Raw genomic sequence first — 57,671 nt, forward strand, 5'->3', positions numbered from 1 at the left:
CGGTCCGCGTAAAATTACCAAAAATAATGAGCCCGCCAACATTGGAGGGCGTGTTGCGTTTGATCATATGATCAAATTGCGCCCACATAGCGGTATGGCTGTGGGATTGCCGCCCGGGAAGGCCCGTCAGCACCCGCGCCGTGCCGAGATCATCCCAGTAAACGTCATTGACGGGCGCGTTGTCGTAATATCCTCCAAGCGCGAAATGGCTTGAGCGTTCACCCACGCTTCCGCCAGGCTGCCACCCGATTTCGAAAGGGAGGTTGACGCCGTTCGTCTGACGAAAAGACCAGTTAAATCCGGATGCGCCCCCATGAAGCGGCGTCGATTCAAACGCGCCAACCTGCATGTAAAACGGCGTTATGGGCCGGTAACGAATATAGATCCCCCAATTTGACCTGCCGGTCGAATGAAACCCATTGGGATTCGACCCGGTTAAAGCGCGCGGCACCCTGCAAATGGCTTTGGAGAGAAACATGCAGTATAGCGGGGACGAATCAAAAAAAAGCGCCTGATTGGTGCGGCCTGCCCCGATCTGCAGGTGGCCTTTCATCAGATCCTGCGTGACATAGGCGAATTGCAGCTTTACGAATGTGCCAAGACGTCCATAAAGATGCAGGACGGCGTAGGGATCATTATTGAGTCGATCCTTGGACAGGTTCCGGCCGGAATTTGACACGAAAACTGTATGGGATTTCAGCCCTTTAAGACCGGCAAGCTTGTTCCAGTCGATCTCCAGATCCACCCAGAACCGTCCTGTATAAGCGGAACCATGGGAGAGGCCACCAGAGACATTGCCAGCAGCCTCCAACATGTAAACAGGCACGATGTCGATGCCATGTTGCATCAACCATACCCGCCCGCCCCACCAGCTTCTCAGAAGATGCTCATGGTCGTCCGTTGTCAGGGGAGGGCGGTGACGAACAGGCGGTTGAGCCAGGACGGAACGTTGCCGAGCCTCAATATCATTGATCTGGGCTACAGCGCGTTGTGGTGTCGTGCTTGTCAGGAGAAGACCGAGAAGGAAAATGAGAACGCACGGGAATTTTATCAAATTCGGTTACCGTTCCCGAAATGATTTATCCATTATGTTTGAGACTAACGGTAAAAATTATTTTTTGTCCAGAAGTGTCGGCCTTATATAGAATTACGATTTCGTGCGTTCATATAAGTGATTGTGTAAGATCGAATATTTAATCGCTCATTGCATGAGAGGGTCGTTAAACCGTCAGATGAGTTCCGTCATGGGTCTGAAAAGGCGCATAACCTCTATTTTATCGTGATGATCTGTCCCCATAAGAGAAGCGACCTTACCTTGCGAGCACGCATCAGCAAACGTCAGAAATTGACGCGCGCCCGTCCGCCGAAAATGACAGCATTTTTCAGCCCGGCCTGGGAATTCGGATGCACGATATATTGAAAATCAGGTTGCAGATCCACAGCGCGGTAAAGATGGTAGCTATATTGCGCTTCAATAATCATTTCATAGGATTGGGCGCTGTAAAGGCCGGGCGGGAAGTGGCCATTTCGGGCAAAATATAATGCCTGCCGCGCGCGCATGGCATTGCTGACCCATGCGTAGGTCACCTGCACCCCAAACCCGTCTCTCGGTCGGCTGCGGATCTCGCCAACATCTTCAAACCCGATTGTTGCCTGCTGTTTGAAAGCGGAGAGGCCGGGGTCTGATCGTGTGAAATTCCCAAAAACGATAAGACCGCCAATATTTGAGCGCGTATTACGTTTGATCATGTGGTCAATCTGTGCCCAGAAAGCCGTGTGCCCTCGCGTGGTCAAACCAGGTCCGCCAGTCAGGGCGCGGGGCTGGTTGTTCCGGTCCCAATAGACATTCCCCACTGGCGCCGTGTCGTAATAGCCGCCTAATGCGATATGGCTGGAACGCTGACCCAGACCACCGCCGGGCTGCCAGCCAATTTCAAACGGAAAATTTACGCCATTCGTCCCATGGCTTGACCAGTCAAACCCCGAGATACCGCCATGATTGGATGAGACCTCGAATGCGCCGATCTGCACATAGACCGGGCTGACCGGTCGGTAACGCACATAGCCGCCCCAATTCGTGCGCGATTTCGTGTAAAACCCCGCCGGGTTGGCGCCCGGCAGAACGCGCGGAACAGGACAGATGGAGAGTGACAGAAACATGCAGTAAACGGGTGACGTGTCGAAGAAAAACCCCTGATTCATCCGTCCTGCTGCAAGTTGTAGATGGCCTTTCATCAGGTCTTCCGTCAGATAGGCGAATTGCAATTTCACCAATGTGCCGATACGGCCATAAAGCTCCGTGGCGGAATAAGGGTCATGCCCCAGACGGTCGGCAGAAAGGTCGCGGCCCGATTTCGACATGATCAGCGTATGGGATTTAAGCCCGTGAATACCGCCAAGTTTGCCCCAGTCAATTTCAAAATCGATACCGAACCGTCCCGTAAAGGCGGAACCCTGAGAGACGCCCCCGGACGTATTTCCCGCGGCTTCCATCATATAGGCGGGGATGATATCGACCCCGCGATCCAGAAGCCATGTCCGTGCACCGCCCCAGTCTCCAAATAAGTGGCGATGGTCATCCGTGCGCTGCGGCGGGCGATGTGGGACGGGGGGCTGCGCAAGGTCTGCCCGCTGACGGGTGCCGAAGTCATTCAGCTGTGCGAAAGCGGTGCGCGGCGCCGCGCATATCGTTGACAGCCCGATGAGGAAAATCTTTGCGTGACGGAAATTTGCCAAGGAAAGGGGCCTTTTCTACAAAGATTCCTGTATGATTAATTAAATCTACGGTGAATCTCTGTTAAAGTCCAGCCAAGCCTGTGGCGCCTCGTGAAATATCCGATTATATCGCGCGGCACAAAATAAAAACCGCGCCGAGTTAAAGCTCGACGCGGTGCCAAATGAGCGCGTGGGTAGAGCGTAGAACGTTATTTCGGCAGGATGCGTCGCAAATATTCGCGATTACGCGCCGAAACGCTCAGCCCATCACCGCCATAATGCTCACACAGAAAAGCGCTCTGAAAACCATGCGCGATGGCCATCCGGATGGCTTCCCGATAGCTGATGACGCCGGTTTCCATCGGGGCAGGGGCGGTGACGACAAGCCCGCTATCTTCATCTTCCGTGCGTAGATAGTTTTTAACGTGCCAGTAACGTGCATAAGGCGCGAGTTTAACCATCATGTCACGCCAATGCGTCATAGGTCGATGGAGGCGCACAAGATTACCGATATCAGCATTGATGCCGACATTGGGCAAGTCAACATCCTGCGTGAAGCGCACGGCGCTCTCGGCAGAGCCGAGATAAGTATCTTCATAGATTTCGAGAGAAATACCAATTTTAAGTGCCGCAGCCTGTCTGCCAAGCTCCTTGATGCGGTCGACCGCTTTTTTCCAAATTGCCGGATCATCCGGGTCTTTCGGCCCCTGTGTCGTCCAGAACCACAAGGCCTTTTTCTGCTGATCGTTAAAGGGGCGTGAAAAACCGATCGACACCTCCGCCGCGCCGATTTCAGCCGCAACATCAATCACGCGGCGCATATAAGCGAAATATTCATCACCATGCTCTGGGTCGATGATCGAACGCCGCGCTGTCGTGATGGCCGGGATGGTCAGGCCCTCTCCTTTGACGACATCCAGAAATTCCCGCCGCCGGACGGGTTCGAGGTCCGCAAGTCGAATCCATGAATCGGTCGGGTCGATTTCCGTGAAACCGGCATCCGCGACATCCTGGACGGCCAAGGCCCATTCTTCAGGCCGTTGATCCTGCACGGAGCTTCCATCCGGCAGGGTGTTGGGATATTGATTCATGCCCGCGGCGATCGGCCAGTTATGTCGGTTATAAGGGGGCTTCCGTCCCATCGCGTTTTTCCTCTTCTTCAGATTGCCGCATAATCCCGCTCCGCGTGATTCCGGCTGAGATCGCGGCATGCCACGCCGGCAATGACGTGGGGCTGTCTCCAGTTTAAACGCATCCCGCCCCGCAGAAACAGCGGTGGCGGCAATTCAAGAAGTTAAGGTTTGATCACAATTCCTGATCAATCCGGTTTTGATGGCGTCAGAGAGGAAAGTCGCTGCGGCTGAAAGTGGGCGTTCCTTCAAAGTGATCAGGGAGTAGCACCCAAGATGGTCATCAAGCCGGACATGCAGGCGGCGGAGCATATGCGCCTCTTCAAACATCTGTGCGATACTTGTCGGCATGAAGGCGAGCATGGCGCTGTGCTGAAGGAGGTCAAGCGACGCCATCATGGACGATGTCTCAATTGCCTGGCGGGGCGGAGGCAACCGGGCCAGGGCGAAAGTCGCGTCGATAGCGCGTCGTAAAGGGCTATGCGCCTCTGGCAGGATCCATCGCGCGTCCCCCAGTTCGGCAAGCTCCAATAATGACGCGTCAGCAAGGGGGTGACGCGGCGCGGCGACGATGCTTAAAGGCTCCTGCGACAGGATGTGGGCCTCAATCTGGGCAGAAATGCGTGTGGAGGAGGGACGGGCCACGATGAAATCAACGCGCCCCGCTTCAAGCGCCTGCAGCAATGTATCGCTCGATCCCACGGTAAGGGAAACGCTCAATTGTGCATGCGTGTCGAGCGCCCGCGCAATGATGGGGGAGACATGCTCAGGCAGAGCGGCAACGATCGCGCCGATCCTGACCATTCCCGCCGTCCCTGACCGCATGGCGTCCACATCATGCTGAAGGCGGATGACGTCATTGATCATCAATTGCGCGTGACGTGCGACCATTTCACCCAGAGCTGTCGGCAAAGCGCCTTGAGATGTCCGGCGGAAAAGGGGCGCTTTCAGGGCATACTCAATTTCCTGAAGGAGTTTTGTTACGGAGGGTTGGGACAAATTCATGCGCTCTGCCGTGCGGTGCAGATTATGCGTGGCTTCCAGCTCGATGATCAGACGGAGATGTCGCAATTTAAGGCGGTTCAGGAGGGGATATTGTTCACGCATGGGTCTCGCTTCGGCGCCGCTTCCGGGAGCGGTCTTCGCAAATTGTTGATGACGCCGTCCGCTGGGGGGCGTCAATTAGCTGATCGTCTTTTAAATTCTCACTGCCAAGCGTTATATCGCTTCCCTGTGAAAGGTCACGGAAAACCCGTGATCTCTCAGCGTCCCGCAGACGTTTTATTTTAACGCTATTCATGTAACGATGCGGGCAGGGCGTAATAGCGTTTCTGCCATCGGGATGATGAACCTGATGATGCGTGGCGATGAGATCGCCCGAGTTGTCTGCCTGCAACTTGACGTCCATCTTTCAAAATCAGTCGGCCATACAGGCGACCGGCTTTTTCAGAGGGAAATGTCTGATGCCATTCCGTAAAATTTTCTCCAGCCTTGCCGTGGCGACGATGGCATGTACTGCCATGCCGGCGATAGCAGTTTCGCCTTTACCTCCGCCGCTCATGATGCATGCACCGCCTCTGCCCGCCCTGATCCAGAATGAGGCGCATCTGACGCCGGCGCAGAATAACAAAATCCGTATGATCATGGAAGCCAATCGCGATAAGGTCATGGCCCGTCACAATGATGACCGTGCCGTGGATGACAGGATCTCGGCTGCCTTACTAGTGAAGGGTGATGTCGATAAAAAGGCCGTTGACGACCTTGTGAAGCAGAAAATCGCGCTGCATGAGCAGGCGGAGCAGCAGCGTGTGGCGGAATTGATCGCCATCCACGACGTGCTGACCCCTGACCAGCGTGAAGCGGTGAAAAACGCTTATGATGAGGCCGGAAAATTATCCGCACGGCTGCGCGACATGATGGCGCCTCCCCCACCGCCACCCCCGCCGCCGGCGCTGTAAGGTTTTTCATCCCGGCTGTCGCATTAAGCTTGACTTGTGACAGCCGGGGCTTTAGGCACCGATCAAATTCTGAAACGTCACTCCGCGAGGGTTCGCGCAGTGGCGCAAAGCCATTTGCAGCCAAAGGGCACACGTGTTCGACTCACTCTCCAGCAAGCTCTCCGGCGTATTTTCGGGCCTTTCCCGGCGTGGTCGTCTCTCCGAAGGCGATGTCGCTGAGGCGATGCGTGAAGTGCGCATGGCGATGCTGGAGGCGGATGTCGCGCTCCCCGTCGTGCGTGACTTCGTTGATAAAGTCCGTGAGCGCGCTGTCGGGCAGGAAATCCTTGAAAGTATTTCGCCGGGTCAGGCTGTCGCAAAAATTGTCAATGACGCCCTGATTGAGGCTTTGGGCGGTGCTGGCGCCGCCACGCTGAACCTCTCTGCGGCCCCGCCTGTCGCCATATTGATGGTCGGCCTGCAAGGGTCGGGCAAGACGACGACCACGGGTAAGCTGGGTTTGCGCCTCTCATCGCGGGAGCGGAAACGCGTCCTCCTCGCATCCCTGGATGTTCAGCGCCCGGCCGCGCAGCTTCAGCTCCAGCAACTGGCTGAGCGGGTTGGCGTCACGTCATTGCCGATCCTGCCCGGGCAGTCCCCGCAGGAAATTACCCGCCGCGCGATGAAAACCGCGCGTCAGGAAGGGTATGATATCGTCGTGCTGGATACGGCAGGCCGCCTTTCCATCGATGAAGCCCTGATGCAGGAAGTCCGCGAAATTCGTGAAATCGCGGGCCCGGCCGAGACATTGCTGGTTGTGGATGCCATGACCGGGCAGGACGCGGTCAACACGGCGCAGCATTTCAATGAGGCTGTCGGTGTCACGGGTGTCGTGATGTCGCGTATGGATGGCGACGCACGTGGCGGTGCCGCGCTTTCCATGAAGGCCATGACCGGCGCGCCCATCAAATTTGTCGGGATGGGCGAGAAACCCGAAGCGCTGGAGGAATTCTACCCGGAACGCGTTGCGGGGCGCATTCTTGGCCTCGGCGATATTGCCGGGCTGGTTGAGAAAGCCTCCGAAACACTGGATCAGGAGGAAAGCGAGCGCGTCGCCAAAAAGATGCTCGCGGGTAAGTTCGACCTTGATGATTACGCTTCCCAGATCCGCCAGATCGGCAAGCTTGGTTCCGTCTCGAATATTCTCGGCATGTTGCCGGGGGCCGGTAAACTCAAGGAAAAACTGGGCGATCGGGATCTCGACACTGCGATCTTCAAGCGCCACCAGGCCATCATCTCTTCCATGACGAAGGCGGAGCGTAAGACGCCCGCCATCATCAAAGCGTCACGGAAAAAGAGGATCGCCGCCGGCTCCGGCACCACGGTGCAGGAGATCAATAAAATGCTCAAACAGTTTGATGACATGTCCACCATGATGAAGCGCCTTAATAAAATGGGCCTCGCGGGCATGAAGCAGATGCTGTCAGGGATGATGTCGGGCAAGGGAAATCCCAATATGCCCGGTGGTTTCGGCGGTTTGCCACGCCGGTAAAGTCAAAATTTTACACTTCAGGAGTTGATTGAAGCATGAGTCTTAAAATTCGTCTTGCACGCGCTGGCGCCAAAAAGCGCCCTTATTACCATATTGTTGTGGCTGACAGCCGCAGCCCGCGCGATGGCCGCTTCATTGAAAAAGTGGGCGCCTATAACCCGATGCTGCCTTCAGACCATGCTGAGCGCGTGCGTCTTGATGATGAGCGCATCCGTCACTGGCTTTCAAACGGGGCGCAGGCGACGGACCGCGTGGCGCGTTTCCTCGGCCGTGCCGGGATTATCGACATGCCGAGCTGGAATGAGCAGCCCAAAAAATCCGCCCCGAAAAAGCGCGCGCAGGAGCGTGCGGCCGCCAAGTCTGAGGCTGCGGCCTGAGCTTAACGCCCGATAGCGACTGACGATGACACGCGCACCGCAAGCTGACAGAGAGATACATGTCGCCACCGTGGGGAGACCTCACGGCGTGCACGGGCGTGTCCATCTTTCAGCGTTGACGGAGGACCCGGCCACGCTGGAGGCACTCTCACCCTTGCGGGATGAGTCAGGCCGATTGTGGCAGGTGCGCTGGGTGGGTCATCAGATTGCTGAACTTGGCGACCCGGATAAAGGGCCCCTGCAAAGCCGGGAAGATGCAGCGCGCTGCGTCAATCTCAAGCTTTATGCGCTGCGGACGCAGTTTCCCCAGGCGGATGAGGATGAGTTCTACCATGCGGATCTTATCGGCATGGAAGCTTTCTCACCATCAGGTGAGGCTTTAGGGACGGTGGTGACGGTCCATGATTACGGCGCGGGCGTCAGCCTCGAAATCGTGCAGGGACGTCAATCATGTGTGGTGCCCTTCACGCGGGCCTGCGTGCCGCACATCGATATGTCGCAGTCACGGCTTGAAATCATGTTGCCTGCGGAAATCGAAGTGGAGGGCGACCTGTCCGACGATGCTGAAGTGGTTGTGCGGCAATGACGTGGCAGGCAGATATCATCACGCTTTTTCCGGAATTATTTCCGGGCCCTCTGGGAATTTCCCTGACGGGCAGGGCGCTTGAGAAGGGGCTGTGGGCCTGCACGGCGCATGACCTCCGCTCACACGGGAAAGGACGTCATCACGCCGTGGATGACACGCCTTACGGTGGCGGGGCGGGGATGGTGATGCGCCCCGACGTGGTGGCATCGGCGCTTGATGCGCTGCCGGGCGACGGGCGGCCGGTCATTTACCCGACGCCGCGCGGGCGTCCCTTTTCCCAACGCGATGCAAAGCGTCTGGCGGCGGGAAGCGGGGTGGTGATCCTTTGCGGTCGTTATGAAGGTGTGGATGAGCGCGTGCTTGAAGCCCGCGGAATCGAACAGTTCTCAATCGGTGATTTCGTCCTTTCCGGCGGTGAGATCCCGGCCTGCGCGTTGCTTGAGGCCTGTGTGCGTCTGCTTCCCGGCGTCATGGGTTCATCTGACAGCGCGACGGAGGAGAGTTTCGAGAATGGCCTGCTCGAATATCCGCATTACACAAAACCGGCAGAATGGGAGGGGCTGAGCATCCCCTCCGTGCTTCTGTCCGGCAATCATCGTGACATCGCGGCATGGCGGCATGACCAGTCGCAGCGAATCACCCAATCGAAACGTCCGGATTTATGGGCGCAATATGCGGCCCGTAAACCCGGTATCTGAATTGTTACCAAGGAGACCATGATGAATACGATCCAGCAATATGAGGCGCGCGAGATTGAACGCCTGACCGCATCCCGCGCCGTTCCCGAGTTTCAGGCCGGTGACACGGTGCGCGTCGGAGTGCGCGTTGTCGAAGGCACGCGTGAGCGCGTCCAGGCTTATGAAGGCGTTGTGATTGCGCGCTCCAATAAGGGCCTCAACAGCAATTTCACCGTGCGCAAAATCTCAAATGGTGAGGGTGTGGAGCGCGTATTTCCGCTTTACTCGCCGAATATCTCCGAGATCACCGTTGTGCGTCGCGGCAAGGTCCGTCGCGCGAAGCTCTACTATCTTCGTGATCGCAGCGGCAAGTCAGCACGTATTGCCGAGCGCCCCCGGGATGTGGCAAAACCGGCTGAATAATCTTAAACAGGAGTAAATCCGGTGTCAGGGAGGGCGCGATGGCGCAGACATTATATGACAAGCTGTGGGCGGATCACGTCGTTGAGCAGCTTTCAGATGGTACCTGCGTCCTCTATATTGACCGGCATCTCCTCCATGAAGTGACGAGCCCGCAGGCTTTTGAAGGGTTGCGCCTCGCGGGGCGGAAAGTCCGCCGCGCCGAGGCGACAGTCGCGGTTGTGGATCACAACGTTCCGACGACGGACCGTTCCGCGCCCGTGGCGGAGCCGGAAAGTCGACTCCAGATTGAAACGCTCGAGGCAAATGTCAAAGCCTTCGGGGTGCCCTATATCCCCTTAAGGTCTCCGAAACAGGGGATAGTGCACGTTGTCGGGCCGGAGCAGGGCATTTCCCTGCCCGGCATGACGATTGTCTGCGGTGATAGTCACACATCGACACATGGGGCTTTGGGGGCCCTGGCCTTCGGTATCGGTACGTCTGAGGTTGAGCATGTGCTGGCAACCCAGACATTGCTGCAAAAACCTTCCAGAAATATGCGTGTCACCGTTGAAAACACGCTCCCTCCGGGCGTGACAGCGAAAGATCTCGCTCTCGCCATTATTGGTAAGATCGGGACAGCAGGTGGCACAGGTCACGTCATTGAGTTTGCCGGCCCGGCCATTGAGGCGCTGGACATGGCGGGCCGCATGACTTTGTGCAACATGTCGATTGAGGCCGGGGCGCGTTCCGGCCTGATTGCCCCGGATAAGACGACCTTTGCCTACATTGAAAACCGCCCTTTCGCCCCGAAAGGGGAGGCGTTTACGACCGCCTGTCGCCATTGGGCTCGCCTCCATACGGATGAAGGGGCTGTTTTTGATCGGGAAGTGACGATTGACGCGACAACGATCCGTCCCGCCCTGACCTGGGGCAATAGTCCGGAAAACGTGATTTTCATCGATGAGGTCGTGCCCGATCCCGAAAGTTGTGCGGACCCGGCAAGGGCGGCGCAATGGCAGCGCGCGCTGGATTATATGGGGCTTAAAGCCGGGCAATCCCTCTCCGGCACACCGATTGATGTCGCTTTCATCGGCTCCTGCACCAATAGCCGGATTGAAGATTTGCGTGCCGCGGCTGACGTGGTCAAAGGGCGGCATGTGGCGGCGCATGTCAGGGCGATGGTGGTGCCGGGCTCCGGCCTTATCAAAGCGCAGGCCGAGGCGGAAGGGCTGGATCGCATTTTTCTGGATGCCGGGTTTGAGTGGCGTGAGGCAGGCTGCTCCATGTGTCTGGGCATGAACCCGGATCGGCTTCTCCCCGGGCAGCGATGTGCCTCAACCTCCAACCGGAATTTTGAAGGGCGGCAAGGCCCGCGAGGTCGCACCCATCTCTGCTCCCCGCCCATGGCGGCGGCGGCGGCGATTGCCGGATGTTTTGTCGATGCGCGTGAGGTTGCGTAATGGATAAATTTACCCAGCTTACCGCCCTCGCCGCGCCAATGGCGGCTGAAAACGTTGACACGGATCAGATCATCCCGGCACGTTTTTTAAAAACCATTCACCGCAAGGGGCTGGGGCAGCATGTTTTCGCGGCGCAGCGATATGATGAGGACGGGCAGGAACGTCCCGATTTCGTGCTCAACCAGGCGCCTTTTCGGCACGCTCAAATCCTGATCGCGCTTGATAATTTTGGCTGTGGCTCCTCACGGGAACATGCACCTTGGGCCCTGCTGGATTTCGGCATCCGTTGCGTGATCGCGCCCAGTTTTGCCGATATCTTTTTCAATAACTGTTTCAAAAACGGCATTCTGCCAGTGCGCCTCCCGCGGGAAATCTGTCTCGCTCTGATGGAGGAGGCGCGTCTGGGCGCCAATGCGCGTCTGACAGTTGATCTCGAAAAACAGGTCGTCGTCACCCCGAACGGGGCGGAGATCCCTTTCGACGTCGACCCGCTCCGGCGGCGCCTGCTTCTGGAAGGGTTGGACGATATCGGCCAGACCCTCATCCACGAAAAAAAAATTGATGCCTTTGAGGCGCGTCGGGCAGAGCAGGCGTCCTGGCTCCCCTCCATCACGGAAGAGGTGGCAAAATGACTTCATCAAAAAAAATACTGGTCCTTGCCGGAGATGGGATCGGCCCGGAAGTGATGCGCGAGGTCGCGAAAATCGTGAACTGGTTCCGCGCCTATCGGGGCCTCGATGTCGATATCGCGGAGGAGCTTGTCGGCGGTGCATCGCTGGAAGTGCATGGCGTCCCGATCCGGGATGAGGTGATCCAGCGCGCGCATGAGGTTGACGCCATCCTTTTCGGCGCGGTCGGGGACCCGAAATGGGCGCATGTCGATTTCAACCTCCGTCCGGAAGCGGCGATCCTTGCGTTACGGAAGGAACTTGATCTTTTCGCAAATCTGCGCCCGGCGCAGGTATTTGATGCGCTGGCGGATGCGAGCACCCTCAAGGCGGAATATGTCTCCAAGCTTGACCTTTTGATTGTGCGTGAGACTGTCGGGGGCATTTATTTCGGGACGCCGCGCGGTATCGAGACTTTGCCGGACGGCTCGCGTCGCGGCATTAATACCGAGCTCTACACGACCTCCGAAATTGAACGCGTGGCGCGCGTGGCTTTCGATGCAGCGCGCAAACGTCAGGGGCATGTGTGCTCGGTCGAAAAAAGCAACGTCATGGAAAGCGGTCTTTTATGGCGTGAGGTCGTGACATCATTGCAGCAGGCCGAATATCCCGATGTCACTTTGACCCATATGCTGGCGGATAATTGCGCCATGCAGCTTGTGCGCAATCCGAAGCAGTTTGACGTCATCGTTACCGGCAATCTCTTCGGTGACCTTCTTTCGGACCTCGCTTCCATGCTGACGGGTTCTCTCGGGATGCTGCCCTCCGCCACGCTGGGCCCGCTTAAGCAGGATGGACGCCGCGCCGCCCTCTATGAGCCGATCCATGGTTCGGCCCCGGATATCGCGGGGCAGGGCATCGCGAACCCGATTGCGCAGATATTATCTTTTGCGATGATGCTGCGATACTCTTTTGAGCGGGATGAAGACGCTCGATTGATTGAGACGGCCATTGAAAATATCCTCAATACCGGCCTGCGGACGGCGGATATCATGACTCTCGGTACGGCACGCGTCGGGACGGAAGTGATGGTTGCGGCGATCCTGCAGGAGATCAAGCGGCTTTCGGGACAAGGGTAAAGTCATGCCCGTTATCTCAGCCCGCCTCGACCGTATTTCACCCAGTCAGACAATCGCCATGACGCAGAAGGCGCGGGAACTCCGCCTTGCCGGTCGTGACATTCTCAGCCTCTCCGCCGGTGAGCCGGATTTCGCGACGCCTGCGCATATTTGTGAGGCGGCTGTTCAAGCGATCAGGGACGGGGACACGCATTACACCGATGTCGCGGGCACGAAACAGCTTCGTGAGGCCGCCGCTGCGCGCTTGAACGCTGATTACAGTCTGGATTACACGCCGGATGAGATCATTATCTCAACGGGTGGGAAGCAGGTCATTTACAATGTTTTTGTCGCGACCCTTAATGCGGGGGATGAGGTCGTCATTCCTTCACCCGCCTGGGTCTCCTATCCCGATATCGTCGCTTTAGCGGATGGCACGCCCGTCATCATCCCGACATCGGAGCATGAGGGATTCAAGCTGACCCCCGATGCTCTACGCGCCGCGTTGACGCCGCGTACGAAATGGCTCGTGCTCAACTCCCCCTGTAACCCGACAGGCGCGGCCTATACAGGGGCGGAGCTTAATGCTTTGGCTGAAGTGCTTGCGGATTTCCCGCATGTATGGGTGCTAACGGACGATATTTACGCCAAGCTCGTCTATGACGGTTTTGAGGCCCGTACCATCGTGCAGGTGGCGCCGCAATTGCGGTCACGCACCGTTACGATGAATGGCCTGTCCAAAGCCTACGCCATGACGGGTTGGCGGATCGGCTATGCGGCTGCACCGGCGGGGCTGATCAAGGCGCTGACGAAGCTTCAGGGGCAGAGCACAAGCAATGCATGCTCCATCGCCCAGGCGGCCGGGGTTGCCGCCTTAACCGGATCGCATGATTTCCTGCAACCCATGTTGGCGGAATATAAGGCGAGGCGGGATCTCGTCCTTTCAGAACTGGCGAAAATCCCCGATATCAGTTGCGCCACGCCGCAGGGCGCCTTTTACGTCTTCCCCGCCATCAAGAATTTTCTCGGTAAGCGGACGCCGCAGGGGCGCGTGCTGTCCTCCGATGAGGATTTCGTCGCGGCACTTCTGGAGGAAAAAGGCGTGGCCACTGTGCAGGGGCGTGCGTTCCTCCATCCCGGCTATTTCCGCATTTCCTACGCCGCGGACCGCGCCGTGCTTCAGCAGGCCTGTGCGCGTATCATCGCGTTCTGCGCTGAACTCGGATGAGACACGGCACGCGGTCGGCTCAATATTGAGCAGAATGGGCTCGATCAATGGACGTTCAACTCTCACGCCGCCTCGAGAATCTGCCCCCTTCCGCCACGATCGCGATGTCAACCCGCGCGCGTGCGCTCAAGGCGCAAGGTGCCGCTGTTATTTCCCTGGCTTTGGGGGAGCCGGATTTTCCATCCCCCGAAGAGGCGCTGGAGGGCGCGATCCAGACTGTGCGGGAGGGGAAGACAGGTTACCCCCCGATCGGCGGTATGCCGGCATTCAAAGATGCCATCATCCAGAAATTCGCGCAGGACAATAAACTGCATTTCGCACCCGAGAATATTCTTGTGGGGAATGGCGGCAAGCAGCTGATCTATAATGCTTTTGCAGCGACTCTGGACCCGGGGGATGAGGTTGTCATTCCTCGGCCTTACTGGGTGAGCTACCCGCTTGTCGCGCAAATGTTCGGCGCCGTGGCGATATGCCCGAAATGTCTGGAAAGTGACAATTTCAGGCTCACAGCGTCAGCTTTAGCGGCATCTTTAACCGCCCGCACAAAATGGGTCATTCTCAATTTCCCGAATAACCCGACCGGCGCCGTGCTGGAGGCGGAAGACCTCCTCGCAATCGCGGAAGTGCTGCGGCGTCACCCACACGTGGCGATCTTATCAGACGAAATTTACGAACATCTGACATTCGGCGCCCGGCAGCATGTTTCCCTGCTGAATGTCGCGCCGGATCTCGCGTCACGCGTTCTGATCGTCAATGGTATGTCAAAGGCCTACGCCATGACAGGCTGGCGGGTCGGGTTCGGCGCGGGCCCGGCGGGTCTTATCCGCGCCATGACGATCATTCAAAGTCATGCAACGTCCGGCGTCTGCACCCTGGCGCAGGCTGGCGCGGTGGCGGCCTTGCAAAGCGATCCTTCTAAGCGAGTGCAAATGTGCGCGGTTTATGAGCGCCGCCGGGACCATGTGCTTGCTGCCCTCCGGGGTATTAAGGGGCTGAGTTGTGCCAGGCCGGATGGTGCGTTTTATCTTTTCCCGGGTGTCCATCGCCTCATTGGCCGCATCACCTCGGGCGGACGTCGGTTGCAGGACGATGTGGCCATAGCCGAAGCCCTTCTGGAGGAGGCGCATCTTGCGACCGTCCCGGGTTCCGCTTTCGGCTATGCTGGTCATCTACGGCTTTCCATCGCGGCTTCCGACGCTGATTTGACAGAGGCCATCGCGCGTATAAAAGATTTCGTGCAGAATTTGCGGGGTTGAGAGAAGACCGATCACGTTCACGGGAGGGATTAACGGTCCTATGACATCGATACCGATAATGTTTGAGGACCATCCCATACCCCACATGGACGCCGCGACGTTACGGGCCGATGCTGATGCTGTACGTTCGTTACTTCAATCCGGACATATTGCCGTTGGATTGACGCTTTTTGACGCGAAGCGACGCAGTTTTACCGCTTGGCAGTCTCAGCAACGGCTGCGCCGATTGCAGCAGCAAATGGCCCCGCAGGACGGAGATGTGACGCCGTCGCTGGAGGAAATGGCCGATAACTGGGCGCGGGAAGTCCTCGACATCCAACAGATTATTTTGCGTGATCACGCTGAAACGGCTCTGAGCCATCTTGGCCCGCACGTCATGCGGTTATGGCAGGCGGATGTGACTGTGGCGCGTTGTGCGGCTCATGAGGGGGCAGCTGAAGAGGCGCGATGTGTCAGCCAATTCAGGCGCGCATGGGCGGTGCATTCGGATGGGCTGACCCGCCCGCAGGGCAGGGGGGCGGATTTCCCGCCTGACACTCCGGAAGGCGCGGCGGCGGAAAAGGTTGACGTCGCGCCGGACATGGCGGCCTGTCTCGATCAACTCATAAAAACCCGTACCTCCCTTGCAGCGGCATTGGGCTTTAATCATTACCGCGATCTGGCCTATGAACGCCTCTATCGTTTCGATTACGGCCCGGCAGAGATTTTGCAATTTCATGCCAGTATACGCGCGCATGTTGTGCCTCTGCTGAAAGCCTACATGCAGCGTCGCCAGTTAGAGACGGGTGGGCGCGCCATCGACCAGTTGGAGGCGGAAATTCTGACTGCATTTAAGACGGTCAGCCCAATCGGTGGGGCGCGTCTCCTCTACGATCGTACTCTGGGTATTTTGTCCGATATTGATGCGGATCAGACATTGTCCCAGCTTTGCCGGCAATTATTAGCGCAGGACAAGGTCGCTCTTGAAAACGACCCGGATGGCGCGGCGTGGGAGAAGGTGCTGCCTGCGCCGTTTAAAGATGCTGCGCCTTTTATCGCCATCAAATGTAACGGCCAATCCCAGGACGTCCCGATCGTGACGAATGCGTTGGGCCGCGCCTATCAATATTGGCAAGGCGCGTCTCTGTCGCTTTACGAATATCTCCTCCCCACGCCGGAAGCGGCCGGTATCGCACCGAGAGCGCTCAGCCTGTTGGCCATGGGTCACGTTGAGCGCCTTCTCAAAGAAGGTGGCGCGGCGGATTATCGTCGGCAGTTTCTCCTCAAAATCCTGTTAGGACTGGTGCGGGCCGCCTGTATCGATGGTTTTGAGCACGCGATTTACGACCACCCTGAATGGTCGCATGACCAGCGCATGACGGCGTGGCATGAGCTGGAGAAAATCTACTTTCCCTGGCGAGAGGGACAGGACGGCGTCTGGGATGAGGAACGCCGCGCGTGGCAGCAGGAGGACGCCCTTTTCGATAGACCTTTCTCCGCCATCAACACCGCCTTGTCCGATTGCTGCGCCATGCAGATCTGGCTCTCCAGTCGCATTGATTCCGGCTATGCGATCGAGCTTTTCAAAAGCCTGTGCGCTCTGGGCGGAACTTATCCTTATCTCAACCTGCTTGAGAAGGCAGGTTTGATCTCACCTTTCGGCACGGATGTCCTGCCCGAAATCATGCATGAAGTTGAGGAACTGCTCTGGAACTGAGCGCCGGGCGCCGCGTGCAGGCGCGCCCGGAGAAGAAGGGTGGTCAGTCGCGTTTGTTCCATGCGACGATCTGATCGATGACGCTTTGCGGGGACAAGTCCCGCGCGTCACCAAGCACATTGGCACTGTCGCCATTCAGCAATTTACCATTGGGCGTGACAAGCAATATTGTCGGGACTTCATGCACTGTCACACCGTAATGCGCGGCAATTTCCAGATTTTTGTCCAGCCGGCCAATATTGACGGGCACGACGACGAAATGGGCGTCAAGCCAGGTCGCCGCATCCGGCTGGGAAAAAACACCCGCGAGAAAGCGGCAGTCCGGGCACCAGTTTCCCCCGAAAACCAGCAACACCCGGCGGTGCGTCTTGCCTGCGGTGGCGAAGGCTTCCTCAACCTGTCGTTTGGCGAGGGCAGGGTCGGGGTAGGGTTTGGCATCCGGCACAATCGTGGTGGATCCATCGAAGCTTGGCGGGGCGATTTCAGCCGTGTCCGCCAATAAGGGCGACGCGGAAAGGGAGATCAAAATTGTGCCCAAAAGGGCGATACGACGTAGAGTCATGTTGAGATCCCTGTTAGATAAAGGGGGAGGCGAGGAATGACGCGCCCGAATTCGACGCAATGCGAGCCTTGAGCGCAATCGCATTTGAGACGGCATTCTCATCCTTCGAAAATGGCATATTTATGGCGATGACACACACTAAACAGTTGGATAAAAACGAGGTGCCGATCCGCGTCACGCTGATGCGTACGCTGGTTCTGACAGTTCTGACCATCAGCTTTGTCCTCTTTGTCAGAGGGTCCACCCTTCTTGCCCGTTGGGTCAACCAGCTTGCGGGCAGTCGGTGGTGGAACAGCCTGTACGCGCCCCTCGGTATTGAAACGGCAAAAGGGCGTGAGCAGCTTATCATGGTCACGATCATTGCGGTTTGCTTCATTGTGGCGCTCAGTCTTCAATTGATCTTTGTCGCTTCGTGGCGCGGCCTCCGATCGCGGCAAGCGCGAGGTAAAGCCAGGACACCATAAGCAGCACCCCGCCCGCCGGGGCACCGTAAGCCCGGTCGATCCAGCCAAAGGCGGCCAGCGTGACGGGAAGGCAGAAAAACAGGATTCCCACGATATATCCAAGTGTTGCGACAATGAAGTTCGGTTTTTGACTTAATGCCAGCACGATAATAAGTACGGCGTGGAGCGATTCCATCTGAGACGCTGCGCGCAACATTTCCCGCCCATTTGCCGCGAGAATTTCATCGGAAACGTGGCTCGCCAAGGCGGATAGCGCCACGCCGACAGCGCCATACAGGCCACCAAAAAACAACGCCACACGTTGCAGCAATTTCATATTTGCCCGACACCTTTTTTGATATACGGCGCTATGTCATCCAGAGTAAATCGGGGGCGCCGAACTGTCGCAGCGCGCTTCCTCGCAGACCGGTGTGCTCCGAAAGGATTCGGCCTTATGGACAATATGGCCAAGTCAGAGAGCCGGTCAAGAATGAATAATTTGTGTATATCTTGCAAAATTTATCGTATATAAAAATTAACGGCGCAGGTCACCTGATCGGGGGGCGCGTCATATACTTTGTTAAATGGTACGGTTTCTGGTTGTTATCGGTAAAGTGCCACGTCAAACGCTTATATCGAGGCAAATTAAGACTATGTTATATCCGACGAAAAAATCTTTTATAAAAATAATCATCGGGGTGACGTCGAAATTGCTGTCCGACTTATGTATAGTGCCAAGGATTCTCTACTCAGGCATCAAATGACGCGATGTATCCTGGTAGGCAAATAACTCATGTCCAGTCGGACAACTTAAATAAATACGGAATTTTGCAGGACGACCCGCCAAGTGATGATGCCGCGACGTCATTGTCGGAAGTGGGGAAAGGCAATGGAGCAAGACGTCAGCCGCCACCCAATGGCGGTAACCCCGACGCGCGTTACTTCCTCCCATGCTCATATGGCAAAATTCAGGAAAGGAGAAAAAGTGTCGGGTGACATGCCAGTCGAGCAAACTTCATCAAATGATACGCAGGATGTCAGCGAGGAGGCCTTAAGGCGCGCTTTGGACCGCTTGGGCTCGCGCAAGCAGAGTGACAGCCCGAAAGCGTCTTTCAACAATCATCGCCGCGCGGCGCCAGAGCCACGACGCCGACGCTTCAACGCGGATCGTGACGTCATCGTTGAGCGTTGCGCCATACCGCGACAGAATGCGCGCGGTCACGTGCAAAGTAATGTGGAAGACCATGCCGCCGAAATTGAGCGGATGAAGCAGGAAATACGTGGCGCGCATCGCAAATCCGAAACGGCAACGCGGGAGTTGACCGCCGCAAAAAATCAGATCAAGCAATTAGAGGCGCATCTCATGCATGCGCGCTTGCGGGTGCAGGAGCTTGAAAACGCGGTCAAGCATAAGGACTCGCGCCTCGTCGCGCTGCGGGAGGCTTATGAGGCGCCGCCTCAAGCGCCGAAGTCCGGCGCAAGCAAATCGGCCAATGTGCCGGCTAAAAATGCGAAAATAGGGAAGGCGGCGAAAACCATCAGCCCGCGAGTGCCTAAAACGAGTAAGGTCGCCTACGACCCGCAAGAGCCCGTGCGGTGGTGGAAAGACTGAAAAATCTGGTGAGGCTTGCGCGCCTAACTTTGGGAGGCGCGTGAGGGTTGTGACGTATCGTCGGCACCTGATTTCAGGGAGGCCATCCAGAAAGCAGCGGCGAGGAATGCCCCCACCCCAAGCCATTGACGGGCCCACGGGTCAGGCGTGGGTATGTGTTGCAGGAGGGCGGGCGCGGAGACATTCGCAATCGCGAGGATGATCCCCGTCAGGCTCTCTCCCACAATAAAGCCGCACGCGATCAGCGTCTGACCCTGGGCGTCCGAACCATGATTCCGTCTGCTGCGCCATTTGCTGCATAGAAACGCGATGAGACTGCCAAAGGCAATTGTCACGGACACGTCGGGCGGCAGATAAATTCCCATGCCGATCGCCAGGGCAGGAAGGGCGTAAGCTTTCCCTTTAAAAACGTTTTCCAGAAGGATCATCGTCAAACCAATCCCGGCTCCGATGGAAAACATTGTCCAATCCATGCGCCCCAGCATGATGCCGCGTGCGAGCGAGAGCATCAGCGTCGCCTGAGGCGCGGCGAGCGGGGGCGTGGCAGACGTTGCCACGAGGCTCTCACCCAGAAAACCATAGGCTTGATGAAGCAGGTTGAGGATCGGCGGCGTCACGACCGCCCCGACAATGCACCCGATCATAAGGGCGACCTGCTGCTTCCAGGGCGTCGCGCCGAGAATCTGTCCGGTTTTAAGGTCCTGGAGATTATCGTTGGATATTGCTGCGGATGCGGTCAAAGATGTCAGAATAAACAGCGTAAAAGCAATAATGGTCGTCTGATTGGCCGCCGTAAGATGCGCGTTGAAAAAAGGTGTTGCCTCCGCAAGGCGCAGGAGAAGGCAGATTGCGATGATCGCGATGATCATAATGCCGGAAATCGGGGAGGAGGAGGAGCCGATCAAACCCGCCATATAGCCGCATGAGGCTGCGACGAGGAAGCTCAATATAAGACAAAGAATCACACTGCCGAGCGCCAGCATAACCGACATAGGGCCGTGTTCGGGCAGAAAATTATAGAAGCTGCCAAATAGGGCGACGGCGACGATAACGCTGGATAAAATGAGATATTTTAAAGGTAGATCTCGCTCCTCAGCCGCCGGACGCGCCTCATCGCGACGGCTTGCCAGCGCACGCAACCCCGATATGACGCCAGGCGCCAACTGAATAAGCGTCCAGGTCGCGGTGATGGCGATGGCGCCGGCACCGATAAAACGCACTTTTTCAGCCCAGATCTGCGTGGCGACGTCAAAAATCGGCAGATCGACCGGGAGGCGCATCATGTGAGCGCTCAATATCGGCACGGCCATGAGCCAGGCAATGGCGACGCCGAGCAGCATGGCCAGCCCGCCACGCAGGCCGATCAGGTAACCAACGCCAAGCAGCGCGGTCGAGTAGGCGCCTTGCAGACAGAAAATCGCCCGTCCCAAAGGTTTGGCCAGAATGAACCCGCTGGCTAACCATTTCGTCCCCGATGTCAGCACTGTAAAAATGGCGCTGAGGAGCGTGGCGACGCTTAATAAACGCAGGGCGCGGCCCGAATGATGTGAGAAGCCCGCTTCAAGGACTTCGGCGCAGGCTACACCTTCAGGGAAAGGGAGATCCGGTCGGCGGATTAAAGCATGACGCAGGGGGACGGTGAAAATAACCCCCGCAACCCCGCCCGCCGCGGTGGCGAGGAACACGGGCCAGAAAGGGAAGCTGTGCCAATGACCCATAATGACGAAGGCTGGCAATGTCGCGAAGACGAAGCTGATCGCCGCTGAGGCCGACGCCTGAGTCTGCACGATATTGTTTTCGAGAATGTGACTGTGACTCAAGGCCCGCAATATGGACATGGAGATGATCGCGGCCGGGATGGAGGACGCAATGGTCATGCCGATCTTGAGCCCGAGATAAATATTTGCCGCGGTGAAAATAAGGGTGATCAGCGTGCCGATGAGGAGGCCGCGACATGTCAGCTCTCTTTTTGTCGTCATAGACGGGCCATCATCTTTGCTTCAACGCGCCACCGCGTAGCCTCTGCTCTAAGCGGCGACCCTGCAGAATGGCGCCACCCCGTCAGAGCGTCATCCCCGAAAGCGCATCTTATCGACCGGTCTTACGGAAATAACCGGAAATCAGATGGTCGCGATTATATTGAAGTTGCTGCGGCGTCAATTGAATGCCGATTTTGAGCGCGTAATTTGTGTCCTGGAGATCTGGCGAAGCCGGAACATCGATATAACGAAGCGGTGAGAGCTTCGTCACGCGCACGTCATTTTCCGACAAAGCAAGGTGCAATGTGAAGGTTTTTTTGTCGAGCACCTTGTTGTCCCGCGTGACGGCCACGAAATAAGGGAGATCGATATTGATGGGGGCATTGGTCGCGCCGCGCTCAAGCGTGACCCTGACGCTCACGCGGGAGCGGACGGCTTTTTTAGGCGCGGCGGCGCAGCTCCCGGCAATGCCGGTAAGGGACACGTGATAAGCGGGTGCGTGGGCGCTCGGCGCGTCGGTGTCAAGCTGGTAAAGGTCAGAAGCGGGGGGACGACATCGACATGGGGGCAGACAGGCGCAAAATCGCCTTGTTCCTCCCGTGTGCAGGCTGCCAACGCCAGGATGGAGGCGAGAGTGAGTGGGACTCTGACAAATCTGGAATTTGATGCGACCATGACTGACAGTTCCATTTTCCGTCGGAAGATGCAAGCGCTACCCTCTTCTGCTTCATGCGCGTCAGGGCGCCGAATGTTCCCCAATGGTCAGATGGTTTGCGTTTTTCCTTGATGCGGGACATATATGCAGCTCTTGCGAATTTTGAACGTTTCTGGCGATGGGGCCCGGACGCGGCTTTAACCCTTGCGCCGATATGATGGCATGGATGGACTTGAATGGTTCAAAACCCGGTGATCAACCGACTTGACGATAATCTGGCGACGTCGGCGCACACGATTCGTACGTTGCGCGTTCTTCTCGCCGGGCCCCGTGGTTTCTGCGCCGGGGTTGATCGCGCCATCCGGGTTGTTGAGGAGGCGCTGCGTCGTTATGGGGCACCCGTCTATGTACGTCACGAGATTGTCCATAATCGTACGGTCGTAGAAAGTCTGGAGAAGAAAGGCGCGATTTTCGTCGAGGAACTCGATGAGGTGCCAGCGGATGGCCATGTCGTTTTCTCCGCCCATGGTGTCCCGAAAACCGTCCCGGCTGAGGCGGAGCGGCGGAACCTTCTCTATCTTGATGCGACCTGTCCGCTCGTGTCCAAAGTTCATCGTGAGGCAGAGCGCCATTTTGCCGGCGGGTCGGAAGATAGTCGGCATATTCTGATGATCGGCCATGCCGGGCATCCGGAAGTTGTCGGGACGATGGGGCAATTGCCTCTCGGGGCGGTAACGCTGATCAACGATGCGGATGAAGCCCGACGCGTTGAGCCCAAAGACCCAACACGCCTCGCCTTCATTACCCAGACGACGCTTTCGGTTGATGATACGTCAGAAATCGTGTCGATTTTGCGGGAGCGTTTTCCGCTCATCGAGGGGCCGAAAAAGGAAGATATCTGCTACGCCACGACGAACCGTCAGGAAGCTGTTAAAGCCATCGCGCCGGAAAGCGACCTTGTCATCGTTATCGGGTCCCCCAACTCCTCCAATTCCCAACGTTTGCGGGAGGTCGCGGAGCGCTCCGGTGCGAAGGCGGCCTTGCTGGTGCCAAAGCTTGATGCCCTGGATTGGTCCGTTCTGGATGATGTCGAAACGGTCGGGATTACGGCGGGTGCTTCGGCACCTGAATCACTGGTGCAGGAAATCGTGGATGCGATGTCCAAACGCTTCCGGCTGAATATCGAGGAGCGCATCGTCAAGGAGGAAAACGTTACTTTCCGCCTTCCCAGCCCCTTGGGGGACATGCTTTAACGCGGCATCTCCCGGGGATGTGATATTTCCGTAATATTGGACGGATCATGGCGGTATATACAAGGGTCGGAGACGCGGATCTCGCAGCGTTTCTCAAAAATTACGCGTTGGGCGCCTGTCTTTCCTTCCACGAAATCGCGGAAGGCGTCGAGAATAGTAACTTCCTCCTCCAGACCGCGGACGCGCGCTACATCCTGACCATTTTTGAAAAGCGTGTCGCGCACCATGATCTGCCTTGGTTCATGGGACTGATGGCGCATCTCAACACGCAGGGTTTGAAATGCCCGCGCCCCGTTGCCGGGCAGGATGGGCAGGTTTTAAGGCCGCTCCTCGGCAAAACCGCGGCAATAACGACGTTTCTGCCGGGACGGCCTGCAATGGAGCTTTCAGCGGATAAATGTCACGAGGCCGGGCGATGCCTTGCGCAATTACATCTGGCCGCACAGGGTTATGCCGCGCAACGCGCCAATGATTTCGGCCCAGCCGCCTGGACGCCTCTCTTTGACACGGCGCAGCATGCCGCTATGCTTCATGATGCGGGCCCCATGCTGCCGCTTGTCGCGCAAATAGCGGAGGCCCTGCCGCGTATCCTGGCGCAATGGCCGCGTCCCGGCGCCTTACCGACAGGTCACATTCATGCGGACTTCTTTCCGGATAACGTGTTTTTCGGGGAGGAGGGTAAAATATCCGGGGCAATTGATTTCTATTTCGCTTGTTCGGACCTTCTCGCTTATGACCTCGCCATCGCGCTGAATGCCTGGTGCTTTCCGGATGATCGTGAAATGAGCCCGATTTTATGCGCGGCCATGGTGGCTGGCTATCAATCGGTTCGCCCCTTGACCGAGGCGGAAAAGGCGGCTCTCCCCCTCCTTGCGCAGGGAGGCGCCCTGCGCTTTGTGCTGACGCGATTATATGACTGGATCGCAACCCCCGCTGACGCGCTTGTCACGCGCAAGGACCCCGCTTCATTTATGCATCGCTTGCAATATTGGCAGAAGAATCGCGCATGGGAGTTGAACTGATGGAAGAGACCCCGCGGGAACGCCCGATGGTGGAAGCCTGGACCGATGGTGGGTGTCGTCCCAATCCAGGTCCCGGGGGGTGGGGGGTTCTTCTTCGCTTTGGCGGCAAGGAGCGGGAAATATCGGGCGCCGACCCTGACACGACCAATAACCGTATGGAAATGACGGCGGCCGCATCCGCTCTGGAGGCGCTGACCCGCCCCTGTCGTGTGACCCTTTATACAGATAGCGCTTATGTCAAAGACGGGATGACGCGATGGCTTACAGGTTGGACGCGGCGAAACTGGCGAAGCGCATCGGGCGACCCCGTCAAAAATATGGACCTCTGGAAACGCCTCCTCGCCGCGGCGCAGCCCCATGACGTGACCTGGGTGTGGGTTAAAGGGCATAGCGGCCACCCTGAAAATGACCGCGTCGATGCGTTGGCAACATCGGCGCTTGAGGCGGCCGCGTCAGAAACGCCCTCCTGACGCGCCTCCTTTAGACCTTATACGTCAGGGCGGCGGCGATCTCGGATGCGTGCGTCGTGCCCGGTATCTGCTTTATCAACTTGAACTCATCCACATCTTGCGCGACCTGCACACGCAGCAGGTCATTGGTCAGAACGGTTCCCCCTGTCTGGCGTCTCAACATGCCCGCGAGGTCCGGCGGTGCATCCGGGCGCGCGCTCCAGTCTTTAATCAGTGCATCGATCTGCCCTTTATAGGCGTGCTGCGCAGCCAGAAAGCTGAAAGCGAGCCGTTTCGCCAATTGAGGATATTTCTGTAACGTCGTGTCCGCGATACCAAGGACGAGGTCCACGCGGTTGCGGGCGAGTCCGGTCATACTATCCAGCATGTTCCACCCGCGCTTGCCGACCGCTTTGAGCACACGCCATGAGGCGTCATCATGCAGGACGAAGGCATCAATTCTGCCCTCAATAAAGGCTTGCGCCATTTCCGATGCGGGAAGCTCCACCCAGGTGACATCTGTCGTCGGGTGCATGAATTTCCGTCGCAGTCGAATGCTGAGAAAGCGGCGATCCGCCCCGTGGAAAGAGGTGATCCCAATTGTTTTGCCGCGGAGATCCGCAATTTTATTGATGCGGCGGTTGCGCTGTACGACGACCCGGTAATAACCGGTCCGAATGCTGCAAACGAGTTTAGCCGGGGGCGGGGCAATGTTGGGCCGGTAAAAAGCCGGTATCCAGTCCAGCAGGGGTGCGACAACGATATCGACAGGGTTCGGCGGGCTTAAAAGATCGATGGACTGAAGATCATCCTCTGTCGACACTTCTGTCAGATGAAGGCCATGTTCTGCGAAAAGACCATTTTCACCGAGGGCGAGCATGGGCTCGTAACGTCCATGGGCCCAGGCCATGCGCAGCGGGCCCGGTATCTCATCACGATTTTCCAGCGCAGCAGGTTGATGCGGCCTTGAAAGATAAAAACCGGTGCCCAGAGCCACGGCGGACGTGCCGAGGCCGCCCATCACTGCACGTCGGGATATGGGCCGCATCATTTTCTCCTGAAAAAGCAATTTGAGGGCTTTACCAACGACGAAGCTTTCGCTAGATAATCGGTCGCTGGTCCCGAATAGCTCAGTTGGTAGAGCAAGCGACTGTTAATCGCTGGGTCGTAGGTTCGAGTCCTACTTCGGGAGCCACTTTTTCAATCAAAAACGCAGTGTTGGCAAGGGTTTTCTGGACGTCGCTTCTCGTGCCCGCCTTATGAGGCACGGCCAAGCCTACGCCTCACCTTTGCGCCGGCTTGACCGCGCCTTTCATGCCATGTTCTTGCTCAATTGCGCGACAGCGATGCCGGGAGAGGCATAGCGGGGCGCTCCCGGCACCGTAACCCTTTACATAGAAACGGCGCGTGCTCTGCATTGGCAGATCTTCGCGCCCGACAGTGTGTCCGTTTTAATCCTGCGCGACAGCGAAAGCGGTGAAGCCTTGATTGACATCTGTCTCGATTGCGACTTTCCGATTAAGCATATAGGCATTCACGATCGCGGCGTAACGTGCGGCATTCGGGGCGTAATTCGGATTGATGGAGAGGCAGTAACCTGTGTTGGTCGCGTCATCCATGAAGAGAATATTTGCCACTTCCCATCGGTCATTGAACTTCAACTCCGTAAAACGGCCCGTATATTTACCCGCCGGCAAACTTAGTGACGGGCAGTCTATGGAAGGTGCATCCGAAGCGGATGCAGCCGACACATTGGTGGCGAGGATTGCCCCGAGCAACAAGATGTGGATCATTTTCTTCATTTTACCAATCCTTATTATTATTTGTTCTTTTTGATGAATGGCACCATCTTCCAATAATAGTCGGCGATAAAATCTCGCGCCTTTAAAAATTTTTATTATATCTTTATGACTGGTTTATAAATCGTTTATTTTTTTCCTTAACTAATGGAAAACAATAGTTTTGTATAAGCGGTAAGATTTATATTAAATTTCATTCCATTTTGTCTTTTCTGAAGACATTTGAACCGTCGGCGATTAAGGTTCCGGCGTGAGAAATCATCGATTCCACATGTCGGAATGTGGGCTCCGGTCCCCCGCACGGGCTCGCAACACAACGTGCGTCCCAAAAAGGAGATGAGTGCGACGTTGCTGGGGGGATGATCGACCATCTTCCTTTCTTCACGCGTGAAAATGGCTTTAAAGTGGGGCGTCGGCGTTTTAGAGGATGTGATGCGTATGGCGACCGAGTATTTATCCATCACTTGGGACCAACTCCAGGCGGATGCGCGCCGTCTTGCGCGTGCTCTGATGGGCGCGCCACCTGTCAAAGGCATTCTGGCCGTTGCGCGGGGTGGCCTGATACCTGCCGCCATCATTGCGCGGGAGCTGAATATTCGCCGCGTTAAAACCATCGCGGTGGAAAGCTATGAAGGTCCACGGGCAGAATCACGCGGCGTCGTCCGTGTGCTGGAGCAACCTTTTCTTGAAGAGGAAGGCGCGGGTTACCTCATTATTGACGACCTCGTCGACACAGGTGAAACGGCGCATGTCGTGCGGGAATTATTCCCGAAAGCCACGTTTGCCTGTCTTTACGCCAAACCTTTAGGGCGGTCGCGCGCGGATTACCATGTGCGTGAGGTTGGGCAGGACATCTGGGTGCTTTTTCCGTGGGATATGGCGCCCGCTTTCAGCCCGCCTCTGATCGAGACGGCAAAATGAAGTTTTTTCGATTTTCCCATTTCGCTTAGGCGTTGTTTGCGTTAGGTTGCGCGCGTTCGGGGCGTGGCGCAGCCTGGTAGCGCGCTTGTTTTGGGTACAAGAGGCCCCCGGTTCGAGTCCGGGCGCCCCGACCACTAGAGAGCTTTGCGCCCTTAGCTCAGTTGGATAGAGCAACAGCCTTCTAAGCTGTGGGTCGCTGGTTCGAATCCAGCAGGGCGCGCCAATCCTCACAAAAATATGCCGCTGCCTTTGGGCAATAATCCAACGGTGAAAATCTACCCGCCGGGAAGCTGACGCGCGGCACTTCTGGTCTCCTCAATGACGCGGCCAGGGCAGGGGGGGCAAACCCCGGCCGCTCTGCCTAAACATCCAAAATATCAAGCGGGGGCAGGTTGTTCACGATTTCCATCGTCTCCAGACTGAGGGTGATCACCCGCAAAAATAATTCGAGTGGATAGCGCGGGTTATGCATCGTCTCAATGGCCCAGTCATTGGCATCATTGACGATCCCGCTGGCTTTATCCGTCTTGACGCATTGGCGTTCAACCACCCAGTCCAAAGCGGGTTTGCCGTTGACGACATATTCATAGGCTTCAAGTGGGATTTCCGTGACGGTGATGCGGTCATTATAATGCAGAACGGTTTTGTCCTTGCCTTTGCCATATTTCATCTGGGTCACGCGGTAATCTTCAGGGGTGAGATGCCGCTCCCCTTTGTCAATTTTCACCCCTTCATAAATGGGCTGACGATCAAAATGAACATGCATCTCACCCAATCGACGCCCCGCCTCTGAAAAAGCCTTGAAAGCCTCGAACGTTTTCACGCGCGGGATGCGCGGTAGCTCTTTACGAAGCGTGTCTGCGTAACGTGCCCGGTAATCAGGGGAATGGAGGAGCCCGTAAACGTAATAGAACAAATCTTCCTTAGAGATGCTATGCCCCGGATAGGCCTCCTGAAAATGCTTCAGCCCCTCATCCGTGATCGCGTCCCGGCGGGTTCGGGTTTGCGGCGCTTCGTTGAAGAACAGGTCGTTGCTTTTGCCCGAGGCGGGTTTGGGGTTGTCGTAGATGAAGAGGGGGAAGCATTGGCCGCCGTGTAAAACGTGAAGGTCATGCACCGAAGCTGACATCAAGGTCGAGAATGGTCGATCCTCTCCCGGATTTGGAAGTCCAATTATCAAATTCTCCGCCTGCGCGTCAGGAAACAGGCGCGGCATTTGGTAGACGCGCTCGTTGAGCTTACGATCGTAGTAGAGCCATTGATGAAAGAAGGGACGATATAAACCGCTGACAATATTTTTCAAATTCAATTCGATATCTCTACCGTTACATAAGCTCCGCTTTAAGTTGTGAGTCCAACTTATTTTTGTCTGATCGGAAAGTAAGAGGGAGCCAATAGCCTGCTCCTTTTTTTTCTTGTTCGCCTTGGGCAAAGCTCGATCAAGGCGAACTAATTCAGACACATAGGTGCTAATCATTGAGCGTAGACTTTTTACCAAATTGGGTTTGGACGAGTTCCAACACCAAGCATCTCTATTCGTCGCCACACCGAGAGAAAAATTTGTGAAGATGGCTGCGTTGCTGCCTTTTTTATCACCGATAGGAATAAACTTCTCAAAGCTGTCATCTCTCTGACGGAACCAATCGCCATGAGCGTCCGGGGTGATGATGCGCCAAAGACCGCTTTCGGTGAGGCCCTTGACGCTGCTCAGCTCTTGTATTTTTCGAAGTTTCTGTTCTCGCGTCAAATAATCGCCAATGTCATGAAAAAAAATGCGTCCTTGCTCGCCCGCTTTCGGATTTTTTACCAAAATGGAGATGGAGGGCGGAACCATGATATCAAAGATGTTGCCACCTTCTCTTCTCGCAAAATCCCCGGACTTCCCGAGGATCCCTCCTCGCAAATGAATAATGAAGAGAGAAGAGTACTCCTCAACAAGACATTGACGAAGCCCGTCCGCCGTGTTGGCTTCGAGGAAACCGGCATTGGTTACAAAGCCTAGTACACCGCAATCACCGATGCGATCGGAAGCCCAGCGTATTGCGCGAATATAGCTGTCGTAAAGAGATCTTTGCGTGATTGTCGTTGAGCGCAGGGCATAAGTCTCCCTTATCCGGCGATCCAATTCTGGGTAAACGACATTGCGATTATTGTCGTTTTCGCTCTTTTGACCTATTGAGTATGGCGGATTGCCCATAATGACCCGGATATTGAGTTGCTTCTGCTTTTTGATGCGCTGATTATTATCTTCCAGCGTTGGGCTGACCAGGTCATGCGGCTCATTAAGGCGAAACGTATCGGTCAGGCAGATGCCTTCGAAAGGCGCGTGTTGGCCGTCCATTAAATCGGAACAGCTTGCTTCGATATTGACGGAGGCGATGTAATAGGCCAGCAGGACAATTTCATTGGCGTGCAGCTCGTGCCGGTATTTATGTGGCAGCTGATCCTTCGTGATCAATCCGCTCTGAAGCAAGCGGGTGATGAAGGTGCCGGTGCCGGTAAATGGGTCCATGATATGGATGCCAGGACTGCCTAAACTCTGCCCGAATTCCTGCTTCAGCACGTCATTGATGGAATGAATAATAAAATCCACGACCTCCAGAGGGGTGTAGACAATACCGAGGCGCTCTTTGATGCGCGGAAAAGCCTGCTGAAAGAAGCTGTTATAAAGCTCCTTGATGATTTTCTGTCGGCTATAAGCTGTGTCGATGCCGGACGCACGCTCGCGAACGCTTTTATAGAAAGAATCAAGGCGCTCGGATTCCTTATAAAGGCTGTGTTTCTCAAGCGCGCCCAGCACGGATTGCATGGCTCTCGACATCGGGTTGTCTGAAACGAAATTATGCCCTTCAAAAAGCGCTTCAAAAACCGGGCGTGTGATTAGATGCTGCGCCAGCATCTCAATAATTTCTTCCCGTGAAATGCTGTCATTCAGCTCGGAACGCAGATCTTTCGCGAATTGATCAAAGGCAATGCGCGGCTGGGTGTTTTCCGGGTTGTCGAGGATCGTCGTGATGCGGGTGATGTGCGTCTGGGCGATTTTGGCAACATCACCGGCCCAATCTTCCCAATGATGGCGGTTGCCCACTTTTTTGACAATTTTTGCATAGATGGCGCGCTCGATTTCCCCCACTTCATATTGCATGATGTCTTGACGCGGGTCGTTCCTCTCGGTGCGGTTCCCGATATTGAAACTTGAATGAGCCTTCTGCGCGGCTCCGCTCGACAGGGCCTTCGTTTTCGGCGTGATTTTATTCGTGACGGCCACGACCTCCATCCGGGCCGTGTCGGGTCGCGCCTGAAGGTCCATTTTATTGATCATGTTGTCGAAGCGGTCATCATGTGAGCGCAGCGCCTGGAGGACCTGCCAAACCACTTTGTAATTCTCGTTCTTATCAAGTGCTTGATGCGCCTCGACACCCGCCGGGATCACGACGGGCAAAACGACATAACCGCGCTTTTTACCGGGCGCATTGCGCATGACGCGCCCCACAGACTGCACAACATCGACCTGAGAATTACGCGGTGTAAGAAACAGCACAGCGTCAAGTGCGGGCACATCCACCCCTTCGGAGAGGCAACGCACATTCGACAAAATACGGCATGTTTTCTCAGGCAGCTCGGATTTCAGCCAGGTAAGTTTGCCCTCTTTCTCACTGGCGATCATGCCACCATCGACGTGCTCAGCCTCACAAATCAGGCGGGCCTCCGGTTCGATATCCTCTTTCTCCTGATATTCCTCGACCACTTTCTGGAACATCTCGGCGATCTGTACTGAGCTGACTTTATGCGCGCGTCCCTTGTAGTCAGGTGAGATGACCTGACAAAATGCGACGGCGCGTTTCATGGGATCCGGGTCATCCAACCCATCCTGCGTAAGCCCAATCTTGGCCAGCGCTTTCCAACACCCCACGATTTTTGAGGCATCAGACACGGTGAGACCATTTTCAGGATCATCAAGGAGTTTCTGGACGGCGCGGCTGACCGTCTCTTCATCGACCGCAAGGACGATCACCTTATAATCGACGAGAAGCCCTCGGCGGACGGCCTCAGAAAAGGTGATGACGTGAAATTCCGGACCGTAGAGTGCGACGTTATTCATGCCGTAAACAATGGCGCCCTCTTTCTCGGCTTTTTCCTGCGCGACATCGCCATAAATACGGGGGGTCGCGGTCATATAAAGGCGACATTTGCCCCTCAGGTAAGCCTGATCGTGCACCTTGACGAAGGCACTATCCTCCTCGATTCCCACGAAAGTCACGCCGGTTGTACGATGGGCTTCATCGCAGATGATGAGGTCAAAATCTGGAAAGCTGTGATTTTTCTGAGCTTCATGGATGCGGGCGATGGAATGATAAGTGGCGAAAACCACGGTCATGTGTTTGCTGTCGTGCCGCTTGTGATACGCGTTGGCGAGGCTGAAGGGGTTGGTCGTGGCGGGGTAACGAAGCTCATGCGTTCTGATCTTCAATTCATCGTCGTTGGATGCTCTCTTCTTGCCGACATCACTGTCAGAGCAGACAGCGAAACTATAGAGCGGCACATCGCTCTCCTGAGTCCATTCCGTCAGCGTTTGAGAGAGGAGAGAGAGGCTCGGCACCATGAAGAGGACGCGCCCTCCAGCGCCGACCTGTCTCTCGGCGATCTTGAGGCTGGTGAAGGTTTTCCCTGTCCCGCAGGCCATGATGAGTCGGCCCCGGTCATGCGTTCTGAAGCCGTGCAACGTCCTGTTGATGGCGGTCACTTGATGCTCCCGCGGCGTCTTTTTATTGCGACGATGCGGCACAAGTTTTGGCTTGTAATGCGACCAGTCGATAACGCTCGTGTCAAGATCGAGGAGATCGATTATACTGACTGGCGTATGTTGGTCTGCAAGTGTTGCTTCAGCGTTGCTGTTCCAAAGGTTGGTTGTCGCAACGATGAGACGACGTGAAAACCAACTCTTACCCGATGCCGAGAAAAAAGTGTCTATATCTTTTTTTGAAATCATGTGGTCGGGGGTGTAGAATTTACATTGAATAGCGTGTAATTCCGCCGTACCGTAAGTCTTTGCGACCAGATCAATGCCGGTATCCTTGACCGGATGACCATTTTCCATGGCCCAATCCTTGTAAGTCCAGACTGACTCGTAGAGTTCCTTGTAACTCGGTTCATTACGAAGGTAACTGACGACAAGCTCTTCAAAATAGGCGCCTTTTTCACGCTCGGTGCGGGATGAAATACGCAATGAGTCAAGCAGGTTGGAAAGATCAGACATCACCATGGCCTTCATGAACGGAATTTGCATTCGAGCCCGGAGTGTTAGACGACTGCTCATTCCACAGCTTTGATGGCTGCCTGGGTTTTGCTAATTTTTTCCCTCATGAAAATTGCATTTGAAAATGCGAGGGCTCACTCCTTTAAAAGGTATTTCTTCGAATTTTTAAGTCGAGGTTCACAAATATATTGTCGAATGCTTCTAACTTAAGCGAAAATTTCTGTGTCGGGAAGCCATTTAGCGTGTCTTCAGGTCATGTTGAACGCCGGTCTCCCGCGCGCTTCAACCTCCCGCGCGAGGAAGATCGGCCAAGCGCCCTTAGACAGGCAGGGCGAAATTCAGTGAAACAAGCGTCCAGAGCGTGATGACAAGTGAAACGGGTAGAAACACGTAGGTGACAATTTTTTCTGCGCGCTTGAGATATGGGGAAAATTCTCCATTGAGGAAAAACAGGATCGGCACAAACATCATGATGGCTGTAAAATACCGTCCATTGATCCCCCAGATATTGTCATCACCGACCGCGTCCCAGGTGAGATAAATAGACAGGCTCACGAGAAAAGCGCAGAGCGGAAAATTCAGGAACATGAGGATGAGCGGCACTCTTTTCCCCCGCGACCTGACGATAAGGGCGATGAAAGCGATAAGAAGCAGTAGAAATGCGGCGCCCACAATGACGTAATAAAATATCGGCAGCCAGGCGCCACTCCAACGGATCGTGCCGATGGATTGCGCCAGCATGGCCGCACCATGTCGCGTCACCGTATTATATGTGATGCTGAAAATCTCTAATGGGTGATGGAGAAGATAGGCGATTTGTCCTGAGACATCTGATCGCCCCACCCATGACGGTGTGATGACGGGCCGGATGCCGATAGCACCCCAGAATATTGTCGGGATTAAGGACAGGGCCGTCCATGACAGGATTTTTCTGAAGGGGAGGGCGAGGAGAGGCGTCGTCAGGATGGGGAATAAAAGGAGGGAGACATAAGGCGGCTTGGACGCCACAATAATGGAGGTCACCGCAAAAAAGAGGATCAGACCCGCCCGCTTCGTTTCATACGTCTCAGCCTCATAAGCTTTGCATATTGCGGCAGAGGCGAGCACAGAGAAAGCGATGAGCAGCGCGTCGTAGGAAATGGAAGCGTAAGAGAGCAACACCTCCGGGACACTTACGACGAAGAGAAGGAGAAATCGCCGATTCATGGGGATTATCATGAGGGCAATAAGTGTGATGATGAACGATGTCACCGCGGTGAGAACCCGCATCAGATGCATCGTATTGAGGAGTGAGAAGTCAAAGATCCGGGAAATATTGATAGCAACCGCATCCGGCAGATAAAAAATCGGCTCATAGATGACAGTGTTTGGAAATTGGCTGTATTCAGTAGGGCCCCTGATCGTATCCGTTTGCGCCTTGACGTGGGCGCTTTCAGGCACTTTCCAATGTCGGTCGAAAAATCCGGGGAAATAAGCGGCCTGATCCTCTTCAAGACTTACGAGACCCTCTCCGCCACTGCTGGTCGCACTCACTTTTTTACCGATGAGCTGGCCATGCGCGATCTGAAAGGCGCGCCTGAAGTGATTGCCGGAATCAGGCTCCATAAAGGGGAGTTCAGCGAAACAGAATAAGAGGAGAAAGCAGGCTGTCAGAACGCCATAAAGCGTGATTAGAGGAGAAAGCTTCATCAATGTCCCACCAAAATGCGATAATCAAATCTTGCGATTGAGTGGCGCGGGTTATTGACGGTACCGCTTGATCATTTATCCATCCATGCCGGTCCGGGAAGGGACAGGTAGCGCGTGCGTTTCTGCTCCTGACGCGCTAGGGCCACACTATCCAGGATAAGGGCGCAGGTCATGGATAAGGCAGCCATAATCTCAAACCCTGTTGCTAGAAGAGCGGAAGGTAAACGTAAAACGAATCCCGTCTTAAAATAAGTATAAATGATGGGTGCACCGAAGACGAGTCCGATCAGCGCAAAAATGAGAGCCAGAAGTGAAAAGAAAATAAGGGGTCTTTCCTGTTTACATAAATTGACAATTGTTTTGAGGATGATAATGCCGTCAGTATAAGTCCTTAATTTTGAAACTGAACCTGGGGGGCGTTCAATATACCGCGTCGGCACTTCCCCGATCGGCATGCCGAGTTCCAACGCATAAACCGTAAATTCAGTCTCCGTCTCAAACCCTCCGGCCAGAGCCGGGAAAGATTTGACGAAGCGGTTTGAGAAAACCCGGTAGCCCGAAAGCATATCTGATAGGCGCCGGCCAAATATCGTCGTGACCATCGCGGTCAGGATTTTATTGCCCCATACATGTCCCGACCGATAGGCCGCCTTACGATCCGTGACGCGTGCGCCATTGACCATATCCAGGCCCTCGCGCATCGCCTTCTGCAACATTTTGGGCGCGCTGGCCGCCTCATATGTGGCGTCACCATCTACAAGAATGTAGTAATCAGCATCAATATCGGCAAACATGCGCCTGATGACATGGCCCTTGCCCTGAAGCTTCTCCGATCTCACAATCGCGCCCGTTTTCCTTGCGACATCGATTGTTTTATCGGTGGAATTATTGTCGTAAACATAAATCTCCGCGTCCGGCAGGGCCTCCTTGAAATCCCTGACGACCGTCCCAATCGTAATTTCTTCATTATAACACGGTATGAGGACCACGACCCTCGGTTGGGAAGGCGTGGGCTGCGTGGCTGTTGTCAAGATTTAACCTCATTCGCATCGCCGGATTTTAAATCCGCGTGGAAAAACTATTTCCTATCGCAACCTCTGATGGAAGTGGAAAATAGTTTACAAATTCTTCGAACGTCGTTTGATTATTAAACTAATCAGATTTTTTTTTTTGTCAATTTGTGATGCAGAGTTTTGGCGTTGGGTTCTGGCGCGAAATAAGGCGAGAATTGCCGCCGTCAGCGACATTGCCCGGCGCACGGGCCTTGGCGCGCGCGCTCCGGCATGGGGCCTTCGCAACGATTTTGGCGGACATATTCTCAGTAAGTTGAGGTGGTCGCGTCAGAAATATTCGGCGCACGCGATACGAGGAGCTGATTGATGCGAAACCCATCAACACTCACAACTTCAAAGCGGAAACCCGCCGCTTCAATGTGGTCCGCCTTGCGCGCCATGCGGCGGAGGCGATGCATGACAAATCCGCCAATCGTGTCGAACAACTCCCGATCATCATCCATGCCGTTAATATCGAGTTCACGAAAGACGTCGCCGATCGGGGCTGCGCCATCGATAAGCCAGGAATTTGCATCGCGCCGCACGATGGCCTGCTCTTCAAACGGGCTGGCAAGCCCGTCCATCAATGCGCCCGTAATGTCTTTAAATGTGATCAGCCCGACAATCAGGCCATATTCATTGACGATCAGTGCAAATCCCGCATTGTGAGCGTCAAATTGCGCGAGTGTGTCCCAGAGATTCAACGTCTCCGGCAGAGTCAAAACGTCACGTCGAAGATTTGATAGAAGATCCGACTTCTCCGTGCCGTTTTTCTTTAAAGGCGCTTCATCGACGGCGGCCGCAAGGATATCCTCCGCGCGGACGGAGCCGATAATGTGATCCAGCCCGCCGCGACAGACAGGGTAGAGGGAATAAGGTTTGGCGCGCACCTTGTCGCGCTGCTTTTCGATCCCCTCATTGACGTCGAGGAAGACAATTTCATCCCGAGGCGTCATAGCCGACGTGACGGAGCGATCCTGCAATGCCAAGACGTTCTGAATCAGTTGATGCTCCTGCTTTAGGAGTGCACCTGACGCGGTCCCCGCGGCGAGGATGGCGTTGAGATCCTCCTCCGTCACATTCTGGACGGTGGAGGCGGCGGGGATGCGCAGCAGATTGAGCAGAAAGTCGGAGATTTTCGTGAAAAGCCAGACAGCGGGGTAAAGCAGCTTCAGCGCGAGCGTGAGAAACACACCCATACGCAGCGCGATACGGTCCGGGTCATTAATCGCCACGCGTTTTGGCAGCAGGTCCGCGAAGAGCACGAATAACCCGGTGACCAATATGAAGGATAATGCCGCCGCGCTGCGTGTGCTGATGTCGATACTGATGCCCAACTGCATGAAAACACTGGCGAAGGCGGGCGTCAGAAGCTCACTCGACACGACACCGCCCAGAACGCCGACAGCATTGAGGCAGATCTGCAGAACGGTGATGACCTGCCCACTATTGCGCCGCAACTTCAGAAAAGTCTGCGCCCGGCCATCGCCCTGTTCCGCAAGGGAACGCAGGCGCATCTCCCGCGCTGCGGCGAAAGAAATTTCCGACAGGGAGATGAATATAGAGACAGCGATCAAGGCAAGCATTGACGCGGCTCCGAGTAGAAACAGCGTCATCGAAATATCCTTACGCTCAGGTTAAGTGTACATCGCATGGGACCACATTCTAGCCTTTGAAATATGACGCTGCCAAGATAAAACGCATGTCTCACAATCCTGCACGGCGACGCCATTCAACTTCATCGATTTGCTCGATACCGAGTTCCTGCGCTTTTTTAGCCTTGGAGCCGGCCTTTTCACCTGTCACGACAAGGTGTGTTTTACTTGAGACACTGTCTGACACTTGCGCGCCCAGGCGCTCCGCAATGGCCTTGGCCTCCGGGCGTGTCAGCGTCATCAGCGTGCCCGTGAAGACAATCGTCTTGCCTGAAAAAGGTCCTTCCTGCTTTTCCGTAGCGGGGGTGATGTCAAGTTGCGCCCGCAAATCCTCAATTGTCTCCAGATTACGTGGCTCATTGAAGAAATTGACGAGTTCCAACGCGATCGCGGTGCCGATCCCCACAATGGAGCCCAGCGCAAGACGCGCATCCGACCCAATGATGGCGGCCTCCCTCATCGCCTGTCGCCAGGTCTCAAAATCCCGATAATGCCGCGCGATAAGTTGTGCGTTGCGCACACCAATGCGCCTGATGCCCAATGCGTAGATGAAACGCGCGAAGGGGATGACACGTCGCGCGTCAATCGCGCGGAAAAGATTATCGGCAGAGAGATCGCCCCAGCCCTCAAGCGCCACGATCCGGTCGCGATGCTGCGCGAGTCTGAAAATATCGCCGGGCTTCTCGATCAGGCCGAGTTCAAACAACTCGTGAATGCTGCGTGTGCCCAAACCCTCAATATCCATCGCCGCGCGGGACACGAAGTGAATGAGGCGCTCAATGATCTGCGCCCTGCAGGTCAGCCCCCCCGTGCAACGCAGCACGGCTTCCCCTTCGGGTCGTTCCGCCAGCGCACCGCAAACCGGGCAATGGGTCGGGAAAATGAATTTCTCGCCGCGCGCGCGGTCCTCCTCTACACGCGCGACGATCTTCGGGATAACATCGCCCGCGCGCTCGATGCGCACGAGGTCACCGGGTCGCACGTCCTTACGCTCGATTTCCTGTTCATTATGCAATGTCGCGCGTGACACGATGACGCCGCCCACATTGACGGGCTCAAGATGGGCGGTTGGTGTCAATGCGCCGGTTCGGCCGACCTGGATCTCAATGGTGTTGAGACGCGTCACCGCCTGCTCTGCCGGAAATTTCCAGGCTGTGGCCCAGCGTGGCGCGCGGCCGACAAAGCCCAAACGGTTCTGCAGGGCCAGATCATCCAGCTTGATGACAACGCCATCAATGTCATAAGGCAGGGTGGCGCGCACTTGACCGATTTTCTCCACTTCCGCCGCTATGTCGGAGGGGTGTGACAAGCGCAGCCGTAAGGGATTCACGTCGAAACCCCATTTTTGCAGTTTTTCAAGATAATTCCAATGCGTCGCCGCGACGGGCGCTGAAGCGAAGCCCTGCGCGTAAGCAAAGAAGGATAATGAGCGTTCCCGCGTGACTTTTGCGTCGAGCTGCCGGAGGGAGCCGGCTGCGGCATTGCGCGGATTGGCGAAGGGGCGTTGTTCCGCGGCCTGCATGGCCTCATTTAAGGCGAGGAAATCATCTTTACGCATAAAAACTTCGCCGCGAATTTCGAGCTCATCAGGCGCGTCATCGGGGAGAGTGGTCGGGATCTGATCGATCGTGCGAATATTTTCCGTGACATTCTCACCAACCGTCCCATCGCCGCGCGTGGCGCCCATGACGAGTTGTCGGTTCACGTAAGTCAGATTAATGGACAGGCCGTCAATTTTGGGCTCTGCAACAAATTGCAGGCCGCGAAAATCCTCGTCGGAAAGACCTAGAAAGCGGTTAATGCGTTCAAGAAACTGCTCAAATTCCGTCTGGTTGAAGACGTTATCAAGCGACAACATGGGAACTCGATGTTCCGACTTGCGAAACCCGCTGGAGACCGGCGCGCCGACACGCTGCGTAACGCGGTCCGGCTTGCAGAATTCGGGGTAGGCCGCCTCAAGTTCCAAAGCTTTTTGCCGTGCGGCATCATATGTGGCGTCATCAACGACCGGTGCGTCGTCCTGGTAATAAGCGTGATTCCATTCTTCGAGTTGTTGTTCGAGCCGCGCATATGCCTCGCGTGCTTTCTCCGGCGTCATTTACCTTGTCCCAATAAACTATCGGCAGCCCCGCGGGCGGCCTCGGTCACTTTTTCACCGGCAAGCATACGTGCCAGTTCCTCCCGGCGTTCCTCCGGATGGAGACGGTGCGCCATGGTTCCCGTCCGATCCTTCGAAACATTTTTCACGATGCGGTAATGGTGATCCGCTTTCGCGGCGATCTGCGGGCTATGCGTGACGGAGAAGACCTGGACGTTTTTCGCAATATCGCTCAGTCGCTCACCGATCGCGGCGGCGGTGGCCCCGCCGACCCCGGCATCGACTTCATCAAATACCAATGTTGTCATGTCCGAACGCGCCGCAAGCACCACTTTAAGGGCCAGCATGATTCGGGAGAGTTCACCCCCTGAAGCGACCTTACCCATCGGGCCGGGCGTCTGGCCCGGATTCGTCGCGATCAGAAACGAAATGCGCTCTTTACCGCGCACGCTCCATTCCGCCTCGGGGAGGGGCTGGATCGCGACTTCGAATCGCGCGCGTTCAAGTTTGAGGGGGCGGAACTCGGTCTCGATTGCGGTTTTGAGGGCCAGGGCGGCTTCCTGACGGGCATTTGACAACCGGGTGGCGGCTTCGTCAAAAGCTCGCCGCGTGTCCCGGACATTTTGATGCAACCGGGCCAGCTCCAATTCGCCGATATCCAGCGTGCTGAGCCGCGCCTGTAAATCGGCGAGAAATTGCGGCAACTCCGCAACCGATACATGATGTTTGCGTGCCGTGGCGCGCAGGGCGAAGAGACGTTCTTCCGTGGCTTCCAGCTGCGCTGTGTCAAGCTCACTTTCCTGCGCAAGGCGGGAGAGGAGTGTTTCCACCTCCGCGACGGCCTCCTCCGCTTTCTCCAGCGCGATGATGACTTCCTGCCCTTGCGCCAGACGCGGCGAGGCTGGGGATGCCGCGTCGCTCTCCGCCATGGCGAGGCGGGAGAGGGCGCGACTGGCTGCGCGCAGGGCGGTGGCGGGGCTGTGATTGCGGCGGTCGCGCGGGTTGAGCTCCGCAAGGGCGGCATTGACCGCCTCAATCTGTCGCTCTTCCCGCTGAAGATTTGTCCTCTCCGAGACGAGTTCTTCTTCCTCAGCCTCCTGAGGGGCGAGGGTGGCGAGGTCACTTACGGACTGCCTCAGCCATGCCTCCTCCTCCCGCGCGGCTTTCAGGCCTGCCTCCGCCATCTCTGCTGCGGATTGTGCGGCGTGATAGGCGTTGTAACTTGCCGCGACCTGCGCCAGCAAATCTGTCGGGATACGAAAATGATCGAGAAGATCCCGATGCAGGGAGGTGTCGGTCAGGGTGATCTGCTCGTGCTGTCCCTGAATTTCAACAAGTAGCGCGCCAAGCCGCTTCAGTAACGCGCTGCTGACCGCACGGTCGGAGATGAAAGCACGGGACTTGCCATCGATGGAGACGACACGGCGAAGGATGAGAGGCTCCTCGTCCGGGGCAATATCCACGCCATGTTCCTGAAGCAGGGTGAAGGCGGGGTGCGATTCATGGATCTCAAATGTCGCGGAGACGGAAGCCTGCGCCGCACCATGGCGCACCAGCCCCGCCCGTGCACGGTCACCCAAAGCGAGGCCAAGACTGTCGAGCAGGATTGACTTGCCCGCGCCCGTCTCGCCGGTGAAAACCGTCAAACCATTTGCGAATTTCAGATCAAGCTTTTCGATAAGGACAACGTCGCGAATGGAAACTTGCGTCAGCACGAAAGCCGATCCTTATCCCTTGCGCGCGCATGGGCGGCGCGCCCCTCGACTTTCATACGCATCGGGAGGAGGAACCGTTTTAAAAAATCCAGTTCCATGCACGCTTGAAGAAGTTCGGACGTTCTATTTTCGGGGGGACGGTGCCCTCTTTCGTGATCAGGCCATAATAGCGCAACGTGTCATAAGCGCGCTCATACCATCGGCTGCGCGGGTAGTTGTAACCAAGAACAGAGGCCGCCTTGCGCGCATCATCCGTGAGGCCGAGCTGGAGATTGACCTCCACCAGGCGTTCCAGCGCTTCGGGCACGTGATTCGTCGTCTGGAAATCATCGACAACGCGTTGATAACGCCCGATCGCCGACTCATAATTGCGCTGCTTCTGATAAAAACGTCCGACGAGCATTTCCTTGCCCGCAAGGTGATCACGGCACAGATCGATCTTGAGTCGCGCATCGCGTGCGTAGGCCGTCTCAGGGTATCGTGTCACAACCTCCTGCAAAGCGCCGAGCGCCTCAATTGTACCCTGCTGGTCGCGATCCACCGTGCCGATTTCCTCAAAGAAACAAAGCGCGCGCAGATAATAGGCGTAAGCGGCGTCCGGGCTGGTGGGGTGAAGGAGGAGGTAGCGCTCAAGCTGCTGAACCGCCTGCGGGTAGGCATTTTGCAGATAGAAGGCATAACCCTCCATCAATTCGGCATTACCGACATAGCCCGAATACGGGTAGTTCTGCTGCAAAGCCTCAAATTGCTCACTCGCCAGCTTGTAGCGCCCGGCATGCAAGGCATCGATGCCGTAATTATAAAGTGTCTCCGGGCTGCTGACCGTTTTGGGGGCAGGCGCGTCGTCATGGTGAGCGCACGCCGCAAGGGCGAGAGCACTCAGGACGGAACAGGTCACAACGCTGGAGCGCGCCCGCTTGGCGCTTCGAAATTGAAAATCGATTTTCACGTGCATGCCGACTCTTCCGGTGATCTGAAATCTTATAGCATGCCTCCGCTATTGCGGAAGCCCCAACACGCAACGAAAACTAGGCGACGGCGTGAAGGGGGGCATTGGCGCCATGAAGGGGCGATATCGCGCGCCAATTGGCTTTATCAGCGAAAACGGCACGAAGGAGCCGGTTGTTGATTTCGTGCCCGCATTTATATCCGACGAACTGCCCCTCGATTGGGGCGCCCGCAAGATACATGTCCCCGATCGCATCGAGGATTTTATGTCGGGCGCATTCATCCTGATAACGAAAACCCCCTTCATTGAGGATTTTGGCGCCATCGACCACAACAGCATTATCGAGGGAACCGCCTTTCGCCAGACCGGCTTTGCGCAGCGCCTCGATTTCCTTCATATTGACAAAAGTGCGGCTGTCACAGATGTCGCGGCGGAAAATAGCTTCCGATAAAGTGATGTCCCGATGCTGGAATCCGATCGCCTGCGCGGAGAAATCGATCGAGACGCTCAGGCTGAATGCACCATCCTGCGGTCGCAATTCAGCAAATGCGCCATGCAGCCCTGTGACACGCACCACGCGTTTGACGGAAATGATCGGGCAGGGTGATCCAAGATTTTGTCGCCCCGCACACCGGATAAGAAAATCGAACGCGGCGGAAGAGCCATCAAAAACAGGTGTTTCCGGCCCATCGAGCGTAATCAGCGCATTTGTGATGTGATTGGCATGGAGGGCTGCCATAAGATGTTCAATCGTGGCAACGCGAATATGAGGCGCATCCGCAATCCCGATGACGGTGCTCAAGCGTGTGTCAATGACATGGTCAAAAAGGGCGGGGATGAGGGGGGAGCCCGGAAGATCCGTGCGCTGAAAGCAAATGCCGAAACCTGCGGGCGCCGGCAGAAGCGCAAGATTGACTTCATGCCCTGAATGAAGCGCCACGCCACGGCAATGAATGGGGTTGGCGAAACTCGTCTGAAAACGAAGGGAACGATGACCCTGCCCGTGACCATGACGGTCTGCAGGGGAGAGCGTCGCGTCGAGGTCGCGTGCTTCCTCAGATGGCGAACCGGCCAGACCGTGCATGAGATTCCCCTCAGGAGTAGTTGGTGCGCCAGGGCGCAGTCTTTCTTTTACGCCGTGAGGGTGGCGCTTGCCAGTCAAGCTTTGTTGCCAAATGTTACGTTGCCGGGGGATCTGAAACCATTTTCTTAATGGCATCCAGGGTGAGAGAGGGCCTTTCACGTGTCAGAACGCGCTGGGCCCTCCCTGTTGCGACTTCAACGATCCCGACGGAGGAAAGCGGGGATATCGAGCGCTTCATCATCATTCGGGTCAAGCTGTGCCTGGCCCGGCTTGAAATCGGCGCGCTCCACAATCGTCGGCTCAGCCCGGACGGGCGGCGCGTCTGAAGCGCCATTCGGCGTCGGTCTGCCACGCAGGACACCTGTTACCAAACCCATAAACCCGCGGGAATGCGAGGGCTCAGGCGCTGGCTGCGCCCCTGAGAAAAGCCCCGAACGCGGGGAGGGCGCACGCACCGGCTCGGTAGGGCGCAATGGTGCGGCGGTAGGGCGCGTTGGTTCCTGAGAGGTGGAGGGCGGCGGCGCGACATTTCCGGCTGTGTCGGCATGACGCTCTGACGCGTCATCGCGTTTCCCGTCACTCGTGCCCGCCTCAGATGGCGCCTGGGCCGCGGCTTTCTCAGCCTCTGCGGCGCGCGCCGCCTCCATCGCGGCGGCGGCCTTGGCCGCGTCAATACCGGTCGCAACGACGGAGACGCGGATACGGCCATTCAATTCCGGATCAATGGCCGACCCCCAGATGATCGTCGCATCTTCGGCGACTTCCTGCCGGATGCGCTCCGCCGCCTGATCGACTTCATAAAGCGTCATGTCGTCGCCGCCTGTGATGTTGATCAGCAGCCCGCGCGCCCCGGCCATCGATGTATCATCGAGAAGCGGATTGGAGATTGCGTCATTCGCCGCCATCAGGGCACGGTCTTCACCCTCCGCCTCACCTGTGCCCATCATGGCCTTGCCCATTTCAGCCATGACCGTGCGGATATCGGCGAAGTCGAGATTGATCAGTCCGGGCGCCAGCATTAGGTCCGTGACGCCGCGCACACCCATATAGAGCACCTTATCCGCCATTTTGAAGGCTTCACGCAACGTTGTGCGCTCAGACGCCATGCGGAAGAGATTCTGATTGGGGATGACGATCAGCGTATCGACATATTGCTGCAATTCAGCAACCCCGGCATCAGCCAGGACCTTTCGTTTCTGCCCTTCAAAAGCGAAAGGCGTGCTGACAACCCCGACCGTCAGGATTTTACGTTCACGCGCCATTTTCGCAATCACCGGGGCCGCGCCTGTCCCTGTGCCGCCACCCATACCTGCCGTCACGAAAATCATGTGGGCGCCTTCAATGTGGCGGGTGATCTCATCCGCCGCTTCCTCCGCTGCGGCGCGCCCGATTTCCGGCTTTGCACCGGCGCCGAGGCCCTGCGTCAGATGTGGCCCTAACTGCACCCGCCGCTCAGCCTTGGCATTGGCCAGCGCCTGGGCGTCCGTGTTGGCGACCACGAATTCCACACCCTGAAGTTGCATCTCGATCATGTTATTGACGGCATTCATCCCGCCGCCACCGACGCCAATAACCGTAATTTTAGGAGAAAAATCGGAATGGGTGAATTGCGGGGCGGTGAGATTGAGCGTCATTTGGAATCCAGAGCCAGAATCGGGTTTTCGAAGTATCAATTTTTGGCGGGGAGCGCATCCTCGCGCGCACTCGCGTCAAATCTTTGAGGCCAGTCAGACCATTTATAAAAGGTCCTGCTTACTTGAAAAGGCTTTAAAAGGTGTTCCAATAGTAAACTCCCATTCAATCAAGCAGGCAAGGCGTGGCGGGCCTGACTGCCCTGCGCGTGTGCTTTATGGCCTTGTGGGGCGCGACGCGCGCATGAAGTTTGCCAATAAATGACTCACCTCTCGGACTTGAGTCATCCTCGTAATCTTTGAATGAAGCGCAACAGAGCGTGCTGAGTTCGCGGCTCAGGTGAATAAGCGTCCTTGAAATTTGCATCAGCCCCCGTTGCCCAGGCCAATAAGCCTGATGCCGTGGCGAACCCGGCCGCATTTGCGCCCGTCTCCGGCAGGCCGGAAATATGCATGGGTCGCCCCAATCGAACCGGTCGATTCAGGATGCGCGCGGCGGTCAGGCCCAGCCCTTCAAGGAGTGAGGCCCCGCCCGTAATCACCACCCGCTCCCGCGAGGCGCGTCCGAAACCGGCCTCCGCAAGACGGTCACGCACCAACTCCAGCGTTTCTTCCACCCGCGGCCGTATGGCGGTGACGAGGCGTGCGCGCGAGACGCGATTAAGTGAGCCGGTGCGCTCCCCGATCAGCTGAACCGGAAATGTGTCCCGGGAGTCTTCAATTGCGACATCGGCCGCGCCATATTTTGTTTTCAGACGTTCCGCCTCATCCAGTGAGACGGAGAGGTAACCTGCCAGATCGCGCGTGACATGCAGCCCCCCCACCGGGATAAAGCTTGTATGCAGCAACGCGCCCTCACCAAATACGGCGATGGATGTCGTCCCACCCCCCATATCAATCACGGTCGCACCAAGGTCACGCTCATCCTCCGCCAGAACGGCCAGGCCGGAGGCAAAGGGCGCGGAGACGAAATTGCGCACTTTAAGCTCCGCACGTGAGACGGCGGAGGTCAGGGTCGCCAGTGCATTGGAGGCGGCGTCAACAACATGCAGCCGCGCCGTCAATTGCTCACAAAGCTGCCCGCGCGGGTCAACGAGCCCGCCAATATCATCGACGATAAAACCGATCGGCATGGTGTGGATGACGGTGCGCCCCTCCGCCACGGCGCGCATCTGACCTTCCGCCACAACGCGTTCCATATCCGCTTCCGTGACGTCCCTTCCGCCGATCGGCATGCGTGCATTGTAAAGGTTGCTCGTCGGCTGCCCGCAGGAGAGATTGATGGTGACCTCATCCAGGCGGCGATCAGCGGCCTCTTCCGCTTGGCCCACCGTCGCGCGAATGGCGCGCTCCGCCTCCGCGAAATCAATGACCGTGCCATTTCTGATGCCGTGGGACCGCCGCCAACCATAGCCGAGGACGCGCAACATGCCGTTAGTTTCCGCGCGCCCGATCAAACATGTCATTTTTGTGGAGCCAATATCCAGCACGCCGAAAACGCCGGGGCGGACGTAACGCGGCGGCGGGGGCTCATCCATCGGCGGCAGTGAGAGGATTTCGCTTTCAGCACGGCCTGAAGACTTACGCGCGCCCGAACGCTCCTCCGGCGGTACGGCGGTGCGGTTTGAAAGCATAACGGGTTTCTGCGGATTATCTGTCATGATGTTGCGTCGCGCTCAGCCAGTCTCATCAAGGCGTCAGAGGGAGAGGAAGCGTGCGACCCGAAAGGGGCGGCGCGCGGGCGGTGCCGGAACGCTGTCGCCATGCAGGGATTTTTCGGGCGGACGGCTATCAGGCGGCGTTTTTCCGGGGGCTGCATGCTGCGTCTTCAAGAGATCCTGCGCCACATGATTGCCGACAGACGGGGATTGCGGCAGGCGGATCACCATGCGGTCAGGGAGACGCATATCGATGAGGGGGACGGGGCGTTCAAGCAGGCGAAATTTCTGCTGGTAAAGTGTCAGGCGCTTTAACGCTTCCCGCTCATGCCCTTCCGGAAGATAAATCTGCGTGCCATCTTTAAGTAAAAGCGTCCAGCGACGATGTCCCACCCGGATGGAAGCCGCGACGAAGGGCCGGACGGTCGGCGCCTCAGCCAGTGCGGCGAGGAAATCCGGCGCGGCCTTATCCGCCCCGTCACCCACCACAAGTGGGAGTGACATAAACGCCCGAACATGGTCACGCAGCCCGAAAGCATCGGCGATCTGCGCCCCATCCCGGTTGATCAGCATGAATTTGCCTTTGATCTGCCAGATGGCCAGCGGGTCCCGTTCCTCAAGCACGATGCGCACGGTATCGGGCATACGCCGCTGCACCGTGACATTTGAGACAAACAGCAACGCACTCAGACGTTTCTGCGCGTCCGCAATCGCAAAACTGAAAATAGGTTTCCCGCGTGCTGCGCCTAAAGCTTTTTCCACTTCCGCCCGCGATGTCAGTCGCGCACCGATAATATCAATGTGGTTAATGGGTAATAAAGTATGGTCCTCCAGCCAGGATCTGAATATATCGTTCCGCGACTGAGAGATTTGCTGAAAAAAAAGGTAACCGCACCCGCCCAGCACCGCGACGAGGAGTGCCACAAAAATAATTTGCGGCGCGGTACGCCGGACGCGCCGCAAAAACATCGCGATGCGTGAAGGGCGGTCCTGAAGATAGACGTCGCGCGTCGGCGGTTTCCTCTCTGACCGTGCCCTCGTCATCCGCGCACCTTGCGTCGACCCCAGGCCTCCTGAACGATCCAGTCACAGAGTTGAGGAAAATCCATCCCGCAATGGGCCGCTTGCTCGGGCAGCAGCGAGGTCGGGGTCATGCCCGGTTGGGTATTGACTTCAAGGATGACCAATGCGTTTTCCGATCGCGAGTCATCATATCGGAAATCCGCGCGCGTGGCGCCGCGGCAGCCGAGCGCGGCGTGGGCCTCTCGGGCATAGCGCAGCGCATCTTCAAAAACCCGCCCGGGTATGTTGGCTGGCAGACTGTGCCGGGACCCGCCCGCCGCATATTTGGCGTGGTAATCATAAAACCCGTCCTGCGCGGACTCAGCCACGATGTCCGTGACGGTCAGGGGCCGCTCTCCCAATACGCTGACGGTTAACTCCCGCCCCGGGATGAAGGCTTCAGCCAGCAGAACGTCGCCATAGGTCCAGCTTGACGCAATATCCCGTCGCTGCATCGCCGCGTCATCACCTTTGATGACATGCACTCCGAAGGACGAGCCCTCCGCGACGGGTTTGACAACGTAAGGCGTTTCAAAAGGGTGGGCGGCGGCAAGTTCTGCCGGAGTGAGGAGTCGTCCCGGTGCGATGGGAATGCCGGCCGCCGCGAAAATCTGACGCGAGGCGGCTTTATTCATCGCGAGAGAAGAGGTGCGTATATCGCAATGCGTGTAGGGCAGGTCCAGCCACTCCAGCACGCCTTGGATTGCGCCATCCTCCCCCAGGGGGCCATGGAGATTATTGAAGACAACATCCGGCGTGCAGGCCCGGATTTCAGTGATCGTGGCGGCGATGTCCGCACTAACATCAATCAGGGTCGTGGCATAACCATGCGCTTGCAGACCCTCCGCCACGGCGCGGCCGCCTCTCAGGCTGACATCTCGTTCATGGCTGATGCCACCATGCAGGATCGCGACGTGAAGGCTCATCGCGTTTCTCCTAATCTTTTAATTTCCCACTCAAGCTGCACCTGCGCATGGTTCTGGACTTTTTGTCGCACCGTCTCGCCGAGCGCTTCAAGGTCCGCACTGGTAGCGTCACCGAGGTTAAGGAGAAAGTTACAATGTTTTTCACTGACTTGCGCGCCCCCATGCCGAAGGCCCCGGCACCCCGCTGCGTTAATCAACGCCCAGGCCTTCTGGCCTGTCGGATTGCGGAAGGTTGACCCGCCTGTCCGCGCCCGGACGGGTTGACTTTCGTCGCGTTGCGCTTTGATCTCAGCCATGTGGGCGCGGATCTTGGCGGGTTCCGCGGGCTTGCCGCGCAGGGCGACGCGCAGCACGATGGCGCCCTCCGGCAATGTCGCATGTCGATAGGAAAATTTGAGGTCGGCATGGCTCAGGCGCTGGATATGGCCCCGCCGGTCCATGATTTCCGCCCAACTCAGAACCTTACTTGTGTCGGAACCGTGCGCGCCGGCATTCATGATGACGGCGCCGCCAATGGCGCCCGGTATGCCAATCATGAATTCCAATCCCGAAAGCCCCCAGGCGGCTGCCTGCTCGGAGACTGTCGTATCGAGAGCGGCCGCACCGGCAATCACCTCATCAGCCTGACGCATGACCTGCGCAAACGCGCCCCCTAAACGAATGACGAGCCCTTTAATGCCGCCATCGCGAATGATCACGTTGGAGCATGCACCCAGCACCGTGACCGGGATGCGTGGGTCAAGCTGTCGGAGGAGCTGCGCGAGATCCTCTCGATCCGCCGGTGTGAAAAGCGCCTCAGCGTTTCCCCCCGTGCGAAACCAGCTTCTCGGACCGAGGGGGGCATCAAATTGCAGGCGGCCCCGGACTTTGGCCTGTCGGAGGCGCGACATCATCCTGAGACAGCCTTGATCGCTTTTTTAGGGGACAGCGCTTCAAGCTGTGACGGGAGGGCCTGGGCCCAGTGGGTGATGGACCCTGCGCCGAGACAGACGACAAAGTCACCCGGTTTCGCGATGACATTAATCATCTCAGCCAGATGCTCCGGCCCCGGCAGAGGCACAACCGAGTGGTGCCCGCTGGCCCGCAAGCCCTCGACCAGCGCATCACGGCCAAATCCCTCGATAGGCTGTTCATTCGCGGCGTAGACATCGGCGATGATGACGGTTGTGGCGTCATTCATGCAGGTGCAGAACTCATGAAACAACGCCTTGAGGCGGGAATAGCGATGTGGCTGCACGACGGCGATGACGTGATGCGCCCCGGCCTGACGGGCCGCGCGCAGGACTGCCGCGATTTCTATCGGATGGTGGCCATAATCATCGATAATGGAAACGCCATTATGTTCCCCCACCCGGGTGAAACGCCGTTTGACGCCCCGGAAGCTCGCAAGGGCGGAGCGAATCGTGTCGTCGCTGATATCCATTTCCGTCGCCACGGCGATCGCGGCGAGGGCGTTCAGGACATTATGCTGACCCAGCATCGGCAGGCGGAAAGGCCCGGCCCGCCGCGTCACTTTACTGGCGCGATTGGAGACGACCACCTCAAATGTTGCGCCAAGGCGGTCCGCAACAAGCTTCTCCGCCCGGATATCCGCCTGCTGACTGAAGCCATAAGTGATGATGCGGTGATCGGAGAGGCGCGGAATCATACGCTGCACCTCCGGGTGATCAATGCATAAGACGGCGAAACCATAAAACGGAATATTGGAGATAAACTGATGATAGGCCGCCTGCATGGCCTCCTCATTTCCCCAATGGTCGAGATGTTCCGGGTCCATATTCGTGACGACAGCAATAACAGCGGGGAGGCGGAGGAAAGACCCGTCACTTTCATCCGCTTCGACAACCATCCAGTCCCCGGACCCCATGCGGGTATTTGTGCCATAAGCTTCGATGATCCCGCCATTAATGACGGTCGGGTCAAGGCGAGACTGCTCAAGCACCGCGGCGACGAGGCTGGTTGTGGTCGTTTTACCGTGCGTGCCGCCAATCGCGATGGACCAGCGGAGGCGCATCAGTTCCGCCAGCATCTCCGCCCGGCGCACGACCGGAATATGGCGCTCCCGCGCGGCGACGACTTCCGGGTTGTCCCGCCGCACGGCGGTTGACGTCACGACAACCTGCGCGTCACCCAGATTTTCCGCTGTGTGGCCGATCTCAATATGGATGCCCTGATCACGCAGGCGCAGTACATTGTTGTTTTCCGCAATGTCGGAGCCCTGGACCTTATATCCGAGCAAATGCAGAACCTCGGCGATGCCCGACATGCCAATGCCGCCAATACCGACAAAATGCAGGGTGCCAATCGAGAGGGGAAGCGCGCGCATGTCAACAAGCTTTCGAAACGAGTATCATATCATTCAATGAGGCGAAGCATCCCCGATCTGAGACGCTACCACCTCAGCGAGACGTTCGGCGCTGGCGGGCATTGCCAGACGATGGGCCGCGCTGGATGCCTCGGCCAATTGGTCAGTGTTGGTGAGAAGCGCCTCGACTTTCTCGCAGAGATGCGCCGCGGTCAGATCTGACTGGTTGATGCACCAGCCCGCGCCGCCTTCCTCCAACTTTCGGGCATTGGCGGATTGCTCATCCGAAGCGGCAATGGGGAGGGGGATGAGGATGGCGGGGCATCCTGCCATGGTCAGCTCCGCAACGGATGAGCCCCCGGCGCGCCCGATCACCAGGTGGCTGCGTCCCAGAAGCCCCGCAACATCTTCAAAAAACGGCGCCAGCGTGCATTCAATCCCGGCCGTCTCATAGACTTCCCGCACTTTGCTGATATCGCCTTCCTTTGTCTGCTGTGTGACATGCAGGCGATGCCGGACCTCCTGCGGAAGTCGACTCAGCGCGTCCGGCACGATTTCTGAAAAAACCTGCGCCCCGAGGGAGCCGCCCCACACGAGCAGATTGATATGTGCCCGCGCATCTGTGTAATGGCGCGTGTAAAGGGCCTCGATTTCCGGGCGCACAGGCATCCCGGTATAAATGATGGGACGCGGTGGCATCCGTCCCTCAAGTTTCGGAAATGACGTGGCGATGACGCTGGCGCGCCGGGCCAGAAAGCGGTTTGCCTTGCCCAGAAGGGCGTTGCCCTCATGCAGGATCAATTTCGCGCGGCTACGCCCGAATATATTGAGATTTCCGATCGCAGGCGGGATGGAGGGATATCCGCCGAAACAGATAATGGCTGCCGGCCGCAATTGCCGGAGAAGCCGCCGTGCTTCCTGCACGCCTTGGAAAAGCTCGTAAAGATTGCGCAGTTTCGTCCAAGGTGTTTTACCCGCGACACCGCGCCCCCGCAGGACATATTGCGGCTGGTCGGCAAATGGCCCTGACGAACGATGACCGGCGCGGGAATCAGTCATCAAAACCAGGTGATAACCGCGCTGTTGCAGGGCCAGGGCCAGAGCTTCCGCAGGGAAGAAATGCCCGCCTGTCCCCCCTGCGGCGATGATGATTGTCTTTTTCATGACGGGAGGTGCCTCCGCGTGCCGTTTGTCCAGTTTCGTCGCATATCCGGGCTGCCACCATGGAGGAAGTTCGTGTCCGATCCGACATGGTGTCGTGTCAAAGCCAGGATCATGCCCATTGTCAACGCCACCGACAATGCAGAGGAACCACCATAGGAGATGAACGGCAAGGTCATTCCCTTGGTCGGGATGAGATGCAGTGTTGAGCCCATATTGATAAAAGCCTGAAGGCCGAACCCCGCGATAAGACCGGACACTGCGACGATGACGAAGGGGTCCTGCTCACGAAGGACTCGTTGCAGGCTGCGAATGACCATCACAAGAAACACGCCGATCACGGCGACGCAGACGATCATGCCATATTCCTCCCCCGCAACGGCGAATACGAAATCCGCATGGGCATCGGGAAGCAGATCCTTCACGCGGCCTTCCCCCGGGCCGCGACCCAGTAGCCCCCCATTGCCGAAAGCGCGCAGGGCCATGTCGATCTGGTAATGGTCACCCAGATTAGGATGTAGAAAGCGTTCAACACGGGAGCGAACATGGGCGAAGGCGATAAAAGCGCCGATAAAGGCGGCGATCATGGCCCCGATACCCGCACCGACGAAAATCAGCGGCAATCCATCGACAAAAAGCTGCACAAAAAAAACCATCGTCACGACGGAGAGCATGCCGATATCCGGTTGCGATTTCAGGAGGAAAAGGATGACCGCGTAAACGCCGAAAGCGATGACCATGCCGGGGAAATGCAGCATTTTACCGTCGCGCGTCGTCTGGCGCCGTTTGGCGAGCAGCCACGCCGTGACAATCGCGAAAAATGGTTTGAGAAACTCGGAAGGCTGGACAGACATGAAGGGCAGAGCGATCCAGCGCCGTGCCCCTTTGATCTCCAGCCCATGCACCAGCGTCATGAGCGTGGCCAGCAAAGCGAGGCCGCCACCGATTAGCGCCATTTTGCGGATCGCCTCACGCGACATGGTGGAGACGAACAACGTTACAATGCCGGCCACAGCCAGAAAAATCACCTGCTTGAGAATGAACATCTCACGCGATGCGCCGATACGCACGGCGACAGCCGGGCTGGCGGCAAGGACGAGGATATAACCGAAAGCCAGAAGCACCCCGACGCAGTAAAGTGTCACGCGGTCAATATTGCGCCACCAGCGCCCGAAAGCCGAATTATCAACGCGGGAGAGACCAGCCATATCAGCTCTTTTCACCTTCGGCCCATGCCGAAAGTTTTGCAGGCGTGTCGAGAGATCGCGCCAGATCCCGAAATACCGAGCCGCGCGCTTCAAAATTCGTGAATTGATCGAAGCTGGCGCAGGCGGGGGAAAGTAAAACAACGTTCGTCCGGCTTGCTTTCGCCGCCGCAAAAGCCTGGCTGACGGCGCGCTCCAGCGTGATGCAGGTCTCCCACGCCACCTTGTTTGCTTCAAGAGTCTCGGCGAGTTCCGAGGCATCCTCACCGATGAGAAAGGCCTTTGTGACGCGATTTAAGAGGGGAGTGAGCGACGTGATCCCACCTTCCTTGGCCTGCCCTCCCGCGATCCAAATGACGCGGTCATAAGATTGCAGTGCCTTGGCCGCTGACTCCGCATTTGTTGCTTTGCTGTCATTGATGAAAGCCACGCCATCAACGTGGGCCACAATTTCCTGCCGATGGGGAAGGCCGGGGAAGCTGTTGAGCCCCGCCAGAATTTTCTCCTCTGCTACGCCGAGGAAGCGGCAAATCTCGTAGGCGGCGAGGGCATTCTGCATGTTATGCGTCCCCGGCAAAGATTGTGCCTGTGACAAGTCCAGCAAGGTCGGCGTCAAATCAGCGGGCTGGTGCAGGGAAAGCGCACGTGGTTGCGCGCCGCGCGCACGGAGCTTCTCATAAATATCCCGACATTCCGCGTCATCGATACTGACAATCAGGCGATCCGCTGCCGTCATATGGTCAAAAACATGCGCCTTCGCCGCGGCGTAATGGGCCATATCGCCGTGACGTTCCATATGGTCGGGCGTCAGGTTCAGCAGGCAGGCCGCATCAGCGTGGAAGCTGTCCAGCCTTTCCAGCATGTAGGAGGACATCTCAATCACGTAGACGCCCCGATCATCCAATAGGGGAAGCGCGAGCGCGGCGGGGCCGAGATTGCCGCCAGCCGCCACGTTATAACCGGCATAAGCGAGGATGTGGGCGATCAGCGCCGTTGTCGTCGACTTCCCGTTCGTTCCGGTGACGGAAACGAATCTTGCTTTCGAGCCCTGTGCTCTCACGGCCCGATAAAGAATTTCGGCATCCGACAGAATAGGTATCCCCTCACGCCGCGCCAGCGCCGCCAAAGGGTGGGGACGGGGGAGATGGTGCGGGATGCCAGGCGAGAGGATCAGCGCGTCAAACCCTTCGAGGGTGGATGGGGACGCGTATGTGAGGCGGGGATGCGCGCGTGTCCGGTCAAACTCCTGACGATCATCCCAGGCCATGACCCGCGCACCCATTTCAAGCAGGGCTTTGACGGCGGCAAAGCCGTTTCTGCCGAGGCCGACGACCAGAAATTGCTGGTCCTTGAAAAGCGTGGTGGGAAATGGGTGGGTCATCTGGAACGATCTACTGAAGTTTGAGGGTTGATAGACCGATCAGCCCCAGCACGAAAGCGACGATCCAGAATCGGACGACAATTTTAGACTCGGACCATCCTTTTTTCTCAAAATGATGGTGGATCGGGGCCATCAGAAAAATGCGCCGCCCGGTTCGTTTAAACCAGAATACCTGAATAACGACGGAAATTGTTTCGACGACAAACAGCCCGCCGACAATACAGAGAACGATTTCATGCTTGATCGCGACAGCTATCGCGCCAAGCGCACCGCCAAGCAGAAGGGACCCGGTATCCCCCATGAAAACTTCAGCCGGTTGGGCATTGAACCAGAGAAATCCGAGACCCGCCCCCACCAGGGCGGCGCAGTAAACAGAGAGCTCACCCGTGCCGGGGATAAAATGGATCTGAAGATATTCTGCGAAGACACGATTACCGACCAGATAAGTGATGACACCGAAGACAAGTGTCGCCATCAAAGTCGGCACAATGGCCAGCCCATCGAGCCCATCCGTAAAATTCACCGCATTGCCGAAACCCGCAATCGTCAACATGGCGAAGATGGGGAAGGCGAAGCCAAGCGGGATGAGGAGATTTTTGATGAAAGGAATGGCCAGGGCATTCTGCATCCCGACCGGCATCAGGCTTTGCAACCAGTAACCGGCAATGAGCGCGGCGAGAAACTCACATCCCAGTCGCATTTTCTTGGACACGCCACGACTGTTGCGGCGGGAGAGTTTCAGATAATCATCCGCAAACCCGACGGCGAAAAATGCGGAGGAGACAAACAGAACGGCCCAGACGAAGCCATTTCTTAGATCAGCCCACAAAAGAGTTGACGCGATGAGGGACAGAAAGATCATGACGCCGCCCATTGTCGGCGTGCCGGCTTTTTCAGTCAGATGGCGTTCGGGGCCCAATTCCCGGATCGGCTGGCCGTCGCGCTGGATGCGTCTGAGATAGCGTATGAAAGGTTGCCCGAGGCTGAGGCTGATAATCAGAGCCGTGAGACACGCGCCGCCGGACCGGAACGTCAGATAGTGGAACAGATTGAACAGGCCACCATGACCGCTCTCACTTACGGCGAACAAGCTGTAAAGCATCAGCCTTGATTTCCTTGCTTTTTCAGTGCGTCGACGACATCGCGCATGCGGCTTCCGAAGCTGCCTTTGACGAGGACGACATCCCCGGCGGCGAGCCCTTTGATTAAGAGCGGTGCAAGCCTGTCAGCGGTTTCGCACCAGGCGCCTTTTTTTCCTGCCGGAAGGTAGTCAAAAACATCTTTCATCGCGGCGCCACAGCAATAAAGCGCGTCAGCGCTCGCGACAATGTCCGGCAGCAACGCCAGATGGGCTTCCTGCGCGTGGTCACCCATTTCAAGCATGTCGCCCAGAACGGCAATCCGACGCTTTGCCGGCATGAGGGCGAGGGTGGCGAGTGCGGCCCGCATTGACAAGCCGGAGGCGTTATAACTTTCATCCAGAAGCGTAACGGAATCATCCAGAATTGGCAGGCGCATGCCGCGTCCCGCATCCGGCCTGTAACGGGCAAGGGCGGCAATGGCGAGATCCAGATCCGCGCCGACGGACTTCACCCCTGCAAGGACGAGCGCGGCATCCTCCGCAAGGTGCCGCCCCGGCACATTGAGTGCGACATGACGCCCGGAGAAGGTGAAGCTGCTCCCCTCAGCCGTCATCTGAAGATCGAGCAGGCGCATATCCGCAGAGGGCGCGATACCGACGCCGATAAAGCGTGCGCGGGAAGCTCCAAGCTTGCGTTTGAGGGTGTCCCTGCCAAAAACCGCGTCGGGGGCGATGGCGGTTCCGGTCTGGCGGAGACTGGCGAAAAGCGCGGATTTCTCCTCCACGATCGCTTCAAGTGAGCCAAGATGCCCGATATGGCTGTTTCCGATGGATGTGATGATGGCGACATCCGGGCGGACCATTTGCGCAAGTGGCGCGATCTCGCCAGCATGGTTCATGCCGATTTCGCAGATACACCAGGCGACGTCGCGGGGCAGACGCGCCAATGTCAGCGGCACGCCGATATGATTATTGAAGGACTTATCCGCGGCATGGGTGCGGCCCTGCGTTGCTAAAGCCGCATGGAGCATGTTCTTCGTCGTTGTCTTGCCGACACTGCCGGTGATGGCGATCATTTTGCCGGTAAAGCGGCTGCGCGCGTATAGGCCCAGCGCCTGCAGCGCTTTTAGACTATCCGGCACGTTGATGACGGGACCGGACGCGGAAACAGGGCGATGCACGATGCAGCACGCCGCGCCCTTGCTGAAAGCCTCCGCAACATGGTCATGCCCGTCATGTGACGCGCCTTCGAGGGCGATAAAGAGATCACCGGGCTGCAGAGTGCGCGTATCAATGGAAATACCGGTGATGGCAATATCCGGGGCCGTTACCGCACCCGTCGCCTCGGCCAGCTCCTCACCTTTCCATAAAACGGTCATCTCACTTCCCTTTTGCCGCTTAACCAGGCGTGTCATGTGCATTCACCCCGTCTGCTGCCTCAATGTCAGAACCGCCCTGCGCGGCTGTCAAAATTTCTCTTATGACGGCGGCATCATCAAATGGATGCACCGCGCCTTTGATGATCTGCCCGGTTTCGTGCCCCTTGCCGGTGACGACGACGATTTCGCCCGGTTCGGCATGCAGCACGGCGTGGGCGATGGCTGTGTGGCGGTCGCCGATTTCCGTCGCGTCGGGGCATCCCTGCATGACGGCCCGGCGGATGGTGGCGGGGTCCTCATCGCGCGGATTATCGTCGGTGACGATGCATTGATCTGCATATCTGGCGGCAATCTGACCCATTAAGGGGCGCTTCCCCTGATCACGATTGCCACCCGCGCCGAGAACGACCGTCAGTCGACGCTGCGCATGCGGGCGCAGGCTTTGCAGCACGTGGCCGAGCGCGTCGGGCGTGTGGGCGTAATCCACAAATATCGAAGCACCATGATGCGATGTGGCGACAAATTCACACCGCCCGCGCACGCCCTGTAACTGTGTCAGACTCTGGCAGATCTGACGGGCGGAATCTTCATCGTCCCAGGCCAGAGCGGCCGCCAGCATAATATTATTGACCTGCACGCGCCCGATGAGGGGGATGGTGATGTCATCCAGCATTTCCCCGTACAGGCGGAGTTTCAGACGCTGCCCTGTCGGGAGGGGCGTTGCATCGACAAGTCGCAGCGCCTCACCGGCCATCCCCACCGTGCGGAGTGCGAGGGCGCGTGACGTCGCAATATCCTTCAATGCCGCAAAAGTTTCCGGGTCCATATCCGCATTGATTGCCGCCACGCCGCCTTCAGGGAGAATGTCTTTGAAAAGCCGCAATTTGGCGTTGCGATAGGCGGCGAGAGTCTGATGGTAATCCAGATGGTCCCGCGTGAGGTTGGA

Annotated in this window: 47 protein-coding genes, 3 tRNA genes and 1 pseudogene (2 of these 51 cut by a window edge); 20 read left to right on the top strand and 31 right to left on the bottom strand. The window is 57.0% G+C overall.

Annotation, left to right across the window (positions count from 1 at the left end):
• The 4 genes from CGLAMM_RS05915 to CGLAMM_RS05930 form a co-directional block, all read right to left on the bottom strand.
• On the bottom strand, positions 1–1,054 hold the 5' portion of the coding sequence (locus CGLAMM_RS05915; RefSeq protein ID WP_394820137.1) for a carbohydrate porin. The gene continues 344 nt to the left of window position 1, outside the view; only the first 1,054 of its 1,398 coding nucleotides appear in the window; the start codon lies at positions 1,052–1,054; its stop codon lies beyond the left edge, outside the window.
• Positions 1,055–1,338: 284 nt separating this feature from the next.
• Positions 1,339–2,736: a carbohydrate porin gene (locus tag CGLAMM_RS05920; RefSeq protein WP_394820138.1), complete on the bottom strand. Its 1,398-nt coding sequence runs from the start codon at positions 2,734–2,736 to the stop codon at positions 1,339–1,341.
• 188 nt (positions 2,737–2,924) lie between these two features.
• A complete protein-coding gene (locus tag CGLAMM_RS05925; protein ID WP_394820139.1) occupies positions 2,925–3,857 on the bottom strand; it encodes a sugar phosphate isomerase/epimerase family protein in 933 nt (310 codons plus the stop codon).
• A 144-nt stretch (positions 3,858–4,001) separates the two neighbouring features.
• On the bottom strand, positions 4,002–4,952 hold the full coding sequence (locus CGLAMM_RS05930) for a LysR family transcriptional regulator (protein ID WP_394820140.1): 951 nt from the start codon (positions 4,950–4,952) through the stop codon (positions 4,002–4,004).
• 356 nt (positions 4,953–5,308) lie between these two features.
• On the opposite strand from CGLAMM_RS05930, the gene CGLAMM_RS05935 reads away from it, so the two are divergent.
• From CGLAMM_RS05935 to CGLAMM_RS05990, 12 genes are all read left to right on the top strand, one after another.
• Complete coding sequence (locus tag CGLAMM_RS05935; protein WP_418115482.1) at positions 5,309–5,803, top strand: Spy/CpxP family protein refolding chaperone; 495 nt, start codon at positions 5,309–5,311, stop codon at positions 5,801–5,803.
• 133 nt (positions 5,804–5,936) lie between these two features.
• Positions 5,937–7,334: a signal recognition particle protein gene (gene ffh / locus CGLAMM_RS05940; protein WP_394820142.1), complete on the top strand. Its 1,398-nt coding sequence runs from the start codon at positions 5,937–5,939 to the stop codon at positions 7,332–7,334.
• A 35-nt stretch (positions 7,335–7,369) separates the two neighbouring features.
• Positions 7,370–7,711, top strand: coding sequence for a 30S ribosomal protein S16 (gene rpsP, locus CGLAMM_RS05945; RefSeq protein WP_394820143.1), 342 nt, complete (start codon positions 7,370–7,372; stop codon positions 7,709–7,711).
• 25 nt (positions 7,712–7,736) lie between these two features.
• Positions 7,737–8,297 carry a ribosome maturation factor RimM gene (rimM, locus tag CGLAMM_RS05950; RefSeq protein ID WP_394820144.1) on the top strand — a complete coding sequence of 187 codons (561 nt, stop codon included), beginning with the start codon at positions 7,737–7,739 and terminating at the stop codon, positions 8,295–8,297.
• Positions 8,294–8,995, top strand: a complete 702-nt coding sequence (gene trmD, locus CGLAMM_RS05955) for a tRNA (guanosine(37)-N1)-methyltransferase TrmD (RefSeq protein ID WP_394820145.1) — start codon at positions 8,294–8,296, stop codon at positions 8,993–8,995. Before rimM ends, trmD begins: the two co-directional genes overlap by 4 nt.
• A gap of 21 nt (positions 8,996–9,016) precedes the next feature.
• Entirely contained in the window at positions 9,017–9,397 is a 381-nt protein-coding gene (gene rplS / locus CGLAMM_RS05960; protein ID WP_319807241.1) for a 50S ribosomal protein L19, read from the top strand.
• A 38-nt stretch (positions 9,398–9,435) separates the two neighbouring features.
• The gene (gene leuC / locus CGLAMM_RS05965) at positions 9,436–10,836 is read left to right on the top strand and encodes a 3-isopropylmalate dehydratase large subunit (protein WP_394820146.1); all 1,401 of its coding nucleotides are present in this window, start codon (positions 9,436–9,438) and stop codon (positions 10,834–10,836) included.
• Positions 10,836–11,468 (top strand): 3-isopropylmalate dehydratase small subunit, encoded by a 633-nt coding sequence (leuD, locus tag CGLAMM_RS05970; protein WP_394820147.1) that lies wholly within the window; start codon positions 10,836–10,838, stop codon positions 11,466–11,468. Before leuC ends, leuD begins: the two co-directional genes overlap by 1 nt.
• On the top strand, positions 11,465–12,583 hold the full coding sequence (gene leuB, locus CGLAMM_RS05975; protein ID WP_394820148.1) for a 3-isopropylmalate dehydrogenase: 1,119 nt from the start codon (positions 11,465–11,467) through the stop codon (positions 12,581–12,583). The genes leuD and leuB overlap by 4 nt, the downstream gene beginning before the upstream one ends.
• A gap of 4 nt (positions 12,584–12,587) precedes the next feature.
• Positions 12,588–13,790 carry a pyridoxal phosphate-dependent aminotransferase gene (locus CGLAMM_RS05980; RefSeq protein WP_394820149.1) on the top strand — a complete coding sequence of 401 codons (1,203 nt, stop codon included), beginning with the start codon at positions 12,588–12,590 and terminating at the stop codon, positions 13,788–13,790.
• Between the two features lie 47 nt (positions 13,791–13,837).
• Positions 13,838–15,046, top strand: coding sequence for a pyridoxal phosphate-dependent aminotransferase (locus tag CGLAMM_RS05985; protein WP_418115483.1), 1,209 nt, complete (start codon positions 13,838–13,840; stop codon positions 15,044–15,046).
• An 85-nt stretch (positions 15,047–15,131) separates the two neighbouring features.
• Complete coding sequence (locus CGLAMM_RS05990) at positions 15,132–16,742, top strand: gluzincin family metallopeptidase (protein ID WP_418115484.1); 1,611 nt, start codon at positions 15,132–15,134, stop codon at positions 16,740–16,742.
• A 43-nt stretch (positions 16,743–16,785) separates the two neighbouring features.
• On the opposite strand, the gene CGLAMM_RS05995 is transcribed toward CGLAMM_RS05990, so the two are convergent.
• Entirely contained in the window at positions 16,786–17,304 is a 519-nt protein-coding gene (locus CGLAMM_RS05995; RefSeq protein ID WP_394820151.1) for a thioredoxin family protein, read from the bottom strand.
• 384 nt (positions 17,305–17,688) lie between these two features.
• A complete protein-coding gene (locus tag CGLAMM_RS06000) occupies positions 17,689–18,084 on the bottom strand; it encodes a DUF423 domain-containing protein (protein ID WP_394820153.1) in 396 nt (131 codons plus the stop codon).
• A 552-nt stretch (positions 18,085–18,636) separates the two neighbouring features.
• Between CGLAMM_RS06000 and CGLAMM_RS06005 the strand changes: the two genes are divergently transcribed.
• A complete protein-coding gene (locus CGLAMM_RS06005) occupies positions 18,637–19,359 on the top strand; it encodes a hypothetical protein (RefSeq protein ID WP_394820154.1) in 723 nt (240 codons plus the stop codon).
• A 23-nt stretch (positions 19,360–19,382) separates the two neighbouring features.
• On the opposite strand, the gene CGLAMM_RS06010 is transcribed toward CGLAMM_RS06005, so the two are convergent.
• The gene (locus CGLAMM_RS06010; protein WP_394820155.1) at positions 19,383–21,338 is read right to left on the bottom strand and encodes an OPT family oligopeptide transporter; all 1,956 of its coding nucleotides are present in this window, start codon (positions 21,336–21,338) and stop codon (positions 19,383–19,385) included.
• A gap of 109 nt (positions 21,339–21,447) precedes the next feature.
• On the bottom strand, positions 21,448–22,047 hold the full coding sequence (locus tag CGLAMM_RS06015; protein ID WP_418115485.1) for a hypothetical protein: 600 nt from the start codon (positions 22,045–22,047) through the stop codon (positions 21,448–21,450).
• 182 nt (positions 22,048–22,229) lie between these two features.
• Here CGLAMM_RS06015 and ispH point away from each other — a divergent pair, with 182 nt between their 5' ends.
• Genes ispH through rnhA form a run of 3 tightly spaced genes read left to right on the top strand, consistent with a single transcriptional unit; the run spans position 22,230 to position 24,738 of the window.
• The gene (gene ispH / locus CGLAMM_RS06020; RefSeq protein ID WP_394820157.1) at positions 22,230–23,246 is read left to right on the top strand and encodes a 4-hydroxy-3-methylbut-2-enyl diphosphate reductase; all 1,017 of its coding nucleotides are present in this window, start codon (positions 22,230–22,232) and stop codon (positions 23,244–23,246) included.
• Positions 23,247–23,293: 47 nt separating this feature from the next.
• Positions 23,294–24,268 carry a homoserine kinase gene (locus tag CGLAMM_RS06025; protein ID WP_394820158.1) on the top strand — a complete coding sequence of 325 codons (975 nt, stop codon included), beginning with the start codon at positions 23,294–23,296 and terminating at the stop codon, positions 24,266–24,268.
• Positions 24,268–24,738, top strand: coding sequence for a ribonuclease HI (gene rnhA, locus CGLAMM_RS06030; RefSeq protein ID WP_418115486.1), 471 nt, complete (start codon positions 24,268–24,270; stop codon positions 24,736–24,738). Before CGLAMM_RS06025 ends, rnhA begins: the two co-directional genes overlap by 1 nt.
• Positions 24,739–24,748: 10 nt before the next feature.
• Here the strand turns inward: rnhA and CGLAMM_RS06035 are convergent, their stop codons facing one another.
• Positions 24,749–25,765: an ABC transporter substrate-binding protein gene (locus tag CGLAMM_RS06035; protein ID WP_394820159.1), complete on the bottom strand. Its 1,017-nt coding sequence runs from the start codon at positions 25,763–25,765 to the stop codon at positions 24,749–24,751.
• Positions 25,766–25,836: 71 nt separating this feature from the next.
• Between CGLAMM_RS06035 and CGLAMM_RS06040 the strand changes: the two genes are divergently transcribed.
• Positions 25,837–25,912: transfer RNA gene (locus CGLAMM_RS06040), tRNA-Asn, on the top strand.
• 256 nt (positions 25,913–26,168) lie between these two features.
• Here the strand turns inward: CGLAMM_RS06040 and CGLAMM_RS06045 are convergent.
• Positions 26,169–26,519, bottom strand: coding sequence for a hypothetical protein (locus CGLAMM_RS06045; protein WP_394820160.1), 351 nt, complete (start codon positions 26,517–26,519; stop codon positions 26,169–26,171).
• 435 nt (positions 26,520–26,954) lie between these two features.
• Here CGLAMM_RS06045 and gpt point away from each other — a divergent pair, with 435 nt between their 5' ends.
• From gpt to CGLAMM_RS06060, 3 genes are all read left to right on the top strand, one after another.
• Entirely contained in the window at positions 26,955–27,437 is a 483-nt protein-coding gene (gpt, locus tag CGLAMM_RS06050) for a xanthine phosphoribosyltransferase (protein ID WP_394820161.1), read from the top strand.
• Positions 27,438–27,494: 57 nt separating this feature from the next.
• Positions 27,495–27,571 (top strand) — tRNA-Pro (locus CGLAMM_RS06055).
• A gap of 12 nt (positions 27,572–27,583) precedes the next feature.
• Positions 27,584–27,660 (top strand) — tRNA-Arg (locus CGLAMM_RS06060).
• Between the two features lie 138 nt (positions 27,661–27,798).
• Here the strand turns inward: CGLAMM_RS06060 and CGLAMM_RS06065 are convergent.
• From CGLAMM_RS06065 to CGLAMM_RS06165, 21 genes and pseudogenes are all read right to left on the bottom strand, one after another.
• Positions 27,799–30,918, bottom strand: coding sequence for a type ISP restriction/modification enzyme (locus CGLAMM_RS06065; protein WP_418115548.1), 3,120 nt, complete (start codon positions 30,916–30,918; stop codon positions 27,799–27,801).
• Between the two features lie 3 nt (positions 30,919–30,921).
• Positions 30,922–32,754, bottom strand: a pseudogene (locus CGLAMM_RS06070) (restriction endonuclease); the annotation flags it as partial.
• A 258-nt stretch (positions 32,755–33,012) separates the two neighbouring features.
• Positions 33,013–34,383 (bottom strand): DUF2142 domain-containing protein, encoded by a 1,371-nt coding sequence (locus tag CGLAMM_RS06075; RefSeq protein ID WP_394820163.1) that lies wholly within the window; start codon positions 34,381–34,383, stop codon positions 33,013–33,015.
• A 71-nt stretch (positions 34,384–34,454) separates the two neighbouring features.
• Positions 34,455–35,417, bottom strand: a complete 963-nt coding sequence (locus tag CGLAMM_RS06080) for a glycosyltransferase family 2 protein (RefSeq protein WP_394820214.1) — start codon at positions 35,415–35,417, stop codon at positions 34,455–34,457.
• Positions 35,418–35,701: 284 nt separating this feature from the next.
• A complete protein-coding gene (locus CGLAMM_RS06085) occupies positions 35,702–37,051 on the bottom strand; it encodes a hemolysin family protein (protein ID WP_394820164.1) in 1,350 nt (449 codons plus the stop codon).
• Between the two features lie 91 nt (positions 37,052–37,142).
• Positions 37,143–39,188, bottom strand: coding sequence for an NAD-dependent DNA ligase LigA (ligA, locus tag CGLAMM_RS06090; RefSeq protein ID WP_394820165.1), 2,046 nt, complete (start codon positions 39,186–39,188; stop codon positions 37,143–37,145).
• On the bottom strand, positions 39,185–40,903 hold the full coding sequence (recN, locus tag CGLAMM_RS06095) for a DNA repair protein RecN (RefSeq protein ID WP_394820166.1): 1,719 nt from the start codon (positions 40,901–40,903) through the stop codon (positions 39,185–39,187). Before recN ends, ligA begins: the two co-directional genes overlap by 4 nt.
• A 79-nt stretch (positions 40,904–40,982) precedes the next feature.
• Positions 40,983–41,858 carry an outer membrane protein assembly factor BamD gene (locus CGLAMM_RS06100; RefSeq protein ID WP_394820167.1) on the bottom strand — a complete coding sequence of 292 codons (876 nt, stop codon included), beginning with the start codon at positions 41,856–41,858 and terminating at the stop codon, positions 40,983–40,985.
• A 73-nt stretch (positions 41,859–41,931) separates the two neighbouring features.
• The gene (gene lpxC, locus CGLAMM_RS06105) at positions 41,932–42,936 is read right to left on the bottom strand and encodes a UDP-3-O-acyl-N-acetylglucosamine deacetylase (protein WP_394820168.1); all 1,005 of its coding nucleotides are present in this window, start codon (positions 42,934–42,936) and stop codon (positions 41,932–41,934) included.
• Positions 42,937–43,130: 194 nt separating this feature from the next.
• Positions 43,131–44,570, bottom strand: a complete 1,440-nt coding sequence (ftsZ, locus tag CGLAMM_RS06110) for a cell division protein FtsZ (RefSeq protein ID WP_394820169.1) — start codon at positions 44,568–44,570, stop codon at positions 43,131–43,133.
• Positions 44,571–44,851: 281 nt separating this feature from the next.
• On the bottom strand, positions 44,852–46,228 hold the full coding sequence (gene ftsA, locus CGLAMM_RS06115; protein WP_394820170.1) for a cell division protein FtsA: 1,377 nt from the start codon (positions 46,226–46,228) through the stop codon (positions 44,852–44,854).
• A gap of 36 nt (positions 46,229–46,264) precedes the next feature.
• Positions 46,265–47,269, bottom strand: coding sequence for a cell division protein FtsQ/DivIB (locus CGLAMM_RS06120; protein WP_418115487.1), 1,005 nt, complete (start codon positions 47,267–47,269; stop codon positions 46,265–46,267).
• Positions 47,266–48,213, bottom strand: a complete 948-nt coding sequence (locus tag CGLAMM_RS06125; protein ID WP_394820172.1) for a D-alanine--D-alanine ligase — start codon at positions 48,211–48,213, stop codon at positions 47,266–47,268. Before CGLAMM_RS06125 ends, CGLAMM_RS06120 begins: the two co-directional genes overlap by 4 nt.
• Entirely contained in the window at positions 48,210–49,106 is an 897-nt protein-coding gene (murB, locus tag CGLAMM_RS06130; protein WP_394820173.1) for a UDP-N-acetylmuramate dehydrogenase, read from the bottom strand. Before murB ends, CGLAMM_RS06125 begins: the two co-directional genes overlap by 4 nt.
• A complete protein-coding gene (gene murC, locus CGLAMM_RS06135; protein ID WP_394820174.1) occupies positions 49,103–50,539 on the bottom strand; it encodes a UDP-N-acetylmuramate--L-alanine ligase in 1,437 nt (478 codons plus the stop codon). Before murC ends, murB begins: the two co-directional genes overlap by 4 nt.
• Before the next feature lie 33 nt (positions 50,540–50,572).
• Complete coding sequence (gene murG / locus CGLAMM_RS06140) at positions 50,573–51,682, bottom strand: undecaprenyldiphospho-muramoylpentapeptide beta-N-acetylglucosaminyltransferase (protein ID WP_394820175.1); 1,110 nt, start codon at positions 51,680–51,682, stop codon at positions 50,573–50,575.
• Entirely contained in the window at positions 51,679–52,887 is a 1,209-nt protein-coding gene (locus tag CGLAMM_RS06145) for an FtsW/RodA/SpoVE family cell cycle protein (protein WP_394820215.1), read from the bottom strand. Before CGLAMM_RS06145 ends, murG begins: the two co-directional genes overlap by 4 nt.
• Position 52,888: 1 nt before the next feature.
• Positions 52,889–54,265 carry a UDP-N-acetylmuramoyl-L-alanine--D-glutamate ligase gene (gene murD, locus CGLAMM_RS06150; RefSeq protein WP_394820176.1) on the bottom strand — a complete coding sequence of 459 codons (1,377 nt, stop codon included), beginning with the start codon at positions 54,263–54,265 and terminating at the stop codon, positions 52,889–52,891.
• Between the two features lie 10 nt (positions 54,266–54,275).
• Entirely contained in the window at positions 54,276–55,367 is a 1,092-nt protein-coding gene (mraY, locus tag CGLAMM_RS06155; protein WP_394820177.1) for a phospho-N-acetylmuramoyl-pentapeptide-transferase, read from the bottom strand.
• A complete protein-coding gene (locus CGLAMM_RS06160) occupies positions 55,367–56,725 on the bottom strand; it encodes a UDP-N-acetylmuramoyl-tripeptide--D-alanyl-D-alanine ligase (protein WP_394820216.1) in 1,359 nt (452 codons plus the stop codon). The genes mraY and CGLAMM_RS06160 overlap by 1 nt, the downstream gene beginning before the upstream one ends.
• A gap of 19 nt (positions 56,726–56,744) precedes the next feature.
• Positions 56,745–57,671, bottom strand: partial view of a UDP-N-acetylmuramoyl-L-alanyl-D-glutamate--2,6-diaminopimelate ligase gene (locus CGLAMM_RS06165; protein ID WP_418115488.1) — the 3' portion only. The gene runs 618 nt beyond the window's last position; the window shows 927 of its 1,545 coding nt (coding positions 619–1,545); the start codon falls outside the window, past its right edge; it ends in the stop codon at positions 56,745–56,747.

It is taken from the genome of Sorlinia euscelidii (assembly GCF_036452135.1).
Taxonomy (GTDB): Bacteria; Pseudomonadota; Alphaproteobacteria; order Acetobacterales; family Acetobacteraceae; genus Sorlinia; species Sorlinia euscelidii.

Bases quoted from the DNA above. Each gene is read 5' to 3' on its own strand.
- CGLAMM_RS06010 (WP_394820155.1), bottom strand. From the start codon at position 21,338: ATGACGACAAAAAGAGAGCTGACATGTCGCGGCCTCCTCATCGGCACG.
- lpxC (WP_394820168.1), bottom strand. From the start codon at position 42,936: ATGCACGGTCTGGCCGGTTCGCCATCTGAGGAAGCACGCGACCTCGAC.
- CGLAMM_RS05925 (WP_394820139.1), bottom strand. From the start codon at position 3,857: ATGGGACGGAAGCCCCCTTATAACCGACATAACTGGCCGATCGCCGCG.
- murG (WP_394820175.1), bottom strand. From the start codon at position 51,682: ATGAAAAAGACAATCATCATCGCCGCAGGGGGGACAGGCGGGCATTTC.
- gpt (WP_394820161.1), top strand. From the start codon at position 26,955: ATGGCGACCGAGTATTTATCCATCACTTGGGACCAACTCCAGGCGGAT.
- ispH (WP_394820157.1), top strand. From the start codon at position 22,230: ATGGTTCAAAACCCGGTGATCAACCGACTTGACGATAATCTGGCGACG.
- leuD (WP_394820147.1), top strand. From the start codon at position 10,836: ATGGATAAATTTACCCAGCTTACCGCCCTCGCCGCGCCAATGGCGGCT.
- CGLAMM_RS06145 (WP_394820215.1), bottom strand. From the start codon at position 52,887: ATGGCTGGTCTCTCCCGCGTTGATAATTCGGCTTTCGGGCGCTGGTGG.
- CGLAMM_RS06125 (WP_394820172.1), bottom strand. From the start codon at position 48,213: ATGAGCCTTCACGTCGCGATCCTGCATGGTGGCATCAGCCATGAACGA.
- CGLAMM_RS06035 (WP_394820159.1), bottom strand. From the start codon at position 25,765: ATGCGGCCCATATCCCGACGTGCAGTGATGGGCGGCCTCGGCACGTCC.
- CGLAMM_RS06065 (WP_418115548.1), bottom strand. From the start codon at position 30,918: ATGCGCAATGCGCCCGGTAAAAAGCGCGGTTATGTCGTTTTGCCCGTC.
- CGLAMM_RS06120 (WP_418115487.1), bottom strand. From the start codon at position 47,269: ATGACGAGGGCACGGTCAGAGAGGAAACCGCCGACGCGCGACGTCTAT.
- rimM (WP_394820144.1), top strand. From the start codon at position 7,737: ATGACACGCGCACCGCAAGCTGACAGAGAGATACATGTCGCCACCGTG.
- murC (WP_394820174.1), bottom strand. From the start codon at position 50,539: ATGCGCGCGCTTCCCCTCTCGATTGGCACCCTGCATTTTGTCGGTATT.
- leuC (WP_394820146.1), top strand. From the start codon at position 9,436: ATGGCGCAGACATTATATGACAAGCTGTGGGCGGATCACGTCGTTGAG.
- rnhA (WP_418115486.1), top strand. From the start codon at position 24,268: ATGGAAGAGACCCCGCGGGAACGCCCGATGGTGGAAGCCTGGACCGAT.
- ligA (WP_394820165.1), bottom strand. From the start codon at position 39,188: ATGACGCCGGAGAAAGCACGCGAGGCATATGCGCGGCTCGAACAACAA.
- murB (WP_394820173.1), bottom strand. From the start codon at position 49,106: ATGATGTCGCGCCTCCGACAGGCCAAAGTCCGGGGCCGCCTGCAATTT.
- CGLAMM_RS05985 (WP_418115483.1), top strand. From the start codon at position 13,838: ATGGACGTTCAACTCTCACGCCGCCTCGAGAATCTGCCCCCTTCCGCC.
- mraY (WP_394820177.1), bottom strand. From the start codon at position 55,367: ATGCTTTACAGCTTGTTCGCCGTAAGTGAGAGCGGTCATGGTGGCCTG.
- CGLAMM_RS05990 (WP_418115484.1), top strand. From the start codon at position 15,132: ATGGACGCCGCGACGTTACGGGCCGATGCTGATGCTGTACGTTCGTTA.
- CGLAMM_RS05935 (WP_418115482.1), top strand. From the start codon at position 5,309: ATGCCATTCCGTAAAATTTTCTCCAGCCTTGCCGTGGCGACGATGGCA.
- rplS (WP_319807241.1), top strand. From the start codon at position 9,017: ATGAATACGATCCAGCAATATGAGGCGCGCGAGATTGAACGCCTGACC.
- ftsZ (WP_394820169.1), bottom strand. From the start codon at position 44,570: ATGACGCTCAATCTCACCGCCCCGCAATTCACCCATTCCGATTTTTCT.
- CGLAMM_RS05930 (WP_394820140.1), bottom strand. From the start codon at position 4,952: ATGCGTGAACAATATCCCCTCCTGAACCGCCTTAAATTGCGACATCTC.
- CGLAMM_RS05995 (WP_394820151.1), bottom strand. From the start codon at position 17,304: ATGACTCTACGTCGTATCGCCCTTTTGGGCACAATTTTGATCTCCCTT.
- ftsA (WP_394820170.1), bottom strand. From the start codon at position 46,228: ATGACAGATAATCCGCAGAAACCCGTTATGCTTTCAAACCGCACCGCC.
- CGLAMM_RS06005 (WP_394820154.1), top strand. From the start codon at position 18,637: ATGGAGCAAGACGTCAGCCGCCACCCAATGGCGGTAACCCCGACGCGC.
- CGLAMM_RS06045 (WP_394820160.1), bottom strand. From the start codon at position 26,519: ATGAAGAAAATGATCCACATCTTGTTGCTCGGGGCAATCCTCGCCACC.
- CGLAMM_RS06025 (WP_394820158.1), top strand. From the start codon at position 23,294: ATGGCGGTATATACAAGGGTCGGAGACGCGGATCTCGCAGCGTTTCTC.
- CGLAMM_RS06075 (WP_394820163.1), bottom strand. From the start codon at position 34,383: ATGAAGCTTTCTCCTCTAATCACGCTTTATGGCGTTCTGACAGCCTGC.
- trmD (WP_394820145.1), top strand. From the start codon at position 8,294: ATGACGTGGCAGGCAGATATCATCACGCTTTTTCCGGAATTATTTCCG.
- CGLAMM_RS06160 (WP_394820216.1), bottom strand. From the start codon at position 56,725: ATGACCGTTTTATGGAAAGGTGAGGAGCTGGCCGAGGCGACGGGTGCG.
- CGLAMM_RS06085 (WP_394820164.1), bottom strand. From the start codon at position 37,051: ATGACGCTGTTTCTACTCGGAGCCGCGTCAATGCTTGCCTTGATCGCT.
- CGLAMM_RS05980 (WP_394820149.1), top strand. From the start codon at position 12,588: ATGCCCGTTATCTCAGCCCGCCTCGACCGTATTTCACCCAGTCAGACA.
- murD (WP_394820176.1), bottom strand. From the start codon at position 54,265: ATGACCCACCCATTTCCCACCACGCTTTTCAAGGACCAGCAATTTCTG.
- leuB (WP_394820148.1), top strand. From the start codon at position 11,465: ATGACTTCATCAAAAAAAATACTGGTCCTTGCCGGAGATGGGATCGGC.
- CGLAMM_RS06000 (WP_394820153.1), bottom strand. From the start codon at position 18,084: ATGAAATTGCTGCAACGTGTGGCGTTGTTTTTTGGTGGCCTGTATGGC.
- rpsP (WP_394820143.1), top strand. From the start codon at position 7,370: ATGAGTCTTAAAATTCGTCTTGCACGCGCTGGCGCCAAAAAGCGCCCT.
- CGLAMM_RS06100 (WP_394820167.1), bottom strand. From the start codon at position 41,858: ATGCACGTGAAAATCGATTTTCAATTTCGAAGCGCCAAGCGGGCGCGC.